General features: G+C 64.9%; 54 protein-coding genes and 2 pseudogenes (2 of these 56 only partly in view). 17 read left to right on the forward strand and 39 right to left on the reverse strand.

Translation table 11 applies throughout. The features are described from left to right. From guaD to IQ16_RS13520, 3 genes are all read right to left on the reverse strand, one after another. Positions 1-1,281: the 5' portion of a guanine deaminase gene (gene guaD, locus IQ16_RS13510; RefSeq protein WP_018645634.1), read on the reverse strand. 117 nt of this gene lie to the left of the window's left edge; 1,281 of the gene's 1,398 nt are visible here — the first part of the coding sequence; the start codon lies at positions 1,279-1,281; its stop codon lies off the left edge, out of view. A gap of 15 nt (positions 1,282-1,296) precedes the next feature. Beyond that, positions 1,297-2,514, reverse strand: coding sequence for a multidrug effflux MFS transporter (locus IQ16_RS13515; protein WP_018645633.1), 1,218 nt, complete (start codon positions 2,512-2,514; stop codon positions 1,297-1,299). A 369-nt stretch (positions 2,515-2,883) separates the two neighbouring features. Further along, a complete protein-coding gene (locus tag IQ16_RS13520; RefSeq protein WP_018645632.1) occupies positions 2,884-3,657 on the reverse strand; it encodes an alpha/beta fold hydrolase in 774 nt (257 codons plus the stop codon). Positions 3,658-3,801: 144 nt separating this feature from the next. Here IQ16_RS13520 and IQ16_RS13525 point away from each other — a divergent pair, with 144 nt between their 5' ends. The 4 genes from IQ16_RS13525 (at position 3,802) to IQ16_RS13540 (ending at position 9,171) form a co-directional block, all read left to right on the forward strand. Next, positions 3,802-4,452: a GntR family transcriptional regulator gene (locus IQ16_RS13525; RefSeq protein WP_026312412.1), complete on the forward strand. Its 651-nt coding sequence runs from the start codon at positions 3,802-3,804 to the stop codon at positions 4,450-4,452. After that, the gene (locus IQ16_RS13530) at positions 4,449-5,978 is read left to right on the forward strand and encodes an aldehyde dehydrogenase (protein WP_018645630.1); all 1,530 of its coding nucleotides are present in this window, start codon (positions 4,449-4,451) and stop codon (positions 5,976-5,978) included. The genes IQ16_RS13525 and IQ16_RS13530 overlap by 4 nt, the downstream gene beginning before the upstream one ends. A 74-nt stretch (positions 5,979-6,052) precedes the next feature. Further along, positions 6,053-7,420: an MFS transporter gene (locus IQ16_RS13535; protein ID WP_018645629.1), complete on the forward strand. Its 1,368-nt coding sequence runs from the start codon at positions 6,053-6,055 to the stop codon at positions 7,418-7,420. Positions 7,421-7,689: 269 nt separating this feature from the next. Further along, positions 7,690-9,171 carry an amidase gene (locus IQ16_RS13540; protein WP_244635672.1) on the forward strand — a complete coding sequence of 494 codons (1,482 nt, stop codon included), beginning with the start codon at positions 7,690-7,692 and terminating at the stop codon, positions 9,169-9,171. Position 9,172: 1 nt separating this feature from the next. On the opposite strand, the gene IQ16_RS13545 is transcribed toward IQ16_RS13540, so the two are convergent. Continuing rightward, positions 9,173-9,778 (reverse strand): TetR/AcrR family transcriptional regulator, encoded by a 606-nt coding sequence (locus IQ16_RS13545; RefSeq protein WP_018645627.1) that lies wholly within the window; start codon positions 9,776-9,778, stop codon positions 9,173-9,175. Positions 9,779-9,977: 199 nt separating this feature from the next. Between IQ16_RS13545 and IQ16_RS13550 the strand changes: the two are divergent. Beyond that, a pseudogene (locus IQ16_RS13550) lies at positions 9,978-11,211 on the forward strand (efflux RND transporter periplasmic adaptor subunit). Positions 11,212-11,376: 165 nt separating this feature from the next. Continuing rightward, positions 11,377-14,577, forward strand: coding sequence for an efflux RND transporter permease subunit (locus IQ16_RS13555; protein WP_018645625.1), 3,201 nt, complete (start codon positions 11,377-11,379; stop codon positions 14,575-14,577). A gap of 121 nt (positions 14,578-14,698) precedes the next feature. On the opposite strand, the gene IQ16_RS13565 is transcribed toward IQ16_RS13555, so the two are convergent. From IQ16_RS13565 to IQ16_RS13595, 7 genes and pseudogenes are all read right to left on the reverse strand, one after another. Beyond that, a complete protein-coding gene (locus IQ16_RS13565) occupies positions 14,699-15,211 on the reverse strand; it encodes a hypothetical protein (RefSeq protein WP_018645624.1) in 513 nt (170 codons plus the stop codon). A 96-nt stretch (positions 15,212-15,307) separates the two neighbouring features. Next, positions 15,308-15,754 carry a MaoC family dehydratase gene (locus tag IQ16_RS13570; protein ID WP_018645623.1) on the reverse strand — a complete coding sequence of 149 codons (447 nt, stop codon included), beginning with the start codon at positions 15,752-15,754 and terminating at the stop codon, positions 15,308-15,310. 389 nt (positions 15,755-16,143) lie between these two features. After that, positions 16,144-16,566 carry a hypothetical protein gene (locus tag IQ16_RS13575; RefSeq protein ID WP_018645621.1) on the reverse strand — a complete coding sequence of 141 codons (423 nt, stop codon included), beginning with the start codon at positions 16,564-16,566 and terminating at the stop codon, positions 16,144-16,146. Between the two features lie 12 nt (positions 16,567-16,578). Then, positions 16,579-16,800: a hypothetical protein gene (locus IQ16_RS13580; RefSeq protein ID WP_008137329.1), complete on the reverse strand. Its 222-nt coding sequence runs from the start codon at positions 16,798-16,800 to the stop codon at positions 16,579-16,581. Positions 16,801-16,951: 151 nt separating this feature from the next. After that, positions 16,952-17,767, reverse strand: coding sequence for a lytic murein transglycosylase (locus tag IQ16_RS13585; protein WP_026312411.1), 816 nt, complete (start codon positions 17,765-17,767; stop codon positions 16,952-16,954). Between the two features lie 118 nt (positions 17,768-17,885). After that, a pseudogene (locus IQ16_RS13590) lies at positions 17,886-18,698 on the reverse strand (shikimate dehydrogenase family protein). Then, entirely contained in the window at positions 18,695-20,539 is a 1,845-nt protein-coding gene (locus IQ16_RS13595; RefSeq protein ID WP_018645618.1) for a flavin-containing monooxygenase, read from the reverse strand. Before IQ16_RS13595 ends, IQ16_RS13590 begins: the two are co-directional and overlap by 4 nt. 178 nt (positions 20,540-20,717) lie before the next feature. Here IQ16_RS13595 and IQ16_RS13600 point away from each other — a divergent pair, with 178 nt between their 5' ends. From IQ16_RS13600 to IQ16_RS13610, 3 genes are read left to right on the forward strand one after another with little or no spacing between them, the layout of a single operon-like run. Beyond that, complete coding sequence (locus IQ16_RS13600) at positions 20,718-22,343, forward strand: long-chain fatty acid--CoA ligase (RefSeq protein WP_026312410.1); 1,626 nt, start codon at positions 20,718-20,720, stop codon at positions 22,341-22,343. A 55-nt stretch (positions 22,344-22,398) separates the two neighbouring features. After that, positions 22,399-23,610 (forward strand): acyl-CoA dehydrogenase family protein, encoded by a 1,212-nt coding sequence (locus IQ16_RS13605; protein ID WP_018645616.1) that lies wholly within the window; start codon positions 22,399-22,401, stop codon positions 23,608-23,610. Positions 23,611-23,669: 59 nt separating this feature from the next. After that, positions 23,670-24,992 (forward strand): epoxide hydrolase family protein, encoded by a 1,323-nt coding sequence (locus IQ16_RS13610; protein ID WP_018645615.1) that lies wholly within the window; start codon positions 23,670-23,672, stop codon positions 24,990-24,992. Positions 24,993-25,767: 775 nt separating this feature from the next. Here the strand turns inward: IQ16_RS13610 and IQ16_RS13615 are convergent. From IQ16_RS13615 to IQ16_RS13655, 9 genes are all read right to left on the reverse strand, one after another. Further along, the gene (locus IQ16_RS13615; protein WP_018645613.1) at positions 25,768-26,634 is read right to left on the reverse strand and encodes an efflux RND transporter periplasmic adaptor subunit; all 867 of its coding nucleotides are present in this window, start codon (positions 26,632-26,634) and stop codon (positions 25,768-25,770) included. Continuing rightward, positions 26,631-26,837 (reverse strand): DUF1656 domain-containing protein, encoded by a 207-nt coding sequence (locus IQ16_RS13620; RefSeq protein ID WP_018645612.1) that lies wholly within the window; start codon positions 26,835-26,837, stop codon positions 26,631-26,633. The genes IQ16_RS13615 and IQ16_RS13620 overlap by 4 nt, the downstream gene beginning before the upstream one ends. Then, positions 26,834-28,882, reverse strand: coding sequence for an FUSC family protein (locus IQ16_RS13625; RefSeq protein WP_018645611.1), 2,049 nt, complete (start codon positions 28,880-28,882; stop codon positions 26,834-26,836). Before IQ16_RS13625 ends, IQ16_RS13620 begins: the two co-directional genes overlap by 4 nt. A gap of 2 nt (positions 28,883-28,884) precedes the next feature. Further along, positions 28,885-29,388 (reverse strand): MarR family winged helix-turn-helix transcriptional regulator, encoded by a 504-nt coding sequence (locus IQ16_RS13630; RefSeq protein ID WP_018645610.1) that lies wholly within the window; start codon positions 29,386-29,388, stop codon positions 28,885-28,887. A 141-nt stretch (positions 29,389-29,529) separates the two neighbouring features. After that, positions 29,530-30,438 carry an amino acid ABC transporter substrate-binding protein gene (locus IQ16_RS13635; protein WP_018645609.1) on the reverse strand — a complete coding sequence of 303 codons (909 nt, stop codon included), beginning with the start codon at positions 30,436-30,438 and terminating at the stop codon, positions 29,530-29,532. Positions 30,439-30,580: 142 nt separating this feature from the next. Beyond that, a complete protein-coding gene (locus IQ16_RS13640) occupies positions 30,581-32,014 on the reverse strand; it encodes an amidohydrolase family protein (protein ID WP_018645608.1) in 1,434 nt (477 codons plus the stop codon). A 16-nt stretch (positions 32,015-32,030) separates the two neighbouring features. After that, positions 32,031-33,056, reverse strand: coding sequence for an ABC transporter substrate-binding protein (locus IQ16_RS13645; protein ID WP_018645607.1), 1,026 nt, complete (start codon positions 33,054-33,056; stop codon positions 32,031-32,033). Positions 33,057-33,095: 39 nt separating this feature from the next. Beyond that, positions 33,096-33,872 (reverse strand): ABC transporter permease, encoded by a 777-nt coding sequence (locus tag IQ16_RS13650; RefSeq protein WP_018645606.1) that lies wholly within the window; start codon positions 33,870-33,872, stop codon positions 33,096-33,098. Continuing rightward, positions 33,872-34,729, reverse strand: coding sequence for an ABC transporter ATP-binding protein (locus IQ16_RS13655; protein ID WP_026312409.1), 858 nt, complete (start codon positions 34,727-34,729; stop codon positions 33,872-33,874). The genes IQ16_RS13650 and IQ16_RS13655 overlap by 1 nt, the downstream gene beginning before the upstream one ends. A gap of 193 nt (positions 34,730-34,922) precedes the next feature. Between IQ16_RS13655 and IQ16_RS13660 the strand changes: the two genes are divergently transcribed. Then, entirely contained in the window at positions 34,923-35,681 is a 759-nt protein-coding gene (locus IQ16_RS13660; RefSeq protein ID WP_018645604.1) for a GntR family transcriptional regulator, read from the forward strand. On the opposite strand, the gene IQ16_RS13665 is transcribed toward IQ16_RS13660, so the two are convergent. After that, on the reverse strand, positions 35,678-36,094 hold the full coding sequence (locus IQ16_RS13665) for a nuclear transport factor 2-like protein (protein ID WP_026312408.1): 417 nt from the start codon (positions 36,092-36,094) through the stop codon (positions 35,678-35,680). The two genes, IQ16_RS13660 and IQ16_RS13665, sit on opposite strands and share 4 nt — an antisense overlap. A gap of 148 nt (positions 36,095-36,242) precedes the next feature. On the opposite strand from IQ16_RS13665, the gene IQ16_RS13670 reads away from it, so the two are divergent. Together IQ16_RS13670 and IQ16_RS13675 are read left to right on the forward strand one after the other, a co-directional pair. Beyond that, positions 36,243-37,484, forward strand: a complete 1,242-nt coding sequence (locus IQ16_RS13670) for an amidohydrolase family protein (protein WP_018645602.1) — start codon at positions 36,243-36,245, stop codon at positions 37,482-37,484. A gap of 195 nt (positions 37,485-37,679) precedes the next feature. Continuing rightward, a complete protein-coding gene (locus IQ16_RS13675) occupies positions 37,680-37,994 on the forward strand; it encodes a hypothetical protein (RefSeq protein ID WP_018645601.1) in 315 nt (104 codons plus the stop codon). Positions 37,995-38,006: 12 nt separating this feature from the next. Here the strand turns inward: IQ16_RS13675 and IQ16_RS13680 are convergent, their stop codons facing one another. The 7 genes from IQ16_RS13680 to IQ16_RS13710 form a co-directional block, all read right to left on the reverse strand. Then, entirely contained in the window at positions 38,007-38,930 is a 924-nt protein-coding gene (locus IQ16_RS13680; protein ID WP_018645600.1) for a DUF1932 domain-containing protein, read from the reverse strand. After that, positions 38,930-39,799 carry a substrate-binding domain-containing protein gene (locus IQ16_RS13685; protein ID WP_018645599.1) on the reverse strand — a complete coding sequence of 290 codons (870 nt, stop codon included), beginning with the start codon at positions 39,797-39,799 and terminating at the stop codon, positions 38,930-38,932. Before IQ16_RS13685 ends, IQ16_RS13680 begins: the two co-directional genes overlap by 1 nt. A 27-nt stretch (positions 39,800-39,826) precedes the next feature. Beyond that, positions 39,827-40,510, reverse strand: coding sequence for a 4-carboxy-4-hydroxy-2-oxoadipate aldolase/oxaloacetate decarboxylase (locus tag IQ16_RS13690; RefSeq protein WP_018645598.1), 684 nt, complete (start codon positions 40,508-40,510; stop codon positions 39,827-39,829). Further along, the gene (locus IQ16_RS13695; protein ID WP_018645597.1) at positions 40,507-41,220 is read right to left on the reverse strand and encodes a PIG-L deacetylase family protein; all 714 of its coding nucleotides are present in this window, start codon (positions 41,218-41,220) and stop codon (positions 40,507-40,509) included. Before IQ16_RS13695 ends, IQ16_RS13690 begins: the two co-directional genes overlap by 4 nt. Before the next feature lie 68 nt (positions 41,221-41,288). Continuing rightward, positions 41,289-42,590, reverse strand: a complete 1,302-nt coding sequence (dctA, locus tag IQ16_RS13700; protein ID WP_018645596.1) for a C4-dicarboxylate transporter DctA — start codon at positions 42,588-42,590, stop codon at positions 41,289-41,291. Continuing rightward, a complete protein-coding gene (locus IQ16_RS13705) occupies positions 42,587-43,474 on the reverse strand; it encodes an amidohydrolase family protein (RefSeq protein ID WP_018645595.1) in 888 nt (295 codons plus the stop codon). The genes dctA and IQ16_RS13705 overlap by 4 nt, the downstream gene beginning before the upstream one ends. A 30-nt stretch (positions 43,475-43,504) precedes the next feature. After that, positions 43,505-44,215: a TetR/AcrR family transcriptional regulator gene (locus tag IQ16_RS13710; protein ID WP_018645594.1), complete on the reverse strand. Its 711-nt coding sequence runs from the start codon at positions 44,213-44,215 to the stop codon at positions 43,505-43,507. 114 nt (positions 44,216-44,329) lie between these two features. Between IQ16_RS13710 and IQ16_RS13715 the strand changes: the two genes are divergently transcribed. Beyond that, entirely contained in the window at positions 44,330-45,307 is a 978-nt protein-coding gene (locus IQ16_RS13715; protein WP_018645593.1) for a tripartite tricarboxylate transporter substrate binding protein, read from the forward strand. 10 nt (positions 45,308-45,317) lie between these two features. After that, complete coding sequence (locus IQ16_RS13720) at positions 45,318-46,112, forward strand: ABC transporter substrate-binding protein (protein ID WP_018645592.1); 795 nt, start codon at positions 45,318-45,320, stop codon at positions 46,110-46,112. 17 nt (positions 46,113-46,129) lie between these two features. On the opposite strand, the gene IQ16_RS13725 is transcribed toward IQ16_RS13720, so the two are convergent. Beyond that, positions 46,130-47,275: a mechanosensitive ion channel family protein gene (locus IQ16_RS13725; protein WP_018645591.1), complete on the reverse strand. Its 1,146-nt coding sequence runs from the start codon at positions 47,273-47,275 to the stop codon at positions 46,130-46,132. Between the two features lie 125 nt (positions 47,276-47,400). Between IQ16_RS13725 and IQ16_RS13730 the strand changes: the two genes are divergently transcribed. Further along, positions 47,401-48,651: a DUF763 domain-containing protein gene (locus tag IQ16_RS13730; protein WP_018645590.1), complete on the forward strand. Its 1,251-nt coding sequence runs from the start codon at positions 47,401-47,403 to the stop codon at positions 48,649-48,651. 34 nt (positions 48,652-48,685) lie between these two features. On the opposite strand, the gene IQ16_RS13735 is transcribed toward IQ16_RS13730, so the two are convergent. From IQ16_RS13735 to IQ16_RS13760, 7 genes are all read right to left on the reverse strand, one after another. Further along, entirely contained in the window at positions 48,686-48,925 is a 240-nt protein-coding gene (locus IQ16_RS13735) for a hypothetical protein (protein ID WP_018645589.1), read from the reverse strand. A 33-nt stretch (positions 48,926-48,958) separates the two neighbouring features. Beyond that, positions 48,959-49,135, reverse strand: coding sequence for a hypothetical protein (locus IQ16_RS45610; RefSeq protein WP_018645588.1), 177 nt, complete (start codon positions 49,133-49,135; stop codon positions 48,959-48,961). Positions 49,136-49,151: 16 nt separating this feature from the next. Beyond that, positions 49,152-49,352 (reverse strand): hypothetical protein, encoded by a 201-nt coding sequence (locus tag IQ16_RS13740; RefSeq protein ID WP_018645587.1) that lies wholly within the window; start codon positions 49,350-49,352, stop codon positions 49,152-49,154. Between the two features lie 15 nt (positions 49,353-49,367). Beyond that, positions 49,368-49,553: a hypothetical protein gene (locus IQ16_RS13745; RefSeq protein WP_035667252.1), complete on the reverse strand. Its 186-nt coding sequence runs from the start codon at positions 49,551-49,553 to the stop codon at positions 49,368-49,370. Positions 49,554-49,695: 142 nt separating this feature from the next. Beyond that, positions 49,696-50,967 (reverse strand): cytochrome P450 family protein, encoded by a 1,272-nt coding sequence (locus IQ16_RS13750; RefSeq protein WP_145831522.1) that lies wholly within the window; start codon positions 50,965-50,967, stop codon positions 49,696-49,698. Between the two features lie 81 nt (positions 50,968-51,048). After that, a complete protein-coding gene (locus IQ16_RS13755) occupies positions 51,049-51,375 on the reverse strand; it encodes a hypothetical protein (RefSeq protein ID WP_018645585.1) in 327 nt (108 codons plus the stop codon). 190 nt (positions 51,376-51,565) lie between these two features. Then, a complete protein-coding gene (locus tag IQ16_RS13760; RefSeq protein ID WP_018645584.1) occupies positions 51,566-52,339 on the reverse strand; it encodes a ferredoxin--NADP reductase in 774 nt (257 codons plus the stop codon). Positions 52,340-52,496: 157 nt separating this feature from the next. Between IQ16_RS13760 and IQ16_RS13765 the strand changes: the two genes are divergently transcribed. After that, positions 52,497-53,693 (forward strand): amidohydrolase family protein, encoded by a 1,197-nt coding sequence (locus IQ16_RS13765; RefSeq protein WP_018645583.1) that lies wholly within the window; start codon positions 52,497-52,499, stop codon positions 53,691-53,693. 125 nt (positions 53,694-53,818) lie between these two features. After that, positions 53,819-54,514, forward strand: a complete 696-nt coding sequence (locus tag IQ16_RS13770; RefSeq protein ID WP_018645582.1) for a hypothetical protein — start codon at positions 53,819-53,821, stop codon at positions 54,512-54,514. 5 nt (positions 54,515-54,519) lie between these two features. On the opposite strand, the gene IQ16_RS13775 is transcribed toward IQ16_RS13770, so the two are convergent. From IQ16_RS13775 to IQ16_RS13785, 3 genes are all read right to left on the reverse strand, one after another. Then, on the reverse strand, positions 54,520-54,891 hold the full coding sequence (locus tag IQ16_RS13775) for a hypothetical protein (RefSeq protein ID WP_026312406.1): 372 nt from the start codon (positions 54,889-54,891) through the stop codon (positions 54,520-54,522). A gap of 178 nt (positions 54,892-55,069) precedes the next feature. Further along, entirely contained in the window at positions 55,070-55,537 is a 468-nt protein-coding gene (locus tag IQ16_RS13780; protein ID WP_018645580.1) for a MarR family winged helix-turn-helix transcriptional regulator, read from the reverse strand. Between the two features lie 25 nt (positions 55,538-55,562). After that, a protein-coding gene (locus tag IQ16_RS13785) for an ABC transporter ATP-binding protein (protein WP_018645579.1) crosses the window boundary here: on the reverse strand, positions 55,563-55,865 show its end. 402 nt of this gene lie beyond the right edge of the window; only the last 303 of its 705 coding nucleotides appear in the window; its start codon lies beyond the right edge, outside the window; the stop codon is at positions 55,563-55,565.

Below are 55,865 nucleotides of genomic sequence, written 5' to 3' on the forward strand. Positions count from 1 at the left end.
GGCGCCGTCGGCGATCAGTGACTGGTGCCAGGGTTGTGCGAGCTGGCCACCGTTCGGATCGAGTGCGACGAAATCGGCTTCCTTGCCCGGCTCGAAATTGCCGAGCTTGTCGTCGATGTAGAGGCCTTCGGCGCCGCCGAGCGTGATCGACCAGAAGCCGCGATACGGCGAGAGCTTGTTGCGCTCGGCTTCCGCAAGGTCCTTGCGCGCGGGATCGATGCTGCCGTCAAGCAGCGTGTTGTTGCACATGCCGACCTTGTAGGCATCGTCGAGCACGGAGATCATCGAGAAGCGGTTGCCGCCGCCGACGTCAGTGCCGAACGACATCTTCACGCGATGCTCGGGATCGGTGGCGCGGCCGAGCCGGAACAGGCCGCTGCCGAGGAACAGGTTCGAGCACGGGCAGAACACCACCGCCGCGCCCTTCTTCGACATGCGGCGGAACTCGTTGTTTGAGAGATAGACGCCGTGGCCGCCGGAGAATTTCGGCCCCACCAGGTCGAACTTCTCGTAGACGCCGAGATAGTCCTGGCAATCCGGATGCTCGACCAGCACGCCGCTGCATTCGGCCGGGTTTTCGGAGATGTGGGTGTTGACCCAGCAATCCGGATGCTCGTGCTTGAGGCGCTGGCACGCCTTGAGCAGCTCCGGCGAGGCGCCGAAGGCGAAGCGCGGCGTGATGGCGTAGAGGTTGCGGCCCTTGTTGTGATACTGCGCGATCAGCCGCTTGCTGTCGCGATAGAAATTCTCGGGGGTATCGATGAAATCGGCCGGCGCGTTGCGATCGATGCCGGTGAGGCCCGCGATGACGCGCATGTTGCGCCGGCTCGCTTCCTCGAACAGCTCTTCGGTCGAGACCGGCGAGGAGCTCGTGAAGGCCTGGCAGGTGGTGGTGCCGCCGGCGAGCAACGCGTCGAGGAAACGCTTGACGCCCTCGCGCGCGTAGTTGCGATCCCGGTATTTGAGCTCTTCCGGATAGACCCACTTCTGAAGCCACGGCAGCAGCTGCTCGCCATAGGCGCCCAGCACCCGGGTCTGCGGCAGATGAATGTGGCCGTCGATGAAGCCGGGGACGATGATGCGGTCCTTGATATGGGTGACCTCAACGCCGGGATGCGCGGCGGCGATCTTGTCATAAGGACCGAACGCCTTGATGACGCCGTCCGTGACGACCATGAGGCCGTCCTGATGAAAGCGGGCTGCGGCCTGCTCGTTGCCGACGTGCTTCCAGGGGTCGTCGACGAAGTCGAAGAACGTGCCGCGAATACCAACAGTGGCCATGGTCTGGTTCCTTCCTTAAGTCTGTGTGGCCTGCCGCGCCGAGGGCAGCGAGATCGAAAGCAGCGTGCCGGCGACGGCGCAGAGGCCGAGATAGAGCCATCCGATCGGCGCCTGCGTCGCCTCGGGCAGCACCGCCGCGATCGCCATGGCGCCGCTGACGGCGAGATAGCAGAGCGCGCTGATGAGGCCGCCGATCAGGCCGTGGTCGCGCTCGAACAGGCCGAGCGCCATGCCGTACATCATCGGGCAAAGCACGCCGCAGCCGCCGAGCACCAGCGCGCCGCCGATCGTGATCGACATGAAATCGAGTCCGAGGGTCATGCCTGTTACGGTCAGGACCACCGAGCCGGCGAGAAACAGCGCGAAGGCGCCGAAGCCCATCACGCGGGCCGGCATGAAGCGCGCGAAATGCGCGCAGCCGAGCTCGCCGGCGAGGTTGACGCCGCCAAGGCCGAGCGCGACGAGGCCGTAGATGGCAGCGGAATAACCGAGGCCGGTCTGGTAGAAGAACGGCGCAACGACGCCGAACGCGAGCTGTGCACTGGCCGCCGCGGCAAACACCAGCACGAAAGCCAGGAAGCCCGGACGCACGAGCGCATCGCGCAGGATGCCGGCGGTACGGCGCGGATCGAACGGTGCGCGCCGCTCGGCCGGCAACGTTTCGGGCAGAAGGAATACGACGATCGCAGCGACGATGGCCGCAGCGATCGCGATGATGACGAAGACGCCACGCCACGAGGTCAGCTCGACGATGAACCCACCGGCCGCCGGTGCCAGCACGGGTGCTAGCCCCCACGCAGCGCCGAGCAGGCCGGAGATTGCGGTGAGCTCGCGGCCGCGGAAGCAATCAGCGGCGACCGCATAGGCGACGACGAGACAGGTGCAGCCGCCGATGCCCTGCAGGAAGCGCAAGCCCAGCAGCAGCGAGGCGCTGGTGGCGAGCGCGCAGGCGATGCTCATCGCGATCAGCACCGACAGTCCCGCGAGCAGGACGTTGCGGCGGCCGAGCGTATCGGAGGCGATGCCGACCGGCACCAGCGCGAGGCTCATGCCGAGCATGTAGGCGGTGACGGTGTTCTGCATCGAGGCGGAATCGGTCGCGAGGTCCACCACCATCTGCGGCAGGCCGGGCGTGTAGGCGTCGAGCGGAATCTGGCTGAAGGGCACGACGCACAACAGGATCGGCACGATCCCACCCCTGGCGCGACCGGCGTCCGAAGCAAGTGCAGTCATGGCTTACGCCCCCTCGATCCCCGCGGGTCCTGTCTTTTCGTGCGCGCAATGAGAGGCGACGATGCAGGTTGCGGCTAGTGACGCGCGAAGCGTGCCAGAACTGTGTGTAAAAACTCTTAGGGGTGGTCGTATCGATACGGGTTCCGACGGCTGATGCGGTCCCGGAGGCGCTTAAACAAAAATGCGAAAACAACCCCATGCACAGTACAAATCATTGAAGAATTTCGTCCCGCGCGGCTCCAGCGCTGTCGATGCGGATGTTTGACACGTCGGGCAAAACAGGCGCTCGGCCGCATGATCGCCGATCGTGAACGCGCCTGCACTCCCGCCATTAACCGTTCGGAGGCCATCGCCGCTTCCAAGCACGGATCAAAGCAGGAAGCCCTCGAGAGCCGCGAGGAACTGCTGCGGCGACTGAAGCTGCGGCACGTGCGCGCAACCCGGAATGATCTTGAGTTCGGCGTGCGGCAATCCCGCAGCCAGCTCGTGCGACATCGGCGGAGGCGTCGCCTCGTCGTGCTCACCGACCAGAACGAGCACCGGAACCTTCACCGCGGCAAGCTCAGTGCGGAGATCCAGGCTCGCCAACGCGTCGCACGCGGCGCGAAACACGTCGGGGTCCGTCCGCAGAAAGGCCTCACGACGGTCCCGCATCAGTTCGGGGTGCTGCTCCTGAAACTCGGGCGCGAACAGGCGCCGCATCGCGACGTCGGTGATGGCCTGCAGCCCCTTTTCCCGCGACGCCTTCGCCATGTTGCGAAACGCCTCGCGGCCGGGCTCGGAGAACGCCGCGCCGCTGTCGGCGAGGATGAGCTTGCTGGCGATCGCCGGATGCCGGATCGCCATCTGCAAGGCGACGAAGCCACCATAGCCATTGCCGAGCACGATCGCCGGCGCACCGCCCGCGGCGTCTTTCACAGCCTCTGCCATCCGGTCCGCGACCGCAGCAAGGCCGCCTTCGACCGCGCGCGAGCGGCCGAACCCCGGCAGCTCCGGCACGATGGCGCGGAAGGACTTCTGGAGCTCCGGCGCGATCGCATCAAAGCTGGCGCGGTCCGACAACAGCGAGTGGAACAGGAACAGCGGCGGCCCCTCGCCCGATTGCGCGGCGTTGACGGTCCCGTTGGCAAGAAGCCTGTCCATGTGCGGTCTTTCCCTCGCTTCACCGGTCGTTCGCGTGCCCCGAAGGCCCTGACTGATAAATCAACTGTCAGGGAATTCAAGCTTTTAGCTCTTGACGTAAAATATCACGAATGAGATATTAACGCCAAGGAGATAAGGAATATGATGCTTTTGCGCGAAGATATCTACGACCGCCTCAGGTCTGATATTTTAGCTTGTCGTCTTGCGCCTGGCGGTGAAATGCGCGAGCAGGACCTCGCCGAGCGCTATGACGTGAGCCGGCAACCGGTCCGGGATGCGCTCCTGCGGCTGCAGCGCGAGCACCTCGTCACGGTGCAGCCGCGCCAGGGCTATCGGGTCACGCCGATCTCGCTCTCGGACGCCCGCGACCTCCTCCGCTTCCGTCTTGCGCTGGAGCCGGCCTGCGTCGCCGAAGCCATCGAGAGCGCGCCCGACAGCGTCTTGAAGTCGCTCGACGAATTCCGCCGCTTCTCCGGCAACCACGAGGACTTCATCGCCTACAATCGCGGCTTCCACACCGCGCTCGCCCATGCCTCCGGCAATCGCCGCATGGCGACGGCGCTGTGCGACCTGATCGGCCAGGCCGACCGGCTGGTCCGCGTCAGCATCTCCAATCTGAAGGGCCACGATCCGGCAAAGCTCGTCGCCGAGCACGTGGCTTTGATCGACGCCATGCAGCAGCGCGAGACGCGGACCGCCGCGCGCATCATCAAGGCCCATATCGGGGCCACTGAAAAACGCGTCCTGCCGGCGCTCAAGCGCAACGCCGTCATCGTGGAAGAGAGGTCGTCATGAACATCCCGTCAAAACCCGCGTCGATCGACGTCGAAATCCATGGGAATTTCGTCGACGGACGTGAAGTCGAAGCCGGCAATGGCGCGATGCTGGACGTGCGCAATCCCGCCACCGGCGACGTGATCGCCCGCATTCCCAACTCCACCGCCGAAGACATCGACCGTGCCATGAAAAGCGCGCGCGCCGCGTTCGAAGGCAAGGCCTGGGGCGGCATGGACACGCGCGCCCGCGCCCGCCTGGTCAACAGGCTCGCCGACGCATTCGAGGCCAATCTCGACAGCCTGTACCGGCTGGAGACCCTCAACAACGGCCGTCCGGTCAACGAGACCCGCGCCCAGCTCTCCCGCCTGCCCGATTTCTTCCGCTACTTCGCTGGCGTCGCGCTGTCGCGCCGCGATTCCGTCATCCCCGTCGAAGGCGCGTATCTGAACTACACGCTGCGCACCCCGATCGGCATCGTCGCCAATTGCACGCCATTCAATCACCCGCTGATGATCCTGTGCAAATCGCTCGCCGTGGTGCTGGCGACCGGCTGCGTCACTGTGGTCAAGCCGTCCGAATACACGCCGCTGACGACGCTCAAGCTCGCGCAGATCTTCACCGAAGCAGGCCTTCCGCCCGGCGTCTTCAATGTCGTCCTCGGCCTCGGCCAGAGCGCGGGCAAGATGCTGGCCGAGCACGGCGACATCGACAAGCTGGTCCTGACCGGCGGCACCGAGGCCGGCCGCATCGCCGGCAGCGCAGCCGCAAGAGTGTTCGCGCACCAGACCATGGAGCTCGGCGGCAAGACGCCGGTGATGGTGTTCGACGATTTCGACGTCGACCGCGCGGTCAATTACGCCGCGTTCGGGGCTTTCATCGGCGCCGGCCAGACCTGCGTCTGCGCCTCGCGCCATATCGTCCAGGCCTCGATCTACGATGAGTTCGTCGAGAAGCTGCAGGCCAAAACCCGCACGATCCGCGTCGGCGATCCCTTCGATCCCGGCACCCAAATGGGTCCGGTGATCTCGGCCAAGCAGCGCGACCGCGTTCTCACCTACGCAGGCTACGGTCACGCCGACGGCGCGCGTCTCGTCACCGGCGGTGTTGCCGCGAAGGTGGCGGGCCACGACAACGGCTATTTCGTCGAGCCGACGGTGTTCGCCGACGTCAGATCCGACATGCGGATCTTCCAGGAGGAGGTGTTCGGTCCCTTCACCTCGGTGACGCCGTTCAAGGACGAGGCCGATGCGCTCCGGCTTGCCAACGACTCGCCGTTCGGCCTCGCAGCCGCGATCCGCACCCGCGACGTCGCGCGCGCCCACCGTGTCGCCGCCTCCGTCAAGGCCGGCATCGTCTGGATCAACGATCATCACCGGCTCGACCCGGCATCGCCCTGGGGCGGCGTCGACGATTCCGGCATCGGCCGCGAATGCGGCACCGAGAGCTTCAACGACCATTTCAACACCAAGAGCGTGATGGTCGCGACGCACGAGCAGCCGTTCGACTGGTACCGCGACACGGCCAATCAGAAGCGACTGAACTAGCAGAGCTGCAAGCGGCAGGTCGCCCAGAGAAGGCGGGCCGCATCAACGGGGATAACAGTCAAGGGAGAGCGTCTATGTCGACATCGGTGAACGCAGGCGGCCGTCTTGATCGGCTTCCGATCGGGCCATTCCACCGCCGCATCATGCTGCTGATCGGCATCGGCATGTTCTTCGACGGTTTCGACATCTATATCGCCGGGACCGTGCTCAGCGTGACGCTGAAGACCGGCTTTTCGACCCTCGCCCAGAACGCGGCCTTCATCTCCGCGACCTTCGTCGGCATGATGCTGGGATCGTTCGGCACCGGCTTCCTCGGCGACCGCTACGGACGCCGCTTCACGTATCAATTCAATTTGCTGCTTTTCGGCATCGCCTCCCTTGCCGCCGCCTTCTCGCCTGATATGGCCTTCCTGATCGCCTGCCGCTTCGTGATGGGCGTCGGCTTAGGTGCGGAGAACGTCGTCGGCTATTCGACGATGACCGAGTTCGTGCCCGCGCGCACCCGCGGCAAATGGCTCGGCTTCACCGCCGTGTGCGTCGTGACCGGCCTGCCCGCGGCGCTGCTGATCGCATCCGTGATGGTGCCGCAATTCGGCTGGCGCTCGATGTTCGTGCTCGGCGGCGTCGGCGCGCTCGTGGTGTGGTACATGCGCAAGTCGCTGCCGGAATCCCCGCGCTGGCTCGAAGCGGTGGGACGCACCGCCGAGGCGGAAGCCTTGATGCAGGCCATCGAGAAGGAGGCCGCGCAGGGCCAGCCCCTGCCACCTCCCGCAGCCACGATGCCGGCACCGGTCGCTCCCGATCTCGGCACGCTGTTCACCGCACCTTTGCTGTCGCGAATGATCGTCGGCGCGGTCTGCCTGATCACGATCAACACCCTGCTCTATGGCTTCGTGACATGGCTGCCGGTGTTCTTCGTCAAGCAGGGCCTCTCGATCGCGACGTCGTTTGGCTATTCGCTGCTGATGGCGCTCGGTGCGCCGATCGGTTCGGCCATCGGCGCATTGACCGCGGACCGCTGGGGCCGCAAGCCGACCATCATCGGGGCCTCGCTGATCGCGGTCGTGCTCGGCATTCTCTACCCCATGATCTCGGACCCGATCCTGCTGCCGGCCGTTGGTTTCGCGTTGACCGTGCCGATCTACGTGCTGGTCGCGCTGCTGTTCGGCATCTACATCCCGGAATTGTTTCCGACCGAGGTCCGCCTGCGCGCTTCGGGCATCGTCAATACGCTGGGGCGCGGCGCCACGATCGTCACGCCGTTCCTCGTCGTGTCATTGTTCGAGTCGCGCGGTGTCGCCGGCGTGATGGCGCTGATGATCGGACTCTTGGTCGTGCAGATCATCACGGTCTGGGCGCTCGGCATCGAGCCGCGGCATCGCAGTCTCGAGGAGCTGAAGGCGGAGGAAACGGCTTCGCCGGTTCTGAAGGAAGCGTCCTGAAAGCTGCCGGGCGAGCGCGGCCTGCATGGTTCGAGACGCCCGCCTACGGCGGGCTCCTCACCATGAGGGTCAGATATTTTGCCGCGCAACTTGACCTCATCCTGAGGGCCCGCCGAAGGCGGGCGTCTCGAAGGATGCGCCACAGTCCCGTAGCCCGGATGAAGCGATAGCGTCATCCGGGGTCCTGCATCCCTGTCGGGACATGTCCCGGATTGCGCTGCGCTCCATCCGGGCTACAAGGTCTCGGCCGGGATACAATGGAGCGCGTGATGACTGCAGACGCCACTGACCTGAACTACGGCTCGATCGGTGCACTCCTCGGCGCCCTGCACACGCGCAAGATATCTGCCTCGGAACTACTCGCGCACACCGTCGCCCGCATCGAGGCTCTGGACGGGCCGATCAACGCGATCATCGTTCGTGATTTCGATCGCGCCAGGGAGGCCGCGCGCGCTGCCGATGCCGCGCTTGGCCGCGGCGAGCGGCTGCCGTTGCTCGGCATCCCCGTGACCCTCAAGGAACCGTTCAACGTCGCGGGCTTGCCGACAACATGGGGCTTTCCGCATTTCAGGGATTTTAAGCCGGCGGAAGATGCCCTCGTCGTCTCGCGGCTGAAGGCGGCGGGCGCCGTCATCATCGGCAAGACCAACATCCCAATCGGCCTCAGGGACTTCCAGAGCTACAACGAGATCCACGGGACGACGAACAACCCGTGGGATCTCGGCCGCTCGCCCGGCGGCTCCTCGGGCGGATGCGGAGCGGCGCTGGCCGCGGGCTTCGGCCCGCTCTCGATCGGCTCGGATATCGGCGGCTCGATCCGGGTGCCCTCGCATTTCTGCGGCGTGTTCGGACACAAGCCGAGCCTCGGCCTGGTCCCGCTGCGCGGATACAGCCTGCCACCGGCACCGCCCGTGCCTGGCCAGGGTGATCTCGCCGTCGTCGGGCCGATGGCGCGCACCGCCTCGGACCTCGCCTTGTCGCTCGACGTGATCGCCGGCCCCGACGAGACGCGCGACGGCATCGGCTATCGCCTTGCACTGCCGGCCCCGCGGCATGAGCATCTCAAGGATTTCAGGATCCTGGTGATCGATACCCATCCGTTGATGCCGACGGGTGACGCTGTGCGATCAGCCATCGGACGGTTGGCCGACCGGCTTGGCAAATCGGGCGCACATGTCGCGCGCGCCAGCGCATCGCTTCCAGATCTCGCCGAATCCGCGCGGCTCTACATGAAGCTGCTCAACGGCGCGCGAAGTCCGCGCCTGACACCGGCCGCTCTCGCAGACGCGCAAGCAGCTGCCGCGGCACTCTCGCCCGACGACCGCAGTCTGCAGGCCGAGCGCGCCCGCGGCTGGGGCATGATCCATCGCGATTGGCTGATGCTTGATGCGGCCCGCCTGCAGTTGCAGCAGAAATGGTATCAGCTCTTCCGCGACTTCGACGCGGTGATCTACCCCGCCGCCGCCGTGCCGGCCTTTCCACACGACCAGTCCGAGCCGTTCGACGCGCGGCAGCTCGACATCGATGGCAAGCTCTACAACTACTCCGATGCGTGCTTCATCTGGGCCGATCCCGCCTCGACCTGCGGATTGCCTGCGACCGCCGTACCGATCGAGCGCACAGCGACGGGCCTGCCGATCGGCGTCCAGATCATCGGGCCTTATCTGGAGGACCGCACGACGATTGCGCTGGCCGGGCTGATCGAGCGCGAGTTCGGCGGCTTCGTCGCGCCCCCGGCGCTGCCGAGATGAGTCAGGTTCTGTCGGCCGACTGCGCCTCGACCGCCTGCACGGCGACATCAGCCACTTGCCGCAGCGCTTCGCGATCCGCGCCTGAGGACGCCATCACGCCCATGCCGACGGAGACCGCCGAGACATAGCGCGCGAGCGCGGCGGGATCGGCGCTTTCCTTGAGATCGCCCTCCGCCTTGGCGCGGATAAAGCGGTCGCGGAGCTGGTCTTCGTTCTGAGCGCGGCGGGCGGCGAGCTCGAAGGGGACATTCTCGGAGCCGGAGCCGCAGGCGATACCGCCTTGCACCAGCAGGCAGCCGGGCGGGTTGGCGGGATCGGTCTGCTTGTCGGCGATGCCCATCAGCATCCGCTCGGCGACCTCGCGGGCGGTCGGCGCCGCCACCACCTCGTCCATCCAGGCGCCGCGCAGCTTGGTGTAACGGTCGAGCGCGGCCTTCAGCAGGCCTTCCTTGTTGCCGAAGCAGGCGTAGAGACTGGGCGGGTTGATGCCCATGGCCTCGGTGAGCTGGGCAATCGTGGCGCCCTCATAGCCATGGCGCCAAAACACTTCCATCGCCTGGTCCAACGCCAATTCGGCGTCGAATTCGCGGGGGCGTCCCATGCCCATGTCACTGTCTCCTCAGAATCGGCGCTTCGCCCCAATCAACGCCCGATTCTATCTACTTGTTCTCGCTTTATTTTCTCTTTCGCCTTCACATTCTTGCGGTAAGCGGCTACAATTTTCTTAGCGAACGGTACATAAGTATCTTGCGCTGCGATATCCAGCTCCACATCTGTAGTGAACACTACATATCTGGAGCGCGCAAATGCCCCCGTCCCAAAATACCTCCCGCGCCGGCCGTATCCGCCGCCTTCTCGGCGGCGTCGCCATCGTGGGCGCCCTCGCCGCAGCCGGCTCGATCGCGACCGGCCGCTGCCGCACAGGCGACCGCAACGGCGGCCGCGGCTGAACAGGCCGTCCCCGTGACGGTCGCACTGATCGAACCCAAGCAGACCGTGCTGTGGGATGATTTCTCCGGCCGGCTCGAGGCGATCCAACGCGTCGAGCTCCGCCCGCGTGTGGCCGGTGCGATCCTGTCCACCAACTTCACCGAAGGCGTGCTGGTGAAGGCCGGCGATGTGCTGTTCAAGATCGACCCGGCGCCGTATGCGGCCGAGGTCGACAAGGCCGCGGCCCAGCTCGAAGCTGCGAAAGCGCGCGTCGTGTTCACCCAGAGCGAGCTCGAGCGCGGTGCGCAGCTCGTCGGCAACGCGGTCGTCACGCGGCGTGACTATGACCAGCGCGACAACGCCAATCGCGAAGCGATCGCCAACGTCAAGGCGGCCGAAGCGACGCTGCAGACCGCAAAGCTCAATCTCGACTACACCGAAGTGCGCGCGCCGGTGGACGGCCGCGTCGGCAAGATCGAGGTCACCGTCGGCAATCTCGTCGCCGCCGGCACCGCCTCCCCCGTGCTGACCTCGCTGGTCTCGGTCAATCCGATCTACGCGTCCTTCGATGCCGATGAAGAGGTCGTGCTGCGCGCGCTGAACTCGATTGCGGATAGCACCGGCCAACGCGGCAAGCTCGACCAGATCCCGGTGGAGATGGCGACGTCGGGCGGTCTCTCGGCGAAGGGCCACATCCAGCTCATCGACAACCAGGTCAACGGCCAGAGCGGCACCATCCGCGTCCGCGCGGTCTTCAAGAACGAGGACGGGCGTCTCATCCCCGGCCAGTTCGCCCGCGTGCGCATGGGCCAGCCGAAGCAGCAGGCGCTGGTGATGATCGACGAGCGCGCGATCGGCACCGACCAGGACAAGAAGTTCGTGATGGCGGTCGGCGACGACAGCCGCGCGGTGTACCGGCCGATCACGCTCGGCGGCGCGGTCGACGGACTTCGCATTGTCACCGAGGGGCTGAAGCCCGGCGACCGTATCGTGGTCAACGGCTTGCAACGCGTGCGCCCCGGCGCCCTCCTCAAGACCGAGGTCGCGGCGATGGGCGCGCGCGGGCAACAGGCTTCGAACCACAGCAACCAGGACGTGGTGCAACGTTAGTGTTCTCTGTCATTCCGGGGCGCGCGTAGCGCGAACCCGGAATCCAGCAGTTTGGAAACTCCGACCACTTCATCTCCAGATTCCGGGTTCGCGGGCTTCGCCCACGCCCCGGAATGACGGTGGAGCTGTCCGGAGACACGCAAGATATTGCCCAGGGGCAAGCCCATGAATCTCTCAAAGTTCTTCATCGATCGTCCGATTTTCGCCGGCGTGCTGTCGGTCCTGATCTTCCTCGCCGGCCTGATCTCGCTGTTCGCGATGCCGATCTCGGAATATCCCGACGTCGTGCCCCCCTCGGTGCTGGTGCGCGCGACCTATCCCGGCGCCAATCCCAAGGTGATCGCGGAGACCGTGGCAACGCCGATCGAGGAACAGATCAACGGCGTCGAAGGCATGCTGTACATGTCGAGCCAGGCGACCACCGACGGCGCGATGACGCTGACGGTGACGTTCCGCCTCGGCACCGACCCCGACAAGGCGACGCAGCTGGTGCAGAACCGCGTGCAGCAGGCCGAGCCGCGCCTGCCGGCCGTGGTGCGCCAGCTCGGCATCATCACGAAGAAGTCCTCGCCCGACCTCACCATGGTCGTGCATCTGCTGTCGCCGAACGGCCGCTACGACATGACGTATTTGCGCAATTACGCGGTGCTCAACGTCAAGGATCGCCTGGCGCGGATCGACGGTGTCGGCGACGTCCAGCTCTATGGCGCCGGCGACTATTCGATGCGGGTCTGGGTCGATCCGCAGAAGGCGGCCGAGCACGGCCTGACCGCCAGCGACATCGTCAAGGCGATCCAGGCGCAGAACGTCGAGGCCGCTGCCGGCGTCGTCGGCTCATCCCCGAACGTCAGGGGCATCGACCTGCAGCTCTCCGTCAATGCGGAAGGCCGTCTCGCCAACGAAGAACAGTTCGGCGACATCGTGGTCAAGACCGGCACCCGCGGCGAGGTCGTTCGCCTGCGCGACGTTGCGCGCATCGAGCTTGGCGCGTCCGAATACGGTCTGCGCTCACTGCTCGACAACAAGCAGGCGGTGGCGATCCCGATCTTCCAGGCGCCCGGCTCCAACGCGCTGCAGATTTCCGACAACGTTCGCGCCACCATGAACGAGATCAAGAAGAACATGCCGGAGGGCGTGTCCTACCAGATCGTCTACGACCCCACCCAGTTCGTGCGCTCCTCGATCGAGGCCGTGATCCACACGCTGCTGGAAGCGATCGCGCTGGTGGTGCTGGTGGTGATCCTGTTCCTGCAGACCTGGCGCGCCTCGATCATTCCGCTGCTGGCCGTGCCGGTCTCGATCGTCGGCACCTTTGCTGTGATGCACGTGTTCGGCTTCTCCATCAACGCGCTCAGCCTCTTCGGCCTCGTGCTCGCCATCGGCATCGTCGTCGACGACGCCATCGTCGTGGTCGAGAACGTCGAGCGCAACATCGAGGCCGGGCTGTCACCGCGCGATGCCACCTATCAGGCCATGCGCGAGGTGTCGGGGCCGATCATCGCAATCGCGATGGTGCTGATCGCCGTGTTCGTTCCCCTCGCCTTCATCTCCGGCCTCACCGGGCAATTTTACAAGCAGTTCGCGCTGACGATCGCGATCTCGACCGTGATCTCGGCGGTGAATTCGCTGACGCTGTCGCCGGCGCTGTCGGCGCTGCTGCTGAAGGGGCACAACGAGCCGAAGGACAAGCTCACGATCATCATGGAGAAGAGCCTTGGCTGGTTCTTCCGCCGCTTCAATCGGGCGTTCACCTACTCCTCCGAGAGCTACAGCGGCACCGTCACCAAGGTGATCTCGGGCAAGGCCGCCGTGATGGGCCTCTATGTGGTGCTGGTCGGTCTCACCGCCTTCCTGTTCCAGCAGGTGCCGAGCGGCTTCGTGCCGGGCCAGGACAAGCAGTACCTCGTCGGCTTCGCCCGCCTGCCCGATGGTGCCACACTCGATCGCACCGAAGAGGTGATCCGCAAGATGAGCGATATCGCGCTGACCCAGCCCGGCGTCGAAAGCTCGGTCGCCTTCCCCGGCCTGTCGATCTCCGGCTTCACCAACTCCTCCAACGCCGGCATCGTGTTCTCGACGCTGAAGCCGTTCGACGAGCGCAAGGATCCCGCGCTCAGCGGTCCCGCGATCGCGGCCGAGCTGAACAAGAAATACGCCGGCATCCAGGAAGCCTTCATCGCCATGTTCCCGCCGCCGCCGGTCAACGGCCTCGGCACCATCGGCGGCTTCAAGCTGCAGATCGAGGATCGCGCCGGTCTCGGCTATGACGCGCTGAACGAGGCGACCAAGGCGTTCATGGCGGCGATGCAGAAGGCGCCGGAGATCGCCGGCGTGTTCTCGAGCTTCCAGGTCAACGTGCCCCAGCTGTTCGCCGACATCGACCGCACCAAGGCGCTGCAGCTGGGCGTGCCGGTGACGGAAGTGTTCAACACGTTGCAGATCTACCTCGGGTCCTACTACGTCAACGACTTCAACAAGTTTGGCCGCACCTATTCAGTCCGGGTCCAGGCCGACGCGCCGTTCCGCGCGCGCGCCGACGACATCAGGCAGTTGAAGGTGCGCTCGTCCTCCGGCGACATGGTGCCGCTGTCGGCGCTCTTGAAGATCCGCCAGAGCGCGGGGCCGGAGCGCGCGATCCGCTACAACGGCTTCCTGTCCTCCGACATCAACGCGGCGGCTGCGCCCGGATTCTCATCGGGCCAGGCGCAGGAGGCGGCGACGCGGATCGCGGCGGAGACGTTGCCGCCCGGCTTTGCCTTCGAATGGACCGACCTGACCTATCAGGAGTTCATCGCCGGCAATTCGGGCATCTGGGTGTTCCCGCTGGCGATCCTCTTGGTGTTCCTGGTGCTGGCCGCGCTCTATGAGAGCCTGACCCTGCCGCTCTCGATCATCATGATCGTGCCGATGGGCTTGCTCGCTGCGATGTTCGGCGTCTGGTTCTCCAAGGGCGACAACAACGTCTTCACCCAGATCGGTCTGATCGTGCTCGTCGGCCTCTCCGCCAAGAACGCGATCCTGATCGTCGAATTCGCGCGCGAGCTCGAATTCGCCGGCCGCACGCCGATCCGCGCCGCGATCGAGGCGAGCCGCTTACGGCTGCGTCCGATCCTGATGACGTCGATGGCGTTCATCATGGGTGTGCTGCCGCTGGTGCTCTCGACCGGCGCCGGCTCGGAGATGCGGCGGGCGATGGGCGTTGCCGTGTTCTCCGGCATGATCGGCGTCACCGTGTTCGGCCTGTTCCTGACGCCGGTGTTCTATGTGCTGCTGCGGACGATCACCGGCAACAAGCCGCTGGTGCATCACGGCAGCGACACCAGCGCGGCGCCGGTTCAGGGCGTGAGCCACGAAGCCAGTCACTAGATCAGGGAAATCCCCGAGATCAGCAACAGAACGAGCACGGTCTTGCGAAAGACCGTCTCGTTGACGCGGTGAAAGGCGAGCACGCCGAATACCGAACCGGCTTCGCGGCCGGCGCGGCAAGTTACTTCCGGTTCTCCTCGCAGAACTTCAGCGCGGCGAGCGCCTCGCCGGCGCGCGGGATCTGCATCTCGATGCTGTCGTCGTCGTCATCCTCGAAATCGAGCGTGAGGCGCTTGGCCTTGGAGAGCCGGTCCATGATCGACTGGTCGTACTCGAAGATGCCGCGCACGGTGGTCTTGTCCATGACTTCCCACTTCGCCTTCTTCATGATGTCGGCGTCATCAGTGCCGACATCGGCGCGGAGGATCTCGCCGACCTTGTCCCACTCCCAGCCGTCATAGATCATCACGATGACGATGGCCTTGTCGGAATAGGTGATGACAATGACGTAGTCGCGGTTCTCGTCCTCCTTGTCCTTGTAGCCGCGGCTCGCATTGCAATGCGTGTCCTGCGTCCGCTTCTCGATGGTCCAGTCGCCGACCTTGGCTTGTTGCGCAAGCGCGGGCCTCGAGCTCAAGGCGGCTGCGCTCAAGGCGCCCACGAGAATTCCGGCGCCGAGAAGAGATCGTTGCATGTCAGCCTCCAGCGCGTCCCACGCAGAGATGACCACCTCTGCCGGCCGCTCGCAAGGCTTTCGGGCCGTGGGCGAGACAACGGCCAGCGGCCGGCCCTACCCTCTTCGCGGTACGATCGCGATCGGGGTGAAGGTGTAAACCTCCTCGCCGTTCTGGTTGAACATCGTCCATTTCACCAGCGCGATGCCCTGCGGCTTCGACTTCGAAGGCGTCAGGCTCATGACCTCCCCGACCAGATGCAGGCGGTCGTTGGGCCGCACCGGCATGGTCCAGCGCAGCCCATCAACACCGGCGCCAATCAGCGGATGCGGGCCGAAGGGGCGGGTCTGGACCGCGAGGTTCATCGCCATCGCGGCGGTGTGCCATCCCGAGGCGGCAAGCCCCTTGAACAAGGTTTCCTTGGCCGCCTCATGGTCGAGATGCATCGGCTGCGGATCGTACTCGGCGGCGAAGCGCTTGATGTCGGCTTCGGTGACCACCACCTCGGGCGACTTGAACCGCATTCCAATGGTGAGATCGTCGAACCATTCGACCTGCGCCATGATTTTGCCTCGCAATATCGTACGCCGCTGCCGGGAGTGCGCGGTTCAAGGGATTTAGCGAAATTGCGATGTAACGGGTCCGCCGCGAACAAGCCAGCCCAGGGTTCCCCCGCGAAACCTCTTTCCCGGTGCGACGAAACACGCCTGAAACAGATCGCCGGTTAAGTCGTTGTCAAAATAAATACAGGGACGGCCACCATGCATTTCCTCCTCGACCTGATCTACGATTATGCCTGCTGCAAGAACCTCGTCGCGCAGTCGCCACGGGAGGACGAGCTATGATTGAGCTGATCTCCGCCCTCCTCGCGCTCTGCAGCATCGGCATCTTTGCGGCGCATGCGCTGGATGCCTATCGCACCACGCATTACTGAGTGCGTCGCACCGGCGTCCTAAAACGGCCGCCGGTAAAAATGTTCTGAATGCGTCGCGGGCGGAAACCTGTTGGCGAGCGCGAGCGCCCCCTTTTCGTCCGTCTCGAGCGCGATCTTCTGCGCCAGCATCACGTCGCCGGGCACGAGGAAGCCTGACGGGACGAAGCACCACCCCATCGTCGCGTGACCGGCATCGTCGACCTCGTGGACGTTGGCGGCCGTGCCATAATGAATGCGATACCGCTTGCCGGTATCGCAGCCGATGACGTCGAAATACCGGTGCTGCTCGAACTGTGCGCGCTGCTCCGCCGTCAGCCACTCGGCCAGAAGCCGGCGGCCCCGCGCATCGGGCGTGTTCTCGCCGAAGAAGCGCCGGTAGAGTTCGCGCAGCGCGTGCAACCGGGCACGCGCGGGCGCGCGGAACCAGAGTGCCGCGAACATGAGCAGCTCAGATCAGCCGCCGACCAAGCGGGGATAGAACAGCGTTTCCTGCGCGGTCGGATCGAACGACTTGATACGGGTGACTTCGCCGGGTCCGGTTCGGAAGGCGGCGGTGAAGCCGGCTCCGGTCAGCTCCCGAAAGCGCTGCTCGGCTCGCGCCAGCGCTTCGGCATTGCCAGGATCAAACTCGTGGCGGGTGTCGCCAGTCTGGTCCATCACGATCTGGGTTGCCATAGTTGAGTCTCCTCATGCCCAGCCCTGAAACGGATCAAAGCAAACCTCGTGCCGTCGGTTCCCAAGTGCAACAACTTTCTCGCACCAGTGCATCACGCCTTGCTGAGTAAGAGCATTTTCGAGCGAAGTGGACGTTCGAAACGGGCTCTCGTCAGCGCGATGCGGCCGCCCCTCCCCCCTCGTCGATCTGCCGGCCCATCAGCGCAATTGCCTTCTGATAGACGCCGGCGGCATTCCAGGCCTCGATCGCCGCGAAATTCGCCTCGCCCGGCTGGTAACCGGCTCCCGCACGCCAGCCGTGGGCCTTGAGGAAATTCGCGGTCGAGTTCAGCGCGTTGGCAGCGACCTCGAGATTGCCGGTACCATAAGCCAGGATGTTCTTTGGCATGAACTGGGTCTGACCGACCTCGCCATGCATGGAGCCACGGGTCGATCCCGACAGGGTGCCGCGGTCGATCAGCTTCAGCGCGGCATAGAGCTGGTCGGTGAAGAATTCGGGACGACGGCAATCATAAGCGAGCGTCGCGATCGAGGAGAGCATGTTCTGGTTGCCGCGCTGGCTGCCGAAGCCGGTCTCCATGCCCCAGATCGCGATCAGCGGCCCGGGCGGGACGCCATAGCGCTGCTGGATCGAGGCAAACAAGGCGGCCTGCGACTGCTTGAGCTGCCGCCCCTTGGCGACGATGGTGGTGGCGCCCCGCTTGGCGAGGAACTGGTCGAGCGACAGCGAGAAGCTGCGCTGGCCGCGGTCGGCCGCAATGGTGGCGCTGGCGTAATTGGTCTGCATCAAGGCCGAGATCGCGGTCTGGCCAATACCCTTTCCTTGCGCCTCCGCGCTGAACTCGCGCTTCCAGGCCTCGAAGCCGGCCGGCGAGCTGCCGCATTGCGCGGCCTCGGCCGAAGGCAGGCAGAGTAGCAGCGCGGCCGCGCCAATCACCGCCGTTGCGACTGTCCTGCCCTTGATCATTGCGCATTCCTCTTGCTGATGCGCGACCGGCTCGCGCGAGCGCATGATCCTACGTCAGTTGCAATCGCTCAAGTCCCGCCAGATACAATCAATCCAAGCAAAGCCCTTGACACGCGCCTTACGTTCCCTCCGCCCCCAGCAGGAAATCCACCATGATGCTCTGATGCTGCTGGTACATGTCCGTGCCGGTCCCGGTCACGCAACCGATCCTGCGGGCGGCTGCGATGAACGGCGAGACCTCTGGCTTTGTGATCACGCAGCCGCAATAGGCGGATGGCGCAAGCCGCGCGACGTCGACCGGCAACGGGTCGCCATCCTTCATCCCTGCGGGCGTCGCATTGGCGACAAAATCGAAGCCTGCGGGGTCCAAGGTGCCGGCCCGCACGGGCGCCTTGCCGAGGCCGTTGAGCCGGCCGATCAGGGCATCGCGGCGCTCTGCCAGGCTGTCATGAATCGCCAGTTCGCTCACCCCGGCCTCGACCAGCTCGAGCGCGATCGCCGAGCCCGCACCGCCCGCGCCGACAAGCAGCGCCCGCATGCCCGCAGGGTTGATTCCCTTCGCCCGCGCCGCCCCGACGAAGCCGAGGCCGTCCACCATGTCGCCGTGCCATGCGCCGTCGGGACGCCGGCGCATCAGGTTCACGGTCCGCAGGAAATGCGCGCGCGTCGTCGCACTCGCGCAGGCCTGGTAACAGGCGAATTTGTGCGGGATGGTCACGACGATGCCATCGAGGTTCTTCAGCCGCGTTGCCACCGAGAGGAAATCGGCCTAATCCCCTGGCGCCACCTGAATAGGCACGAGAACGCCGTCGTGCCCGCGCGCGGCAAAGGCGGCCGACACGCCCGCCGGCGAGCGCACCTGCGCGATCGGATCGCCGACGATGACGTGGAGCCGCGTGGCGCCTGAAGGTGCCGGGATCGTGCTGCTCAAGCCCGGACCTCCGCGTCGGTCCCGCAAGTCAATTCCAGGCCGTCCAGATTGCCCTCCTTGCGCCATTTTTCGAGCATCCGCAGGAACGCCACCGGCCCGCGCCAGTACTGGCTGTTTCTGGCCGCAATGGGATCGAACACGCCCTCGTTGTTGTAATAGCCGGGCGTGCATTCGGCGAGATAGGTCTGGCGGCCGATCGCGGCCTTGACCACCTCCTCGACCCAGGCGTTCTCGGCGGCGAGCGTCGGCTCGAGCGTCCTGGCGCCGCGCTTGCGCGCCTGATCGATGACATAGGCGATGTGCTGCGACTGCTCGTCGATGATGTGCGGGAAGTTGGCGCTCTGGCCGGCCTGCACCGTGACGATCAGGAAGCAGTTCGGAAAGCCGCGGCTGTAGAAGCCGTGCATCGTCTTGACGCCGTCGCGCCAGCGCTCGGACAGGCTGGTGCCGTCGCGGCCGTAGACCTCAAATCCCATGCGGCGCGCGTAATCGGTGCCGACCTCGAAACCGCTGGCATAGATCAGGCAGTCGAGCTCGTAGGCCTTGCCATCGACGACGACGGCATTCTCCGTGATGCGCTCGACGCCCTGCCCTTTGGTGTCGACGAGATGCACGTTGGGTTGATTAAAAGTGTCGAGATATTCGTCATGGAAGCACGGGCGCTTGCAGAACGCCTTGTACCAGGGTTTCAGCGCGGCCGCGGCTGCTTCGTCCTTCACCACGGTATCGACGCGAGCGCGGATCTCTTCCATCTTGCGGTAGTCGGCCTGCTCGATGACCTTCAGCGCCTCCTCCATCGAGGTCACCGGCTGCGGTTGCCGGCGCGGGGCCAGCAGGATCTCGCCGAGGAGACCGGTCCAGCCGTCCTGCACAAGATCCTGCTCGAACGGCTCGCCCGAGATCACGGCGGTGAAATTGTCCATGCGCTCGCGCTGCCAGCCGGGCTTGAGGCTCTCCGCCCAGGCCTGATCCGTCGGCCGGTCGTCGCGCACGCCGATCGCCGATGGCGTGCGCTGGAAGACATAGAGCTCCTTCGCGGAGCGGCCGAGATGCGGCACGCATTGCACGGCGGTGGCGCCGGTGCCGATGATGCCGACGCGCTTGCCGGCAAGGCCCGTGAGATCACCCTCGGCGGTGCCGCCGGTGTAGGCATAGTCCCAACGGCTGGTGTGGAAGCTGTGGCCCTTGAAGCTCTCGATGCCGGGAATGCCCGGCAGCTTCGGGCGGCTCAGCGGCCCTCCGGCCAGGATGACGAAGCGCGCGCTGATGCGGTCGCCGCGATCGGTCTCGACCAGCCAGCGCGCCTCCTGCTCCTGCCATTCCATGCGCGAGATGATTGTCTGAAACAGCGCGCGCTCATAGAGCGAGAAGTGACGGCCGATGCGGCGCGAGTGCTCGTAGATCTCCGGCGCCCGCGCATATTTGCGCACCGGCATGTAGCCGGTCTCTTCCAGCAGCGGCAGGTAGATATAGCTCTCGGTATCGCAGGCAGCTCCAGGATAGCGATTCCAGTACCAGGTGCCGCCGAAATCGGCGGCCTTTTCCACGATACGAAAATCTCCGATGCCCGCTTGGCGCAAGCGCGCACCACAGAGCAGGCCACCGAAGCCGCCGCCGACGATCAGCACTTCGGTCTGCTCGCTGACAGCCTCGCGCGCAAGGCCGGGATCGGCCCAGGGATCGTCGAGATAACGGCCGAATTCGCCGGTGACCTCGACATACTGCGCCTTGCCCTCGGCGCGCAGACGGCGGTTGCGCTCGTCGCGATAGCGCGCGCGGAGTGCGGAAATATCGACCGTAGATGCGCCGGCTGTGCCGGTCTTGTGTCTTTCCGCTGACATTCATTTCCTCCACGGCGGACGCTGCTTCGCCGGCAGCTCAACCTCAAATTAGCCCTGAAAAAGTGACGCATGCAATCACGTCCGCTGTTTTTTACGTGAACGCCGCGTGACGTTCCGCTACCCTCCGCGCAAATCACAAACCAACGCCATGCAACGACGTGGCAATCCGGAGGAGACCATGCAGGGATTGATGATGGACATGCCGCTTCTGATCAGCGGCCTGATCCAGTACGCCGCCGACTATCACGGCGAAGCGGAGATCGTCGCGCGCGAGATCGAGGGCGACATCCATCGCTATACCTACGCAGATGCCCATCCGCGCATCAAGCGCATGGCGCTGGCCTTAAAGCGGCTCGGCATGACGCAAGGCGATCGCGTTGGCACGCTGGCCTGGAATACGCATCGACATTTCGAGATGTTCTATGCGGCGCCGGGCATGGGCTACGTGCTGCACACCGTCAATCCTCGGCTGTTTCCCGAGCAGCTCGTCTACATCATCAACCACGCCGAGGACCGCCTGCTGTTCATCGACCGTGCCACGCTGCCGGTCGTGGAAGCGATCGCGCCGCAGCTAACGACGGTCGAAGCCTATGTCGTGATGTCCTCGCGCGAGCGGATGCCGGAGACGAAGCTTACCAACGTGCATTGCTACGAGGAGCTTCTGGAGCAGGAGAACGACGCCGGCTTCGCTTGGCCGGAGTTCGACGAGAAATCCGCCTCCACGATCTGCTACACCTCGGGTACGACGGGCAATCCCAAGGGCGTGATCTATTCGCACCGCGCCGCGATCCTGCAGACCATGACCTGCTGCAATTTCGACTTCCTGCCGGGCCATGTCGAAGGCGTGCGCGAGGTGATGATGCCGATGGCGCCGCTATTCCATGGCAATGGCTGGAACATGCCGTTCACCGCGCCTTACACCGGCTCGAAGCTGGTGCTGCCCGGCCGCAACTACGAACCCGACAAGCTCTACGAATTGCTCGAAGGCGAGAAGGTGATGCTGTCGGCGGGCGTGCCGAGCTTCTGGCTGATCCTGCTCGACTGGCTCGGGCGCACCGGCAACAGATTCTCGACGTTACGCGCGACATTGTCGTCGGGCTCCGCGCCGCCGCGCGCCATGGTCGAGAAGCTCAAGCGCGAGTACGATGTCGACTATATCCAGGCCTGGGGCATGACCGAGGCGCTGGGCTGCTCGATGCCGGGCCTGCGGCCGGGCTCGGAGCATCTCGGCGACAAGGAGAAGTTCGACCGCCGCCAGGTATCAGGCCGCGCCTGCTTCGGCACCGCCTTGCGCATCGTCGATGACGCAGGCAACGTGCTGCCGCGCGACGGCAAGACGGTCGGCCATTTGCGGGCCCGCGGGCCCTGGGTCGCCTCCGGCTACATGAAGCTGGAGGAAGGCCTCGACCGCGACGGCTGGCTGATCACCGGCGACATGGCCGTGATCGACCCGCAGGGCCACGTCACGCTGACCGACCGCTCCAAGGACGTGATCAAGTCGGGCGGCGAGTGGATCTCCTCGATCCAGCTCGAGGATATCGCCTTGTCGCATCCCGACGTGCTGCAAGCCGCCGTCGTCGCCATCGCGCACGAGAAATGGCAGGAGCGCCCCCTGCTCCTCGTCGTCCGCAAGAAGGGCGCGACCGTCGACGGCAAGACGCTGCTCGAGCACATGCGCCCGAAGATCGCGAGCTGGTGGATGCCGGATGCCGTCGAATTCCTCGACGAATTCCCGATGACCGGCACCGGCAAGGTGCTGAAATCGGCGCTGCGCGAGCGATTCAAGGAGTATCGCGTCGCATGACGCGACGCGCGATGGCGCTGACGTCCGTGCCGTCCATAGATAAAGGAAACGAACGATGCTCTACCCGATGTCGCCCAAAGTCGTCGAGCTCAAGCGCAAGCTCGAGAGCTTCATGGACCGGCACATCTATCCGAACGAGGAGCGGTTCTATCGCGAAGCCGAAGAGCTCGGTCCGTGGAAGGTCTATCCCGTCGTCGAGGAGCTGAAGCCGCTGGCGCGCGCTGAAGGTCTCTGGAACCTGTTCCTGCCGGAGTCCGGCCACGGCGCGGGTCTCACCAACCTCGAATATGCCCCGCTCTGCGAGGTGATGGGCCGCTCGCACCTTGCGCCCGAAGTGTTCAACTGCTCGGCGCCCGACACCGGCAACATGGAGGTGCTGGAGCGCTACGGCACGGAGAAGGACAAGGAGCGCTGGCTGAAGCCGCTGCTCGCGGGCGAGATCCGCTCCTGCTTCGCCATGACCGAGCCGGCAGTAGCGTCGTCGGATGCGACCAACATCGAAAGCTCGATCGTGCGCGACGGCGACCATTACGTCATCAACGGCCGCAAATGGTACACGACGAACGCGACCGACCCGCGCTGCAAGATCTGCATCTTCATGGGCAAGACCGATCCTGACAATCCGGATCGCCACAAGCAGCAATCCATGATCCTGGTGCCGATGGAGACATCAGGCATCGAGGTCAAGCGCCCCCTGCCCGTGTTCGGCTTCTACGGCGTGCCTGATCGGGCCTCCGAGGTCGTCTTCACCAATGTGCGGGTCCCCAAGGAGAACATGTTGCTCGGCGAAGGCCGCGGTTTCGAGATTGCACAGGGCCGGCTCGGACCCGGTCGCATCCACCACTGCATGCGCCTGATCGGCCTTGCCGAACGCACGCTGGAAAAGATGTGCCGCCGCGTCCGCAGCCGCATCGCCTTCGGCAAGCCGGTCTCGGAGCAGACGGTGACGCAGGAGCGCATCGCGGAAGCCCGCATCATGATCGAGCAGGCCCGCCTGCTGACGCTGAACGCGGCTTACGCGATGGACACCGTCGGCAACAAGGTTGCGAAAGCCGAGATCGCGATGATCAAGGTCGCCGTGCCCAACATGGCCTGCCAGATCATCGACTGGGCGATCCAGGCCCATGGCGGCGGCGGCACCTCGAACGATTTCGGTTTGACGCAGGCTTATGCGACGGCGCGGCTGCTGCGGCTTGCCGACGGGCCGGATGAGGTGCACCGCAACCAGATCGCGCGATTCGAGCTGAAGAAGTATTCGAATGCCTGAGCCGCCGCTGGCGCGTCGGTACTAATATAGGAGCGGGCTTGTAAACAAGGAGGCCGAACATGACTGCAATCTCCTCCTCACCCACCCGGCGAAGCCTCCTCGCAGGGTCAGCCGCAACCGGTGCCGTCAGCTTGCTTCCAATACACTTCGTCGCCGCACGCGCGCAATCGAAGCAAGGCGGGTCCCCGCGTGGTACGACCAAAGCCGACGCAATTCTTTCCTTCCGCGTCAATGTCCGGGGTGAAGACCTCGCTAATCTCCGCCGGCGCCTCGCGTCCACGCGCTGGCCCACCAAAGAGCTCGTTGAGGATCGGTCGCAGGGTGTGCAATTGGCGACGCTGCGGGCGCTCGCCCGCTACTGGTCGACCGAGTACGACTGGCGCAAGTGCGAGGCACGGCTGAACGCGCTGCCACAGTTCACGACCGTGATCGACGGGGTGAAGATCCATTTCATCCACGTCAAGTCCCGGCATGAGAACGCGCTGCCGCTGATCATGACCCACGGCTGGCCTGGCTCGGTCGTCGAGCTCCTCGATACCGTCGGTCCCCTGACCGACCCGACCAAGTATGGTGGCACTGCCGACGATGCATTCCACTTGGTGCTGCCGTCCTTGCCTGGCTACGGCTTCTCGGGTGAGCCGACCGAACTCGGCTGGGACACCGCCCGCATCGCGCGTGCGTGGGCGGTGCTGATGGATCGCCTCGGCTACACGCGCTACGTCGCCCAGGGTGGCGACGTAGGAGCCGCAGTCACGGATGCGATGGGGCGGCAGGCACCCAAGGGACTTCTCGGCATCCACGTCAACTTGCTCGCGGGTGTGGCGGCAATGTCCGACAAGCTGCCCGCAGAATCCGAGAAGGAACGCGCGGCGCAGAAGGCCGCCGCGACGTTTAGGGCGAGTGGCTTTGGCTACTTCCTGGAGCAGTCGACGCGGCCACAGACGATCGGCTACTCCCTGCTGGATTCACCCCTCGGGCTGGCGAGCTGGATGCTCGACCATGACACGGACAGCTACTACAAGATTTCCCGAGCGTTCGTGGAGGGTAAGCCCGCGGGCAATCTCACCCGGGACAGCATCCTCGACAACATCACGCTGTACTGGCTGACGGGCACTGGGGCCTCGGCCGCACGGTGGTACTGGGAGGCCGGACAGGCCGCAGCCCGTGCGGCCGGCAAGTCTCCTCCGGCGGTCGCGGTTCCCGTGGGATTTACGACGTTCCCCGGCGAAATCTTTGCTGCGCCCCGAAGTTGGGTCGAGATTATGTACCCCGGCCTCGCCTACTTCAGCGAGGTCGAACGTGGCGGACATTTCGCCGCCTGGGAGGAGCCGAAGCTGTTTTCAGATGAGATACGCGCGGCCTTCCGATCATTGCGCAAATAGCGGACCAGAGGCTCGACGCCGACGATGTTGAGCACGCGCGTCAGAGTGTAGGTCAGCGCACACCGCGTCATCTCCGTAGCGACCTTCGGCAGCGTCTTGCACAGGAAGGGCTGGCCGCGCGTTATGAGTCCACGCCCTAGAGACTGCTCTAGGGGATCCGCGTCTAGTCGAAGCTTGGCGGCTCCTGGAAGGGCGCAGATACGTTCTGATTCGAAATCGCTTCGAGCATCGCTCCGAAAATGATGAACGGCAGATAGAACGCAAGCATGATCGTATTCCTCCTGATGTGATAACCTTGGCCTGCAGGGCCAGGTTCCTCAAATTGACGCTTGCCCGCCTCGGAACATTTTCGGCGCTTACCGAGCTACCGACGACACCGAGTCAGAGGCCGTATCAAGAACGCATCGCGTCGATCGCATGGGCGATCAGAACGGCTGCGCTTGCGGCAATGAGAAATACAAACAACCAGCTCACGTCCGCCTCCGATCCCGGAAGTGAACGCGTTCATCCATGCACAGTCAAAAACCATCCGTCTGGAACCGCTATTCCGCGGCTCGCTGATGCTTCGCAGCAACAATTGCATCTGCTATCGGCGCTATCGGCAGAACGCCAACAGGAGCAACGCGCCGACGACACAGGCTGCTAGGACTAAAAACCAAAGGCCCATACAGTCCCCCGACTCAACACAGGCGAGTCAGGATTAGCCTTTGGATTTGGCATTGAAACGTTTGTCGCCGGTTTTCCCCAGGCCAAGCGCAATCATCTGCTCGCTGCGTTAGTCCAATACCTCCACCGTCGCGGAGCGGCCGGCGACCAGCGACATGTTGCCCGGAACATTGTCCAGCGCGATCCGCACCGGCACGCGTTGCGCGAGGCGCACCCAGCTAAACGTCGGGTTGACGTTGGCGAGCATGCTCGCGCCTTCCGCGCGGTCACGGTCCTCGATTCCGGCGGCGATGCTCTCGACGTGACCAGTGAGCGTGGTCTTCTCGCCCATCAGGCGGACCTGCACCTTGTCACCGACGCGGATGCGCGCGAGCTTCGTCTCCTCGAAATAGCCTTCGACATGCAGCGTATCGGTGTCGACCAGCGCCATCACGCCCTTCCCGGCCGTGACGTAGGCGCCGGGGCGCAGATCCATGTTGGTGATCACGCCGTTCACGGAGGCGCGAACCTCGCTGCGATCGAGGTTGAGCTGCGCCACGGCGCGGTCGGCGACGGCCGCATCGAAGGCCGCCTTGGCCTGGAGCTGGGTGGCGAGCACCTGCTCCTGCTTCTGCTGCGAGACCGCGTCGGTCGTCAGCGTGCTGTAGCGCTTCAGATCGGCATTGGCCTGGTCGAGCGTGGCCTGATGACCGGCCACCGACGCATCGGCCTGCCGCAGCGCCAGCGCAAAGCGCTCGCGGTCGATCCGGAACAGAACGTCGCCGCGACGGACCTTCTGGTTGTCCTTGACCAGCACCTCGGTGACGAAGCCGGAGACATCGGGGGCGACCTGGACCACATCGGCGCGCACGCGGCCGTCGCGGGTCCAGGGCGATTCCATGTAGTAGACCCAGAGCTCGCGGCCGACGACGAGCGCGGCTATGACGGCAAGGACGGTCAGCGCAATGCGACCGAACAAGGCAAGATTGCCCTTCATGTGAGGTACTCCGAGAGATAGACGACGCCGCCGAGCAGGCAGACGAAGATGGCGAAATCGAACAGCGCGCGGTGCCACACCAGCCGGTAGAGGTCGAAGCGCTGCATCAGGCGGCGCAGCAGCGCGCTCAGGGCGTAGGCGACGATGATCCACAGCAGCAGCGCCGGCACCAGCACGCCATAGATGTCGATCACATGTCTCATGCGGCAACACTTTCTGCGCGCGGCCGGTAGGCCGGCGCGTCCGGAAACAGGCCGCGGCGGATACCGACGAGACCGATCAGGGCGTCTTCGCGCGCGCTGTCATTGGGATCCTTCACCGCCTGGGCCAGCGCCCGGTCGACGCTCGTCAGCAGCTGGGCCGGCATGCCATTCCCCGCATAGCTGCGGCACGCCTTGGCGAGCTGATCGAGCATGTCGTCGATGACGGCAATGGTGGACGCTGCAAGCCCGTAGCGGGCGCGGCGCAGGTCGATGATGTTGATGCCGATGCGGAGCTGGACCAGGCTGTCGGCGTCGCGGCGGTCGCTCTCCGAGAGGAACGCGATACGCTGCACCAGCAACCCGAGCCGATGCAGCATCAGGCCGGCGAATTCCGCGCGGTCGCGCTTGCCGCGGCGCTCGGCGGCAACCGCGAGCGTCTTCCAATTCGACAGCACCAGGCGATTGGCGATCCATTCGGCGCCCACCCCGCGCGCGATCCGCGTCACCAGCTCGGCGATGACGACGCCGACGAAGAAGGCGACGGCCGAATTGGCAAAGGCCGCAAAATCCGCGCTGTAGGTCGATTGCAGCGCCAGCAGCGTCGCGGTGTTCGCCGCGAGCGCCATGCCGGTGCCCGCCGTGGCCGGCCGGCTGATCAGGAAGCCATAGAGCAGGAAGGTCGGCGCCAGCGCGACGATCAGGACCTCGAGATGGGAGATCGCGGGCACCAGCGCAAACAGATAGACCGCGACCACCACGATGGCGACCAGCGACCACAGGCCGAAGCTGCGGATGAAGCGCGCCGGCTCGTCCTGTGCGGCGAAGAACGAGCAGGCAACCGCCGCCATCATCGGCGCCGAGGCGCCGTCCGGCCAGCCGGTGCCGATCCAGAACGCGCAGCAGATCAGGATGGCGATGGCGGCACCGGCCGCCGACCACAACGCCAGACCGCGATCCCTGTGGCGCACAGGTGCGGCGCCGGCCTCGGAGCGGAACGCAAGATCGAGCGTCGAGACGTTGCGGTTGTCGGCGATCGCCTCGGTCAGCTCGCGGCAGTCGCGCGAGAGGTCGACGAGCTCGCGCAGCCGCAACAGCAGACTTGTGGTGATGATCCTCTCCCAGTCAGCGCTGTCATCGAGCACCGCCTGCCGCTCGGCGATCGCGGTGCGGATCCGCTCGGCCGGTTGCCGTGCGCCGACGTCGCTCACGATCCATTGCGCCAAATCCTCCAGCAGCTGCTTCAGCTCGGGCTGTCGCCGCAGGGCTTCCTCGCCCAGTGCAGCCAGTCGATCCTCGATCGAGGCGATCACGGGCAGCAGCGTCAGCATCCGGAGCCGGATTTCGCCAAGGCCCGTCACCGCGTTGCGGTCCGTCAGCCGGTCGTAGGCAAGATGGGTGGAGAGCGTGTCGATCTCGACGATGTCGGTTGCAAGCTTGAGGCGCTTGCCACGGCGAAATTCGTCAGTACCCTCTCGCAACAGTACCGCCTGGCTGAGACGCCGCGCGTCCGCCAGCCAACTATCGACGCGGTGGGCCACGGCGGGAGCGACGCTGCGCGGAAACACGATGGTCGAGACCAGGCTCGCACAGATGATGCCGAGCGAAATCTCCTCGAGCCTTGCAACTGCGGTATCGAAGATGGCACCGGGCTCGGAGACCGCCGGGAAGCCGATCAGCGCCACCGTGTACCCCGCCAGCATGAAGACATAGCTGCGCGGCGTGCCGTCGAGCAGCGACAGATAGAGGCAAAGCCCGACCCACAGCGCGATGGCGAGGCAGAGCAGTTCCGGCGCGTCGATCAGGTTCGGCACCAGCGCCACGGTCATGACGGCGCCGACCAGCGTGCCCATCACGCGGAAGAAAGCTTTCGAACTGGTGGCCCCCGCCAGCGGCTGCGAGGTGATGTAGACGGTCGCCATCGCCCAATAGGGCCGCGGCAAGTCCATGGCGAGCGCGATGACGAGCGCCAGCATCGACGCGGCGAACGTCTTCAAAGCAAAAATGAGGTCCGCGTGGCGGACCAGGAAAGGCTCGTCTGCGCGCATGGCTATTTCGCCTCGGAGCCAGTCTTCTCGGGACCAGTCTTTTCAGGCCCAGTCTTGGCGTCTTGCAGGCGACTAGCCCGCTGTTCGATGCGCTGAAGAGTGTCGAATGTTATCGCAAGTTCCTCGGGCCCGATATCCTTCAGGAGGCCGGCCCGCACCCGGCGCAGCACCCGGTTGGTCTCCTCGACCTTGGCCGCGCCCGCTCTCGTCAAATGTAACGTTTTGGCACGACGGTCGGTGGGATCTTTCCGGCGCTCGACCAGGCCCTCGGCCTGGAGCAGGTCGATCAGGCGCACCAGCGACGGCCCCTCGATGCCGAGCTCATCCGCGAGCACGCCTTGCCGGACATGCTCGCCCTGGCGCGATAGCACCAGAAGCGGAATCGCGGTCGCATAGGACAGGCCGTGCTCGGACAGCGCAGAATCCGACTCGCGCCGCCACATCCGTCCCAAGCGCGCGATCAGCCGGCCGATCTCGGCGTGGATGTGAGCCTGCAAGGGAGCCATCCAAATTAGATAGGATGCTATCTAATAATTCGCAATCATGAGCCGATCACGAAATGGCGACCGACTCTCGGCAGCTTCTGGTGGAGTTCCTGAACGCGGGCGTGCCGCCCGAGCGACACGCCGCGCGCGATCGCCCTCGCCTCACTTCACCAGATACACGTCCGGATCGGCGCTCGAGCTCGGGGTCTTGAAAGCGTTACGCAAGGCCGGCGACATCGGGACGTTGTAGTTGATCCCGTTCGGCGGCGTCGGCGATTCCAGCCACTTCCGATAGAGCACCTCGATCTCCGGGCTTGCGTAGAGCTCGGCCGTGGCGCGATCGGCCAGCGTCTTGAACGGCGCGTCCTCCCGCCGCAGCATGATCCCGAAGGGCTCGGCCTTCGCAAAGGTCTCCTCGCTGATCATGAACAGGGCCGGCTCCTTCGAGCGCGCAATGGCGACCGCGAGCTGGACGTCGTCGAGCGCGTAAGCCTGGGCCCGGTCGGTCTCCAGCAGCAGGAAGGCCTCGGCCTGATCCACGGCCGGCATGATCCTGATGCCGAGATTGCGCTCGGTATTGACCTTCGCAAGCTGGTTCAGGTTGACCGATCCGGCCACGGCCGTCACGGCCTTGCCCTTGAGATCGTCGATGGTGCTGATCTTGGCAGCCTTCTTGGCGGCAAACCGCGTCGCGCTGAGGAAGTGCGTATTGGTGAAAGCCACCTGCTTCTGGCGGTCGGCGTTGTTGGTGGTCGCCGAGCAATGCAGGTCGAGCGTGCCGTTGACCATCAGCGGGATGCGGTTCGACGACGTCACCGCGAGAGTCTCGACGGAGATGTCGGGCATGTTGAGCTGCTTCTTCACGGCATCGACGATCCTGAGGCAGATGTCCATGGCAAAGCCGACCGGCTTCTGGTTGCCGTCGAGATAGCTGAACGGGACCGAGGCCTCCTGATAGCCCAGCGTGATCTTCCTGGTCTCCTTCACCTTCTGCAGCGTGCCGGTGAGGTCTTCGGCTGAAGCTGCGCCGGCAAGACATGTCACGGCCAGAAGAATGACGGGAAGACGCATCGGAGGGCTCCTCGAGGGGGTCGTCGACTGGTGTCGAGACGCAATCGCGAAGCTGATAGCGCATCAATGCATCGGGCGCCAGACGAGGCAGGGTTTACCAGCTATCGCCTTTTTATATACATCCCGGTCGAGGACAGCCGCCTCATTGACAGGTCAGCTGCTGCTCGAACCAGCCGCCTAGCCGTTCCGACAGCGGAGGCCACACCCGCTGAAAGCCTTCGAGCTTGCCGACATTGGCGCGGTACATGCCCCGCAACTCCTGCTCGATGGCCGGCAGGTCAACGCCCACACAGACCCCCTCGCGCGCGATCGTCTTGCCGGCGACGACGACCTCCTTCACGAGGGACGCGTTACCTCGTGCGAACAGCAGTGCCATGGGATCGACCGGCATAATCTTGTCGCGATCGAGCCGGTCGAGATCGATCACGACGTAGTCGGCAGGATTGCCGGCGGCGAGTTCGCCGCTCCCGGCGGCGCCCGTTGCGCGACGTCCGTTGCGGATGGCGAGCGAAAACATCTCGGCCGGCGTCCATGTCGCCTTGAAGCCGAGGCCGCCGTGGACCATCTGAACCAGCCGCATCTCGCGCAGGATGTCGTCGTCCTCGTCCAGCGCCAGCCCGTCGACGCCGACAGCGATGGCGCAGCCGCATCTGTGCGCCGCCGCGATCGGGGCGAGGCCCGAGCGCAGGTGCATGTTCGAGCTGAAATTGGTGACGATGCGCGCGCCGGACGCGGCGATCATCTCGAGCTCATCAGGACGGGCATGGATGCAATGCGCGAGCGTCAGCCGTTCGGAGAGGAAGCCGATGTCACGGAGCCAGCGCACCATGTCCGGAAAATGCTGGTCGGCCCAGGCGCGCTGGTACACGGTTTCCAACAGATGCATGTGGACGCGCCGGCCGGTCCGCGCGGAGTTCTCCGCCACCGCTTCCAGCAGCGGCTTCGAGCACCATTGCACGCCGGCGGGCCCGAGCTGCACGTCGACCATCGGGCCGGCGATAGCCGCGGCAATCGCATCGGTCAGCTCGATATACGCCTTCGGCGACATCGGCGCGCGGACGAAGAGATCCTCGATGGTCTTGCGATCGTCGCCGGATAGTCCCGAGAGCACCGGCTCGGCATCACCGTAGACGATCGGATTCTGGTCACGCACGGCCAGCGCAAACGCGATGCGGATACCGACGTCGGATGCAGCCTTCGAAATGGCCTTGGCCTCGTCCACCAAGGGCATCGTCCCGCTCGGACGGGTGTAGTGCACCATCATGGCGGCGCAGCCGGCCCTGGCCGAACGCGCCAATGCGGATGCTGCCGTCAGGTAAGGATTAACAGGCGAGCCCAGCGCGGTCCGCAGGATCCAGCTTTCCAGGGGCATGCCGACCGCACCGAAGGACGACGCGGTGCCGCGGGCATGGTCGTGGGCGTTGACGAAAGCCGGAATGACGAAAGAGCGCGGCCCCCGCCCCGCTCCTTCCGAAATATCGGTGATGACGCCGCCGTCGTGCCGCAGCACGACATTGTCGCTGACGCCGCGGTCAGGGCCACGGAACAGGCTGGTTGCCGAAATTTCCGTGGCCATGACCGTCTCTCCAGATTCAGTTGGCAGTATACACCAGTTCCCGCTCCGCGCGCGGCGGCAGGAATTCGCGCGAGAACACCTCTGCCGGCGTCGGCGCGCGGGCGAGCTGATAGCCCTCGACCACGATGCCGATGGCGCGGGTCATGCGGTCGTCCTTGATGTCGCCGATACCGATCTCCTTCATCTCGGGCGAGACAATGAGCTTGTCGAAGGAATATTGCAGCCGGCGCTTCTCGACGGCGACATCGATCAGATTGTCGTAGTTCAGCGCCGCCTTCATGCCGGCGTTCTGATCCTTGGCCACCGCGATCGCGCCCTTGTTGATGGCGCGCACCAGGCCGGCGACCGCCTTCGGGTTCGTTGCGATCAACTTCTTCGAGACCATCACGCCGTTGGAGTAGAGATCGAGACCATACTCACCGAACGAGAACCATTTGAAATCCTTGTCCGGGTCCTGGCGGTTGAGCACCAGGTTGAAATAGCTGGTGATATTGAAGACCAGCGCAGCATCGATGTCGCCCTTGATCAGCATCGGCTCCTGCAGGTTCGGCGCCATGTTGGAGATCTTGATCTTCTCGCCGTCGAGTCCGTTCTTGCGCGTGAACACCGGCAATAGCCGCGTCGTCGGCGTGCCCTGCGCGCCGCCGAGGGTGTGGCCCTCGAAATCCTTGATGGTGTTGATGCCGCTGGTCTTCTTGGCGACGATCGCGAACGGCGGCTGGTTCCACATCATGTAGACCATGACGGGCGCTTCCTGCGGCTTGGTCGAGGCGTTCTGGATGATGGCGTTGACGTCGCCGAAGCCGGCATCATAGGCGCCGGACATCACGCGCGTGACGGTGGCGCCGGAGCCCTCGCCCTGGTCGATGACGACGTTGAGGCCTTCCTCTTTAAAGAAGCCGTTGTCCTTGGCATAGAAGAACGCGGCGTCGCTGCCTTGCGTCTTCCAGCCCAGCGTGAACTTGATCGTGGTGTCCTCGGCCGTGGCAGCGCCCGCGGACAGGGCCAAGCCCAACAGCGCGGCAGTTACTTTTCTCAACATCGAGACCTCCTCAGCTTCGTTGCGTGACGGTTCAAGATTTCAGGTGGCGATCACGTCGTTCTTGCGCGTCGCCCAGCCGGTGACCTGCCCTTCGATCAGCGAGAACACGACGTAAAGCGCGACGCCGAGGCCGGCGAGCACGAACAGGCCGGCGAACACCAGCGGCACGTTGAAATTGGATGACGCGGTCATCATGACGTTGCCGATGCCGCGGTTGGAGGCAACCGTCTCCGACAGCACGGCGCCGACGAAGGCATAGGAGATCGCAACCTTCAGCGAGGCGAAGAAGAACGGCATGGTCCGGGGCAGACCGACATTCCAGAGGATGTCGAGCTTGCTGGCGCCGAGCGCCTTCAAGACGTCCTCGAGCTCGGGCTCGGTGGTAGCTAAACCCGTGGCGATATTGACGACGATCGGGAAGAAGCAGATCGACAGCGCCGTGAGCACCGCCGGCACCGTGCCGGAGCCGAACCACAGCACGAAGATCGGCACCACCGCGACCTTGGGGATCGAGGAGAAGCCGATCAGCAGCGGGTAGCAGGTGTCGTAAGCGGTCTTCGAGACGCCGATGATCGCGCCGAGCGCGACGCCGAGTGCAACGCCAAGGACGAAGCCGAACATGGTGGTGGCGAGCGTCTGCACGATGTGCGGCCACAGCACCGGGAAGCGCTGGAACAGGGTCACGAACACCTGCGAGGGCCGCGGCAGCACCAGGTCCGACATGCCCGTCGTCAGGCAGAACAGCTCCCAGGCGACGAAGAACAGCACGATGAGTCCCGCCGACCACGCCTTTTGCCTGATATCGATCCCGAACATCAGCCTGCTCCCTGCCCGGCCGCGCTGCGCGCATCCTCGATGAAAGTGCGCAGCTTCTGGTTCAGCGCGACGAAATCCGGCTCGAAGGTCATCGCGACGGTGCGCGGGCGCGCGAACTCGACGCGGCTGTCGTCGAGGATGCGGCCCGGGCGCGCGCTCATCACGCAGATGCGGCTCGCAAGGAAGCCGGCCTCGCGCAGATCGTGGGTGACCAGCAGCACGGTCGGCTTGTGCGTCATCCAGAGGTTCTGGAGGATCGCCCACAGCTCCTCCCGGGTGAACTGGTCGAGCGCGCCGAAGGGCTCATCGAGCAGCAGCATGCGCGGCTCATGGATCAGCGCGCGGCAGAGATTGGCGCGCTGGAGCATGCCGCCTGAGAGCTGCCAGGGATAACGATTGCCGAAACCCTTGAGGCCGACCTGCTCCAGCAGCGCGTTGGCCTTGTCGCGGAATTCGGTCTTGCGCAGCCTGCGGAAGTTGGAACGGAACGGCTCGACGATCTTCAGCGGCAGCATGATATTCCGCTCGATCGTCATCCACGGCAGCATGGTCGGGTTCTGGAAGGCCATGCCGACCCGCATCGCCCGCGCCGCGACCTCACGGCCGCCGACGATGACGACGCCACTGGTCGGCTGCACCAGGCCAGAGACGAGGCGCAAAATGGTCGACTTGCCGCATCCGGACGGGCCGACCAGTGCGACAAACTCGCCGTCGGCGATCCTCAAGCTGGTCTTCGACAGGGCGGGCACGGCGCGGTCGCCCCGTCCAAACGTCACGGACGCCTCGGACAGCTCGATGGCGGTCGCGGCCGCTCCTTCCGGAACGGACTGGCTGCCAAACTGGGTCTTGGGTTGCATGCGCATCACAGCAAAAGTGCATGCAAGCTGAATGCCAGCCCTCACGACTCGCAAAATCAACGGGTTGGCGGAATCCCACGCCCAATGGCCGGATTCGATTTAGGCAATCGTGGCCCCAAACTGCATGCAATTGGAGCGCGGAATTGGCGCGAGCCTGTGCTAAGGAATGGTGTCACCCCTACAGGATTCGCCGATGGCGGCGCGTACGAGCAGCAAGACTTCTGAATCGTCGGACAAGGTCAGCGTGATCTGCCGCGCGCTCCGGCGCGCCATCATCGAGCAGGCGCTCGAGCCCGGCGCCAAGCTGCCGGAGGATGCGCTCGGCGAACGCTTTGGCGTCAGCCGCACCATTGCCCGCCATGCGCTGGGCCAGCTCGCCGCCGAGGGCCTCGTCGAGCTCCGCCGCAACCGGATCGCGGTGGTGGCGACACCGAGCTGGCAGGAGGCGCGCGATGCCTTCGACATCCGCATCGAGCTCGAGCGGCTTGTCGTCCGTCAGCTCGCGGGCAAGCTGACCAAGGCGCAGATCGCCGAGCTGAACGCCCATGTCGATGCCGAAGATCGTGCGCGTGGCGGCACGGATGCGGTCTCGATCCGCCTCGCGACCGAATTCCACATCCTGCTCGCGCACATGACGAACAGCCCAATCCTGGTGCGCTATGTCAGCGAGGTCGCTTATCGCTGCTGCCTGACGCTGTCGCTCTACAGCCGGCCGCACTCCACCGAATGCGCCATCAACGAGCATCGCGCCATCATCTCGGCGCTCGCCAAGGGCGATGAGGCCAAGGTGATGGACTTGATGCATCATCACCTGGATTCCGTGGCCAATCGCGCACTGGTTGCCCCAACTCCGCAGCGCGGCCGTGATCTCCTCGATATTTTGGCGCCCTACGCCGATGAAGTAACGAGCGACCGCGTCGTCAAGCTGCCGAAGGTCGCTAGAAGAGGCTAGGCTTCGATCCCGCGCTGGACGAGGATGCGCTCGGCACTGTCGTTCCAGACGTCCATCTTGACGATCTGCCCGCCCCTCACGACGAAGCGATCGACATAGCGGTTGCCCTCGAACGGGGTGCCGTCCATCCACTCGCCATAGAGCGTGCCGACACTGTAGACGACCGTCTCGTCGGCGCCGGGGCAGACGTCGAACCGGTCCATCTTCTTCTTCACCCAGCGGTAGCGCTTGGCGTTGAATCCGGTCGGCCCGCGCGGATGGTCGAACGCGCGCCCCCCAGTGAACGTGATCACCGTGCCGGGCTTCATGTAGGCCGCGGCAGCGTCGGGATCGGGTATCATCGAGGCCGTCAGGTAAGCCTCGACGATCTCGGCGTCAGTCGTCGGGCGTTCGGCTTTGGCGGGCGCGGACATCATGGGTTCTCCGGGGTCCCGGCATTCTACAATTCAGACCTCAAAGTGCATGCACATTTTTTGAACAATCGGACACCTTGATTGCACACAATCTGGAGCTGCCCCCTCCCTCGGCTTCCGCTAGGCTACCACACCTGAATTCGACGCCATGACCACCGAAGCCGCCTTCGACCTGATCTTCCGCAGCGCGCTGTTGCGCTCATCCGCCGCACCCGTCGACATCGGCGTGAAGGACGGACGTATCGCCGCGATCGCGCCCAGGCTCGCCTGCGAGGCCGCCGAGGTCGATGTCGGCGGCCATTTGGCCCTGCCCGGCTTCGTCGACACCCACATCCATCTCGACAAGGCCTGCCTGCTCGGCCGCTGCGGGCACAACCACGGCAGCGTCTCGGAAGCCATTCGTGCCGTGGCCGGCATGAAGAAGGATTTTACCGTCGAGGACGTCTACGCCCGCGGCGCTCGCGTGCTGGAGCGGGCAATCGTGCACGGCACGACGCGGATGCGCACACACGTCGAGATCGATCCGCGCATTGGCCTCCGCGGCTTCGAGGCGGTGAAGGCGCTCAAGCGTGACCATGCCTGGGCGATCGACCTCGAACTCTGCGTCTTCCCACAGGAAGGCCTGACCAACGATCCCGGCGCCGAGGAGCTACTGATCCAGGCGCTGCGCGACGGCGGCGAGGTCATCGGCGGCTGTCCCTACATGGACACCGATCCGAACGCCCATCTCGCGCGCATCTTCGACCTCGCTGAGGAGTTCGACGTCGACGTCGACCTCCATCTCGATTTCGACCTCGACCCCTCCTGGTGGCACCTCGACGAGGTCTGCCGCCTCACCGAGCGTCGCAGCTACGGCGGACGCGTCGCGATCGGCCATGCCACGAAACTCTCGGCCTTGCCGCCGGAACGGATGAAGGCGGCCACCGCCCAACTGGCGAAGGCCGGCGTCGCCGTCACCGTGCTGCCTGCGACCGATCTCTATCTCATGGGACGCCAGGCCACCCACAATGCGCCGCGCGGGCTGACGCTCGCGCACAAGCTCGCCGGCGACGGCGTGCTGTGCTCGGTCGCGACCAACAACGTGCTCAATCCCTTCACGCCGTTTGGCGACGCCTCGCTGCTGCGGATGGCGAACTTCTATGCCAACGTCGCGCACGCCTCGGTCAGCGACTTCGACACCTGCCTCGATCTCGTCACGGAGCTTCCGGCGCGGCTGATGAACCTCGGTGATTACGGCATCAAGGTCGGCAATCCCGCCGATCTGATCGTGCTCGATACCAGGGACAGCCGATTCGCCATCGCCGAGCTGCCGGACGTCATGATGGGCTTCAAAGCCGGCCGGCAAACCTTTGCACGGCAGCGGGCCACACTGTTCCGCCCAGGCCCGTGAACGGCTCCCAACGCATATCTGCATTGCAACGAGCCGGATTACCGTCCGATGTTACCGCCCACAGTTCCAAAATTCCGAATCCGGTACTCTTCCGGATAGTCGACTCTCTCCGATTCCCGATAGGTGCACGCATTGCAAGTCCCGCGGTGCCGGTCTTGGTGAGACCGCACTGATGTCTGCATTCAATCGGGAAGCATGGACGTGTTCAGCGCATTCAGCAGCATCAACTCTCATTCCGTTCGGTCCGGGACGCCCGCCGAGACCGCCGTCAAACGGCTGAACGGCATCGGCAAAGTCCTGTCAGGCCTCGATATCGCGGCGGTCCGCTCCGAGGACGAGATGGCCCGCATGCTGTGGACGCTCGAGACCGCCGACAAGTGCATTCGCATGATCCTCGCCGAGTTTCGCACTGAGCGCACGACCGAAGTCGTCCGGAGGGCCAAGAACCTGATCGAGTCGATCGACCGCGCACGCGATGAGCTCACGGGCTGTTGCGCAGCGAAATCCTGAACCGGAGCCGCCCTATTTCGCGCGATTGATCTTCGCCAGGATCCGATCCGCTTCGGTACGCCAGTCGGCGCTGCGAGCGAACTCCTTTGTTCCTTTCGTGCCGAACAGGCCTTCGTCGGCGAGATCGGCCACCCAGGCCTGACGCTCGGCCGTGCCCTGCGCCGACCACGGCGTCAGCCCCACCTCGCGTACGGTCTCGGCAACCTCGCGCACCTCCTCGGCCCGGCGGCGGCCGTGCTCGATCACGCGCTGGAAGAAATAGGCGCCCTGCTTCTCCCAATCGATGGCGGGGAATGTCTCGGTGAGTGACGCCAGTACGGCATCCTCGACGCCATAGGCGCGGGCGGTCGTAAAACTCTCGATGACCATGGCCTCGAGGCCCTTGATCATGATGCTGCGGCACATCTTCACCGCCGAGGACACACCTAGTTTGTCGCTGGCAACCTTGGCCGCAAAGCCGATCGCGTTCAGCAGCGGCTCCAGCTCCCTCGCGCCGGGCCCGCCGAGCAGCAGCGGCACCTTGATGCGATACGGCGGCACCGAGGTCATCACCGCTCCCTCGACATAGCGCCCGGCCGCGCCGTCGATCAGTGCCGCGGCGCGCTCCTTGGCGCCGGGAGAGGCCGAGTTGAAATCGAGGAACCAGGTGCCCTGGTTGAGCGCGGCCGCGCAGGCCTTTGCCACCGGCACGGCCTGGCTCGCTGTGACGGCGGAGATGATGAAGTCGGATTTCGCGGTCAGCTCGGCATGGGACGCTGCGAGCGTCACGCCGAATTTCGCCGCATGCTCCCTTAGCGGCGCGCCCTGCTCGCCGCCGAGCTTGATGTCATAGGCTGAGACCTTGATGTCCTGCTGGCGCAGATCCTCGGCCAGAATCCTGCCGACCTCGCCATAGCCGACCAGCCCGATCTGCCAGCGCCTGGGATCACCCGCCATCAATTCAGTCCTCGTGTCGTCGCGTCGAACAACTCCTCGACCGCATAGCGGCGCGGGATCAGCGCCTGCTGGAATGCGTAGTCGATGATCAGCTCGAGCGGTTTCCTGTTGGCCTCGATCCCGAACGGAACGAGGTCGGGCGTTGCCACAGGTCCCGCCTGCTCCTTGTTCCGCTTGAGCAGATCATAGACGCCCGCGACCACGTCAGGGCGGGATTTTGCGAGCTGCTCCGTCACGACCACGAGATGGTTGACCGGCACCACGCCGCGACGGGCGTACCACTTGGCGGCCTCCGCGGCCGGATCGGGGAAGAGCGGCTTCAGTTTCGGATCGTTCGAGGTCTCGCCAAGGACGGCATCGAGCTCGCCGTCGAGCAGCATCTGCAACACCTTCTTGTCCTTCGGCGCGCGCTCGGTGGTGTCGACATATTCGGCGACATGCGGATCCTCGAACGTGACCCATTTGATCTTGTCGAGATCGACGCCGTAGTCGTTGGCGAGGATGCCCCTGATCCAGGCCCCCGTCGTGGTCGTGAAGGAGCGGATGCCGACGCGCTTGCCTTCGAGATCGGACGGCCCCAGCGTTCCCTGGCCGGGATTGTACAGCGCATAGGAATGCTGGAAGCGGCCCATCATGGTCGCGGGCAGCAGCACCAGCGGCTTGCTGTGGGCTTTCGCCATCAGGTAGGTGACGATCGCCATCTCGCAGACGTCAAACGCCTGCTCGTGCACCATCGGCTTGAATGCCGTGTTGGTCGGCGTGTACTCGATGAAGTCGAGATCGAAGAGGTCGGAGCGGAGCGCGCCGCTCTTCACCGCCTGCACATGGGCGTGACTGCCGAGCACGGCTTTCAGCTTGAGACGATCCATGCGCCCGCTCCGCTTCCCTTGTTCCGCTCAGACGTCCTCGGGATTGTCGACATAGACGAGACCGGCCTTCGCCAAGGCCTCGCGCATGCTGTACATGTCGAGGCCCAATTCGCCCGACGCCAGCCGCTTGCGCTTGCCGCCTTCGTCGGCGTTGCGCTTCTTGGCCTTCTCGGCCACCTCGGCAGCATAACGCTTCGGCACCACGACGACGCCGTCGTCATCGGCAACGATGATATCGCCGGGATCGACGTTGACGCCGGCACAGACCACGGGAACGTTGACCGAGCCGAGCGTGGCCTTCACGGTGCCCTTGGCCGAGACCGCGCGCGACCACACCGGAAAGTTCATCTCGTGCAGCGCTTTGACGTCGCGGCAGCCGGCATCGATGATCAGCCCCTGCACACCGCGCGCTTGGAGCGAGGTGGCGAGCAGCTCGCCGAACATGCCGTCGGTATTGTCGGTGGTGCAGCCGACGACGAGGATGTCGCCTTTTTTGCACTGCTCGACCGCAACATGGATCATCCAGTTGTCGCCGGGCTGCGCCAGCACGGTGACCGCGGGACCGGCGATCGAGGCCCCCGCCCAGACGGGACGCAAGTAAGGCTTCATCAGGCCAAGGCGGCCATAGGCCTCGTGCACGGTGGAGACGCCGTACTCGGCCATGCCGGCAGGATCGGCTCGCTCAATGTTGCGAACGACGACGGGCTTCATGCCAATTCCTCCGCAACCGTCGGGAACAGGCGCTGATAGGCCTCGCCATAGGTCATGGGAATGCCGGTGTTGCGGCTGCCCTGGATGCCGCGGTTGAGCGCGACGCGCTCGTAATAGCCCCACAGGTGCTTCTGTGCGGCCAGGATCTGGAACGCCTCGTACTTCTCCTTCCAGACCTCGTCGATCTTGAGCAGCAGGTCCGGCTTGTAGTTGCACTGCTCGGGCTGATGCGGCTCGAACAGGAACACGGGCGGAGCCGAATATTTGTACTGCGCGCCGGGCTTATGGCCCATCGCCTGCGCGACCACGCGGGTCTCCTGGGCGAAATGCGCCGCGTTGGGATGGTCGAAATTGTAGGGGTCTTCCAGTGCGTGCGTCAGCACGAAGCTCGGATTGAGCTCGCGATAGATGTCGACCATGCGGTCGAAATGCGCCTCGGTGAGTTTGAGCGGATAATCGCCGCAGTCGAAGAACTCGATCTCGGCACCTAACAGTTTTGCCGCCCGCTCCGCCTCGTCCTTGCGGCCGGCCTTGACCGATTCCAGCGTCGCGCCCTTTTCCTTCCAGGCAAACTGGCTCTCGCCGCGCTCGCCGAAGGACATGCACACGATCTTCATGCGATAGCCCTTCTTCGCATGCAGCGCGATGGCGCCGCCGGCGCGCCAGACGAAATCGCCGGGATGGGCGGTGACGACGAGACCTGTTTTCATGGGAGAACTCCCCTCTTTCGTTCGTAAGCATCATAGGCCGCCCGCGTCACGCCGGCAGCAGGTTCATTTCAAGCGACAGCGACCGCGGAGTCCTCGCCGTCGAGCACGCGCTGCAGCCGCTCACCGTCGAGCGCGCCTTCCCATTTGGCAATCGCGATGGTCGCGACCGCGTTTCCGATCAGGTTGGTCGGCGTCAGACCCTGCGACATCAGGCGGTGGATGCCGAGCACCAGCGCGACGCTCGTCACCGGAATGGTGCCGGTCGCCGACAGCGTCGCCGCCAGCACGACGAAGGCCGCGCCTGCGATTCCCGCCGCGCCCTTGGAGGTCACGAGCAGGATCAGCAGCAATTCGATCTGCTCGGCGAGCCCGAACGGCGTGTTGGTCGCCTGCGCCAGGAACACCGAGGCCGCGGCGAGGTACAGGCAAGTGCCGTCGAGATTGAAGGAATAGCCGGTCGGGATCACCAGCCCGACCACGCTCTTCTCGCAGCCCGCCTTCTCCAGCTTGGTCAGCATCCGCGGCAGCACCGTCTCCGACGAGGTCGTGGCGATGCAGATCAGCAACTCTTCCCAGATGTAACGGATCAGCTTGAGCAGCGAGAAGCCACAGAGCCGCGCGACGGGACCGAGCGCAATGACGATGAAGACCAGGCAGGTCAGATAGAACCCACCGAGCAGCTTGCCGAGCGAGGCCAGCGAGCCGACGCCGAACTTGCCGACCGTGAACGCAATCGCACCGAACGCGCCGATCGGCGCCGCCCACATCACGAAGCCGACGACGGCGAACACCATCTTGGCGGCGATGTCGATCAGATGGACCAGCGGCGCGGCCCTCTCGCCGAGTTGCACCAGCGCGAAGCCGCACAACACGGAGATGAAGAGCACCTGGAGGATGTTTCCTTCCGCAAAGGCACCGACGAACGTCGCCGGCACGATGTTCATCAGGAACGGCACGAAGCCGATCGCGCCGGTCTGCTTGACATAAGGCTCGATCGCGCTGGCATTGATGCTGGCGGGATCGATGTTCATGCCGACGCCGGGCCGGAGCAAATTCACCGCGACGAGACCGATGATCAGCGCGATCGTGGTCATGATCTCGAAATAGATGATCGCCTTCACCGCGACGCGCCCGACCCGCGCCATGTCGGCCATGTGCGCGATGCCGTGCGCGACGGTGCAGAAGATGATCGGCGCGATCAGCATCCGGATCGCCTTGATGAAGGCGTCCCCGAGCGGCTGCATCTTGGCGCCCGCCTCGGGGCTCACGATCCCAAGCGCGATGCCGGCCGCCATGGCGATGAGCACCTGGATCCAGAGCTCCTTCCACCAGGCCCGGCCGCGCGGCTTGTCGATCGCGATTGCCGTCATCGATCGAACTCGAACAGACGCGCCGGATTGTCGACGAGGATTTTTTGCTGGAACTCCGGCTCCGGCGCGAACAGCGGGATCAGATCGACGAGGTCGCCGTCATTGGGCATCACCTTGACGTTGGGATGCGGCCAGTCGGTGCCCCAGATGACGCGGTCGGGCGCAGTCTCGACGATCTTGCGCGCGAACGGCACGGCATCGGTAAAGGGGGGACGACCGGCCGAGGACACCCGCTCCGAACCGCAGATCTTGACCCAGCACTTCTCGTCGCGCTGCATCAGCTCGATCAGGATCTTGAACGGAAGCTGATCGAGACCCTCGGACGCCTTCACTCGGCCCATATGGTCGATGGTGTAACTCAGCGGCAGCCTGGTCAGCATGTCGGCATATTCAGGCAGGTCGATCGCATCGAAATGCAGGTCGATGTGCCAGCCGAGCGGCGTGACCATCGCGACGATGCGGTCGAACACGCGTTTGTCGGGCACGCCGCCGAGATGGCGGACGAAGTTGAAGCGGCAGCCGCGAAAACCGCCCTCGTGCAGCACGCGCAGTGCGCGCTCGGTGATGGAGTCGTCGATATTGGCGACCGCACGGTAGGCGCCATTGCTCTCGGCGATCGCGTCGAGCGCCACCGTGTTGTCGGTGCCGTGCACGCTGGCATTGACGATGACCGCGCGCTCCACCCCGAGCTTGGCGTGCAGCGCCCTGAAATCCTCCAGCGGCGCGTCGGGCGGCGTGTAGGAGCGATCGGGCGCGTAAGGGTATTTCGCGCCGGGCCCGAAGATGTGGCAATGCGCATCGCAGGACAGCTTTGGCAGCTTGAACTTCGGCGTGCGCGTATCAGGATCGGGCGGCGGAATGGTCGGCGTGTACATCATGGCCATCACTTGAATCGCCGAGCGAGACGGTTTCCTTCAAGTCTTGCTACTGACGACCGGTCGCCGTCGTGCCGGCGCGGCCTGGTCGAGCGCAGGCGCCTGGAACGCGGCGACGGTGGCCTGCACCAATTGCTCGATGGCGCCTGCGGCATCGCTGCCATCGGCCTCGCCGCGCGACAGGCGCGAGACGCGGTCCGGCGTCACCAGCGAGTAATAGAGCGCGCCGAGCAGGAAATGGCTGCGCCAGACGATGTCGGTGCGCGGAATGTGCGGCAGGCTCTCGTGGATCGCGTCGATGAAGGCGTGGCTGGTGTCATCGAAGGTCTGCGCGATGATTTTTCGCGCAACCTCGTTGCCCTCAGCCGACATCACCGCACGCAGCCGCGTGAAGCGCGCCCCGCCACCGGCGAGATCGCTGCCCGAGGTGAAGGCCGGCACCACATAGGCACGCACGATCGCCTCCAGCCGGTCCTGCAGATCGCGCACGCGCTTTGCGGCGGCGAGCAGCTCGGAGCGGCGCAAATTCATCGGCCCGCAATGACGCCGGTAGATCTCCAGCAGCAGGCCGTCCTTGGTCTTGAAATGATAGGTCACGCTGCCGGGATTGGCGCCGGCGGCCTGCGCGATGTCGCGCACCGAGACCGCATTGAAGCCGTTGGTGGCGAACAGCTCCTCGGCTGCGGCGAGGATCGCCTCGCGCATGTTCGGCTTGCGGGCCGTTTCCTTGCTGGTGGGCTTGCGTACCATGTGATTTGTACTATCGTACAAAAAATCAGGTCTCGTCAACAAGAACCATGGGCATCGTCCGGAGCGGCTCGGAGACCGCCGTCAGGGACGAAACGCCCGCAAGGAGTGCTGGGAATGCTGGGTTTGAACACAATGATCGGCCGGCTCGCGGTCGGTGCAGGCATGCTGCTCGCAGCGAGTGCCGCGCAGGCCGACAATTATCCGAGCAAGCCGGTCCACATCCTGGTGCCCTATGCGGCCGGCGGCGCGGTCGACGTGCTCGCGCGTACGCTGGGCCAGGCACTGGCCAAGACCTGGGGTCAGCAGCCGGTGATCGACAACCGTCCCGGCGCCGGCGGCATCGTGGCGTCGCAGACGCTGGCGCAGGCCGCACCCGACGGCTACACGCTGATCCTGGTCGCCAGCGGCCATCCGCTGAACCAGTTCATCTATCCAAGCGTGCCCTACGATACGTTCAAGGACTTCACCGCGATCACCGAGGTCGCCTCCTCCCCGCTCGCGATCGTGGTGGCCAAGGACAGCCCCTACAAGACGCTCGGCGATCTCCTCGCCGCCGCCAAGAAGGATCCGGACAAGCTCTCCTACGGCATGTCCGGCAACGGCACGTCGGCGCATCTCGCCGGCGAGCTGCTCAAACACATGTCCGGCACCAAGATCGTCGCGATCCCCTACAAGGGCGGCGCACCGGCGCTGACGGCCGTGATCGCCGGCGAGATCCCGCTCAGCATCAATCCGCTCGCGGAAGCCATCGGCCAGCTCGAAGGCGGCCCGGTGCGCGCGCTCGCGGTGACCTCGGCCGAACGCTCCAAGGCGCTGCCGGATGTTCCGACCATCGCCGAGGCCGGCGTGCCCGGCTACGACGTCTCGGTCTGGTGGGGCCTGCTGGGTCCGGCCAAGATGCCGCCGGAGATCGTCGCCAAGCTCGAGACCGACCTCAAGGCCGCGCTGCAAGACCCCAGCGTGCTGTCGACGCTCGCCAAGATCGGCGCAGCCCCCGTCGGCTCCTCCGCCAAGGATTTTGACGCCTACATGCATGCCGAGGCGACCAAATGGGAGCCGGTGCTGAAGGCCGCCAACATCCGCGCGCAGTGAGGCTCTTCCCATGAGGACCTCTCTTGGGCATCTTGCGCGTGCCGCCCTGCTCGCAGTTGCAGTCATCAGCCTGCACGGCGCACCCGTGCGCGCCGACGGCGAAGCAAAGCTGCTGGCGCCGAGCGGGACCTTGCGCGTCGGCATCTATCCGGGCAGCCCGACCTCGATGGTCACAGATGCGACCGGCAAGCCGCACGGCCTCGCCTACGATCTCGGCGGCGAGCTGGCAAAACGGCTCGGCGTCGGAATCGACTATGTCAGGTTTCAGCGCGTCGCCGACATCGTCACCGCGATCCATGACGGCCAGGTCGACTTCACCGTGACCAACGCCACGCCGGCGCGCGCGAACGAGGTCAGCTTCAGCCAGCCGGTGCTTTCGATCGAGCTCGGTTATCTCGTGCCGGCGAATTCGCCGATCGGCAAGATCGAGGATATCGACAGACCGGGTGTGAAGATCGGCGTCACCAAGGGCTCCACCTCCGAGCGCGTCCTGCCGGCGAAATTCAGGACGGCAACCATCGTTCCCGCCGAAAGCGTCAAGGTCGCCATTGCCATGTTCGGCCGCGGCGAGATCGACCTCTACGCCACCAACAAGCCGACGCTGTTCGAAATGTCCGACCAGATGCCGGGCGCCAAGATCCTCGACGGCAATTGGGGGCTGGAGCACATGGCGATCGCGATCCCCCGGGGGCGAGAGGACGCGCTTCCCCTGCTCAACCGCTTCGTGGCCGAAGAGCGATCATCCGGTGCGCTGGAGACGATCCAGCAGCAGGCGGGCCTGCGCGGCGCGACCAAGACGAAATAAGGGAAGCACCGCACCGGTCAATTGTGGGCACTCGCCCGCATCCGCTCCGGCGCGGCGGGGCGCTGGAGCAGTTCGATGTCATCGCCCCCTCCCTGCGGGATCAGGATCGCGCGCTCGCGCGGCAGCGCTTCCGGCATCTCGTCGCGGATGAAGGCGATCAGCTTCTCTCGCATCTCGCAGCGCAGGTCCCAGGACTGCGGCGCATTCCGCGCGCTGACCAGCGCGCGCAGTTCGATGGTGCGCGAATCCGCGTCGATCACCTGGAGATTGACGACGGCGCCGTCCCAAAGCTTGGACTCCTTCACCGCCCCCTCCAGCCAGCGCCGGATGCGCGGCACATCGGCGCGATAATCGACATGCAGCGCGATGACGCCGATCAGGGAGGCGGTGTCGCGGGTCCAGTTCTGGAACGGCTTCTCGATGAAGTAGGACAGCGGCACCACCATGCGTCGCCAGTCCCAGAGCCGGATCACCACATAGGTCGAGGCGATATCCTCGACCCAGCCCCACTCGTTCTCGATGATCACGGCATCCTCGATCCGGATCGGCTGGGTGATCGCGATCTGCAAGCCAGCGATGAGATTGCTGAGCAGCGGACGGGCGGCAAGACCGACGATGATACCGGCAGCGCCCGCGGAGGCGAACAGGCTGACGCCGTATTGCCTCACCGAATCGAATGTCATCAATGCGGTCGAGACCGTGATGATGACGATGATGGTATCGGTGACGCGCTTGAACACGCGGACCTGCGTGACATGCTTGCGCGCGACGAAATTCTCGGTGACGTCGCGAAAATTCTGCAAATAGCGCGCCGCGCTCATGTCCACGACGCGGATCGAGATCCAGCCGATCAGCGCGATGAAGGCGACGACGAACAGGCGCGTGAGCGGCACACGGATGGTGTCGTCGAGCGGTGCGAGCGGCAGGACCAGCGCGACGGCGGCAAGACACAGCGCCAGCTGGGCCGGACCGGACGTGCGCTCGATGAACACGCTCAGAAGCGGAAGCCGGGTCCCGAAGGCGCGATTCAGCAGCCAGACGGCAAATCGATAAAACGACAGGGCGAGCAGCATCGCCCCCGCGACCAGGCCGAGACCGATGAACCATGATGGTATCCACCCGAACATCTTGTCGATGTCGGCCATGAGGGCCTGCCAATTCATTGCTGTCCCCGTCTTGCATTCGCGTCAGCGCTCAACGCCTCCCGGCCGGCTTCGCTCCCCCGCCTCGTGCAACGCAGCATTCCGCTGGTGCAACTGTCGCCGACCTGCGCTAGTTTGTGGTTCGCATGACCAGACGAACCGGCAGCGCCGATCTTCCTCTCCACACCGGACGGGTTCCGCCGTGGCTCGCGAGCCGCATGGCAACGCTCGGCGCGATCGTCACGCAGGCGGTCGTGCATCATTACGGGCGCGATGCATTCCTGCAGCGGCTGTCGCATCCGTTCTGGTTCCAGTCGTTCGGCGCCGTGATGGGGATGGATTGGCACTCCTCGGGAATCACCACTTCGGTGATCGGCGCGCTGAAGCGCGGTCTCGGCCCGCTCCAGGACGAGCTCGGCATCTATGTGTGCGGCGGCCGCGGCCAGCATTCGCGCAAGACGCCGGACGAGCTGCTGCAGCTCGGCAATCGCGTCGGATTCGACGGCGCAAAGCTGACGCGCGCCAGCCGCCTGGTGGCCAAGGTCGACAGCGCCGCGGTGCAGGACGGATTCGATCTCTATCTCCACGGCTTCTTCGTCACCAATGAGGGCAAGTGGACGGTGGTGCAGCAGGGCATGAACGGCGACAAGCGCCAGGCCCGCCGCTATCACTGGCATTCCGAGGCGCTGAAGAGCTTTGTCGATGCGCCCCACAGCGCGATCGACGGTCCCGCCCAAGGCGAGATCGTCAATCTCACCGATCACCGCGCCGACGTCTCGCGCACCGCGCAGCTCGAGCTGCTCTCCGCTCTCGGCCCCGATCGCATCCTGACGGAATTCGAGCGGCTCACCAACACGACGCCCGAGCCGGCGCAAGCCATGCTGCCGCATCTGACCATGCCTGATCATCACGATGTCAGGCCCAAGGACGTGTTCGCCCGCCGCCTGCACGGCACGCTGGCTGCGGCGGCCGAGCGCGGCCCGGTGGATTTCCCGGAGTTGCTGCTGACGCCCGGCGTCGGCGCGCGCACGGTGCGCTCGCTGGCGATGGTGGCCGAGGTCGTGCATGGCGCGCCCTACCGCTTCACGGACCCGGCGCGCTTCTCGCTCGCCCATGGCGGCAAGGACCGGCATCCCTACCCCGTCCCGATCAAGGTCTATGACGAGACAATCCGCGTGCTGAAAGGCGCGATCCAGAGCGCAAAACTCGGGCGCGAGGAAGAGATGCAGGCGCTCAGGCGGCTCGACGACCAGGCGCGGCGGCTGGAGCGGACCGCGCGTGGACCGTCGGTCGAGTCGTTCATCGCGGGTGAACGCGCCGCCTCGCCCGATCTCGACGGTCGCTCCGTGTTCGGCTGGGAGCGCGAGCTTGCGACCACGAAAAAGCGGACCGGCTGAACACCGGTCCGCGAGTTGGTCGAAAGGACTCCTCTCAGTCGTCCGTCCCCGGCTCCTGATCGAGCCGGTTGGCTGCGTGATCCTGATACTGTTCGGTCTGGATGGACTTGCCGTCCATGCCGCGAATGTCCGAATGCTGCTTCTTGTCGCGGTTCGACAGCACCATGTTGTCGCCGATCTTGTCCTTGGGTACGTCGGTTAATCCGCCGGTGCCGTCGCCCTTACCGTGCATCCCGGACCTGAAATGCGTCTTGCTGCCATGCCCACTTGGCATCGCTCTCTCCTCTTGCAGTGATCTTGCGAAGGCTCAGTGCTTCTGTTGCGCCGGCGTCGGTTTCGGCGGCTTGTGGCCGCTCTGGCCGGGATTGTTGTGCTTGTTGTGGTCGCTCTCTGCCAGGGCCTGATCCAGCTCTCGCCCGTCGGGGAGATCAGGCTTGCGCTCGAGAATGCGGACCTGCTGCTCATGGGTCTTTTTGCCTTGCATGCTGGCTCTCCCGTCTTTACCTGCCTCCCCCCTTGCCGGCCTCATCGTGCGTGTGATGGGAGTCGCGCTCGCCTCCACCACCCGAGACGCGGCTGTGGCTTCGCTGCGGATCGTCGGCAGGCGGTTTCTTGATCTCCAGCGGCGCCTTTGCGTTCTCGTGCGATGCGCCGGGGCCGCCCTGCCGGATGCTGTTCGGTGTCTTGGTGGATGTCGACATGAAGCGTCGTCCTCCTCAGCGGTCCTGCTGATAACCTTGATTGGTCGTGTTCTGCTTGATGTTGCCCTGGTCTCCCTGCTGGTCCGGATTTTCCGTACGCTGTTGTCCGCGCGGCGTCTGCTTGGCTGACGTTTGCTTGCTGTCGCCAGTTCCCTTCGGGCTCTGATTGTCGGGCGGAACAGGTGGCATTCTGGTGCTCATGATCCAGACTCCTCAAGAGATGTGGAATCCTTGCGGCACGGAACCTGTTCGTCGCGTGCCGAGGTCCTGGTGACAACAGCGACCGCCGAACACCGTTCCTGACTGATCACAGCTGCGACGATTTTCCGAAGCGCAGGAAACGTCAGTCCGCCTGTGCGAGGGAACGATCAACCATGATTCGCGCGGACGCCGCGACATCTGTTCCCCTGGCCTCTGCCGTAACGGGAAGCTTCGCGATCGCGCGCAGGCCCGGGCGCCTGCGCCAGCGGACCTGCGCGGGATCGACGGCCAGACCAAGCTTCGGCCATCGTTCCAACAGCGCCTCCAGCGCGCACGCCGCCTCGATCCGCGCAAGCTGATGGCCAAGACAAAAATGAATTCCCGTCCCGAACGACATGTGGCGGTTCGGCTTGCGCGCAAGGTCGAGCCGTTCCGGCTGGTCGTGCACCGCCGGATCCATGTTCGCGGCGGCGAGCATGACCATGACGCGATCACCCTTCTTCAATCGCACGCCCGCGAGCTCGGTATCCCGCCGCACATAGCGCGGCTTGGAGAATTGCACCGGCGAGACGAAGCGCAGGAACTCCTCGACGGCGAGCGCGATGCGGCCAGAGTCTTGCTCCAGCCAGTCGCGCAAGGCCGGATCCTTAAGAAGTTCATAGACCGAACCGCTGATGAGATGCGTCGTGGTCTCCGAGCCCGCAGCCAGCAGGAGGAACACCATCGACACCATCTCGTCCGGCGTGATCTGCCCGCCCTCGCGCTCGACCTGGATCAGCTCGGCGATCAGGCCCTCGCCGCCCCGCACGCGCGCGATCTGCAACTGTTCCGCGAGATAACGCCGCATCTTGCGGAATGCGAACAGCAACCGAAAGAAACTGAGGGCATTCGTGAGAGACGACATTGAATTCGCCCAGGCGATGAACCTCGGACGGTCCGCGGTCGGCAGGCCCAATAGTTCGCAGATGACCGACAGCGGCAGCAGCCGGGCATAGCGCTGCACGAGATCGGCGGGACTGCCGCCAGCAAACAGATCGTCGGCGAGCCCGTCCGCAATGGCGCGAATGCGCGGCTCCATCGCCACGATGGCACGCCGACGGAAGGCCTCGTCCACGATGCTGCGCAGCCGCGTATGGTCCGGCTCGTCCATCGTCAGCATGTTGTTGGCGATGGTCTTCACATATTTCGGCATCCACCAGCGCAGACCTGCGACGTCGCCGTCTTCCTTGCGCAGCGTGAAGGTCGCGCCGTCCTTCAGGACCTCTGCCGTGGCGTCATGCGTGGTGGTGATCCAGACCTCGCCGACCAGCGGAAAGCGCGTCGCGACCACCGGGCCGGAGGCGCGCAGCGTCGCGATCGCCTTGGGCGGATCGCGGAAGAAGGCCTCGCTGGTGAAATCGAGGCGCGGTGTCATGGCATCACCATAGTGGTTGGCGCCTCAACCAGATGGTGTGCGCGCGGCGGCGCGCAAGGGCCCGAACCGGCGGAAGAGAGCCTATCCGCGCCCGGGCGAACGCTGGCCGGTCTTGCGTTGCTGCTGGTTGGTATAGGAGTCCCAATGGCTCCAGCTGCCGTTGCTGAGGCTTTGCAGGTCGGTGCCAAGCGGACGGCGCGTGCGCTTGTCGTGGTCGGCGATGACGCGCTCGGACTGCGCGATCTTGCGCTTCAGTTCCGCGATCGTCTTCTGGGTCTGGCCGTCCCGCTTCGACGAGGCGATCTCACCCATCGTGAAGCGCGCAGTCTCCAGCGCCTTCAACTCGGCGCGATTCTTCTTCAACTGAACCCGGTGCCAGGCGATGTTGCTGTCGCTGTCCGCAACCATGTGGGAACTCCGCTGATTCGGTCCCACATAGTATCGTGCGCCGAATCGGCGCCGCAACGCCCCGGCGGTGGCGAAAATACGATCTTCTCGCGCAGAAATTCTGTGCCTGGAGCCCCGGAACGGGGTTCTAGATTCTCATTTTGACGCGTTTTCTTGACGCGAACCGGTACCCACTTCGCTCGAAAACGCTTTAGCGCTCGGCAAAGGCCTTTTCGACCACGAACTGAGCCGGCTCGCCGTGATTGCCCTCGACGAAGCCGCGCTCACCGAGCAGCACGCGGGTATCCGCCACCAGCGCCGGGCTGCCGCAGATCATGACGCGATCATGGGCGGCTTCCAGCGCCGGCAGGCCGATATCGGTGAACAGCTTTCCTGATGTGATGAGGTCGGTGATGCGGCCGCGGTTGCGGAAGGGATCGCGGGTCACGGTCGGGTAGTAGATCAGCTGGCTCTGGATGTACTCGCCGAGCAGCTCGTCCTTCGGCAGATGCTCGGTGATCATCTCGCCATAGGCGAGCTCCTTGACGTGCCGGCAGCCGTGCAGCAGCACCACCTTCTCGAACCGCTCGTAGGTTTCGGGGTCCTTGATCACGCTCAGGAACGGCGCAAGGCCGGTGCCGGTGCCGATGAGGTAGAGGTTGCGCCCCTCCTCCAGATTGTCGATCACCAGCGTGCCGGTGGCCTTGCGGCTGACGATGATCTCGTCGCCTTCCTTCAGATGCTGGAGCCGCGAGGTCAGCGGACCGTCCGGCACCTTGATCGAGAAGAACTCCAGCGTGTCCTCGTAATTGGCGCTGGCGACGCTGTAGGCCCGCAGCAGCGGCTTCTCGCCGACCTTGAGCCCGATCATGGTGAACTCGCCGTTGCGGAAGCGGAAGGTCGGGCTGCGGGTGGTCTTGAAGGAGAACAGCGTGTCGGTCCAGTGGTGGACGCTCAAAACGCTTTCCTGATTGAAATTGCTCATCTCACCCTTCCGTTTCGCTTCTGTGCGGTTCCGAGGCGGTCAGCTATGCGTCGTTTGTACACGATCATTCGTATACTAATGAATAATCCGGCTTGATCCCGCGGTCAAGGCTGCCCAAGATCGGAAGCGTTGCAGTTAGGAATAAGGAGCCCCTTCCATGGCGCATGACGCACCCCAGGCCACCGGACCCTCGAAGCTGGTGATCCGCAATATCGGCCTGATCCTGTCCGGCGCGCTGGAAAAGCCGATCCTGGACGGCGACACCATCGTCGCCGAGAACGGCAAGATCACCGCGATCGGCCGCTTCAAGGACCTCGATACCGAAGGCGCGACCACCATCGTCGAGGCCAACGGCACGACCGTCGCGCCCGGCCTGATCGACAGCCATGTCCACCCCGTCGCCGGCGACTGGACGCCGCGGCAGAACCAGATCGGCTGGATCGACAGCAATCTGCATGGCGGCGTCACCACCATGATCTCCGCCGGTGAAGTGCACATGCCGGGCAGGCCCCGCGACGTCGTCGGGCTGAAGGCCATGGCGATCTTCGCCCAGCGCGCCTTCTGGAATTTGCGGCCCGGCGGCGTGAAGGTTCACGCCGGCGCGCCCGTGATCGAATGCGAGATGGTCGAGGAGGATTTCAGGGAACTGGCCGCGGCCGGCGTCAAGCTGCTCGGCGAGGTCGGCCTCGGCGGCGTCAAGGACGGCCCGACCGCGCGAAAGATGGTCGGCTGGGCGCGCAAATACGGCATCCAGAGCACCATCCACACCGGCGGCCCCTCGATCCCCGGCTCCGGCCTGATCGACAAGGACGTGGTGCTGGAGGCCGACACCGACGTGGTCGGCCACATCAATGGCGGCCACACCGCCCTGCCCGACGACCAGATCCGCTGTATCTGCGAGGGCTGCAAGCGCGGCCTCGAGATCGTGCACAACGGCAATGAGCGCTCAGCCCTGTTCACGCTGCGCATTGCGCGCGAGATGGGCGACCTGCACCGCGTCATCCTCGGCACCGACGCGCCCGCCGGCTCCGGCGTGCAGCCGCTCGGCATCCTGCGCATGGTGTCGATGCTGTCCTCGCTTGGCGATCTGCCGGCCGAGCTCGCGTTCTGCCTTGCCACCGGCAACACCGCGCGGATGCGCCAGCTCGACTGCGGCCTGATCGAGGTCGGCCGTTCCGCCGACTTCGTCATCATGGACAAGGCCCAGCACTCGCCCGGCAAGAACATCCTGGAGAGCGTCCAGCTCGGCGACCTCCCCGGCATCGGCATGACCATCATCGACGGCATCGTGCGCACCCAGCGCAGCCGCAACACCCCGCCCGCCGGCCGGGTGCCGGAGGTGGTGGCGAAGTGACGCAGCCGGAGCGGCCCGCCGCTCCGCATCGCCCCTCGAAGGCGTTGAACAAGTCTGCTGCCTGCTGCGTCTAATGCAGGCAGCCCTCGGCGGCGGCAGTTCCTTGCTGGACCATCGAGGGCAACATGAAGAACTCATCGCGAATAGGCGTCGGCATTGCTGGCGCGGTAGCGGGCTATATCGCGGTCTTTGTGCTGTTCTCCATCCTCGATTTCGGCAACCGCGCGGACCCGATCACATCGGGCCTGTTGGGACTGTTCTTCTACTCTCCCATCGGCGCGATCGCCGGCGCGGTGCTTGCCAGCTGGCTGGTGACGCGTTCGGGCAAGGATAAGGATGCAGGCAATGGCAGCGCCGCGCGCAACAGCCTGAAGTCGCTCGGCGTCGTCGTCCTGCTCTGCGTCGCCGGTATCGGCATCTACATCGCCTACGCCTATGCGACCGCGACGCCCTGGCTCAACCGGAACGGCAACAATCCCCTGCTCGTGTTCGAGGTCCGTTTTCCGGCCGGAGTAAAAGTGCCGGCGACCGCGCAGGGCATCACCATCGAGCTGCAGACCGACCTCAACACCATGCCGGGCGAAGTGACGCCCGCCGCCTTCTATCGCGACGGCGACCAGCCCGTCATCGCGGGCGAGGTCGAGCTGGCCTTTCGCACCTCGCACCGGCAGCTCGCGGTCAACATCCAGGGCCAACCGAGCCGGGTCTATCCGATCGATCTGACGGCCCGGGCGCCGCATACACCGGAATTCGGGACGTGGCGGCGACTCGCTGACGGCAGCGAAATCCGCTACCGCGCCAAATGGCCGGGAAAGACGTAAGGGGATCAGCGCTTCTTCGCGATCTCACAACGCACATAGGTCTGGCGTTTGGCCTGTCCGACCGGGCCGTTGTCCATCACCAGCCTGCCGTCCGCCGCGATGGACACCCGGGGATTGGAGCGAAACTTCTCGCCTTCGCCTTCGCAGGCGAGCTTCATTGTCCAGCCAAGCTTGCCGTCGGCGGTGATCTCGCTAGCGCGGCATCGTGTCTCGTACCAATAGAGACGATTACCGCCCTCGATGCTCATGCGGTTGGCGCTGTCCTGATCGCGGCAGTCTTTTCTGGTGGATGCCCAGAAGCCTTCGTAGGGCTGGGCGGCAAAGGCGGGGGCCGCAACAAGACTCAGAATTATCGCAAGCTGTGTCGCTGCTCTCATGCCGGAAACCTCGATGACGTCCTCATCGAAGTTAGTCGCCAGTCCCCGCAGCTTGTTCAACTGCCGTAGGGTGGGCAAAGGCGCGAAGCGCCGTGCCCACGATCTCTTGCCGATTGAGGCGATGGTGGGCACGCTTCGCTTTGCCCACCCTACGGCACCGCCGTCTACCGCACCTTCCTCACCGCAGCTTGTTCAACAACGCCATCAGCGTCTCGCGCTCCTTGGCGTCGAGCGGGGCCAGCGTCTCGCGCGTGATCGCCAGCGCATTGGGCGCGAGCTTCTCCGCAAGCTGCTGACCGGCCCGCGTCAGGCTCACCAGCAGGCGACGGCCGTCCTCGGGATCCTGGCTGGTCTCGGTCAGGCCGCGCGCCGTGAGACGATCAATCACGCCCTTGATGGTGGCGACATCCATTGCCGTCAGCCGGCCGAGCTGGTTCTGCGAGCACGGACCGGTCTCGGCGAGTTTTGACAGCGCCGCCCATTGCGTCGGTGTCAGATTGGTGCCGATGTCGCGGGAGAAGATCGAGCTGTGACGCTGCCAGACCTGGCGTAGGATGAAGCCGACCTGCTCGTCGAGCACATAAGGCGGCTTGCTCAGCGCTCTGGCCGGTTTGCCGTTCTTCTTCGCCGCAACGCTTCTCGCCATCCGCTCGCTGCCCTTCCCCTTGCCTTCACAACGACAGATGCGCGTCGCGGATGTCCGGACGCGCGTCGAGCTCGGCCATGGTGCCGCCGAAACAGATGCGGCCGCGCTCGATGATGTAGGCGCGATCGGAGATCAACCGCGCGAAATGCAGATTCTGCTCGGAGACGACGATGCTGACGCCCTCCTTCTTCATGGTCAGGATGGCATCGACCATCTGCTCCACGATCTTCGGCGACAGGCCTTCCGACGGCTCGTCAAGCAACACCAAGGACGGATTGCCCATCAGCGTGCGCGCGATCGTCAGCATCTGCTGCTCGCCGCCGCTCAT

It is taken from the genome of Bradyrhizobium huanghuaihaiense (assembly GCF_007830635.1).
Classification (GTDB): Bacteria; Pseudomonadota; Alphaproteobacteria; order Rhizobiales; family Xanthobacteraceae; genus Bradyrhizobium; species Bradyrhizobium huanghuaihaiense.

Coding starts and splice junctions, on each gene's coding strand:
- IQ16_RS13515 (WP_018645633.1), bottom strand. CDS start 2,514: ATGACTGCACTTGCTTCGGACGCCGGTCGCGCCAGGGGTGGGATCGTG.
- IQ16_RS13520 (WP_018645632.1), bottom strand. CDS start 3,657: ATGGACAGGCTTCTTGCCAACGGGACCGTCAACGCCGCGCAATCGGGC.
- IQ16_RS13525 (WP_026312412.1), top strand. CDS start 3,802: ATGCTTTTGCGCGAAGATATCTACGACCGCCTCAGGTCTGATATTTTA.
- IQ16_RS13530 (WP_018645630.1), top strand. CDS start 4,449: ATGAACATCCCGTCAAAACCCGCGTCGATCGACGTCGAAATCCATGGG.
- IQ16_RS13535 (WP_018645629.1), top strand. CDS start 6,053: ATGTCGACATCGGTGAACGCAGGCGGCCGTCTTGATCGGCTTCCGATC.
- IQ16_RS13540 (WP_244635672.1), top strand. CDS start 7,690: ATGACTGCAGACGCCACTGACCTGAACTACGGCTCGATCGGTGCACTC.
- IQ16_RS13545 (WP_018645627.1), bottom strand. CDS start 9,778: ATGGGCATGGGACGCCCCCGCGAATTCGACGCCGAATTGGCGTTGGAC.
- IQ16_RS13555 (WP_018645625.1), top strand. CDS start 11,377: ATGAATCTCTCAAAGTTCTTCATCGATCGTCCGATTTTCGCCGGCGTG.
- IQ16_RS13565 (WP_018645624.1), bottom strand. CDS start 15,211: ATGCAACGATCTCTTCTCGGCGCCGGAATTCTCGTGGGCGCCTTGAGC.
- IQ16_RS13570 (WP_018645623.1), bottom strand. CDS start 15,754: ATGGCGCAGGTCGAATGGTTCGACGATCTCACCATTGGAATGCGGTTC.
- IQ16_RS13575 (WP_018645621.1), bottom strand. CDS start 16,566: ATGTTCGCGGCACTCTGGTTCCGCGCGCCCGCGCGTGCCCGGTTGCAC.
- IQ16_RS13580 (WP_008137329.1), bottom strand. CDS start 16,800: ATGGCAACCCAGATCGTGATGGACCAGACTGGCGACACCCGCCACGAG.
- IQ16_RS13585 (WP_026312411.1), bottom strand. CDS start 17,767: ATGATCAAGGGCAGGACAGTCGCAACGGCGGTGATTGGCGCGGCCGCG.
- IQ16_RS13595 (WP_018645618.1), bottom strand. CDS start 20,539: ATGTCAGCGGAAAGACACAAGACCGGCACAGCCGGCGCATCTACGGTC.
- IQ16_RS13600 (WP_026312410.1), top strand. CDS start 20,718: ATGCAGGGATTGATGATGGACATGCCGCTTCTGATCAGCGGCCTGATC.
- IQ16_RS13605 (WP_018645616.1), top strand. CDS start 22,399: ATGCTCTACCCGATGTCGCCCAAAGTCGTCGAGCTCAAGCGCAAGCTC.
- IQ16_RS13610 (WP_018645615.1), top strand. CDS start 23,670: ATGACTGCAATCTCCTCCTCACCCACCCGGCGAAGCCTCCTCGCAGGG.
- IQ16_RS13615 (WP_018645613.1), bottom strand. CDS start 26,634: ATGAAGGGCAATCTTGCCTTGTTCGGTCGCATTGCGCTGACCGTCCTT.
- IQ16_RS13620 (WP_018645612.1), bottom strand. CDS start 26,837: ATGAGACATGTGATCGACATCTATGGCGTGCTGGTGCCGGCGCTGCTG.
- IQ16_RS13625 (WP_018645611.1), bottom strand. CDS start 28,882: ATGCGCGCAGACGAGCCTTTCCTGGTCCGCCACGCGGACCTCATTTTT.
- IQ16_RS13630 (WP_018645610.1), bottom strand. CDS start 29,388: ATGGCTCCCTTGCAGGCTCACATCCACGCCGAGATCGGCCGGCTGATC.
- IQ16_RS13635 (WP_018645609.1), bottom strand. CDS start 30,438: ATGCGTCTTCCCGTCATTCTTCTGGCCGTGACATGTCTTGCCGGCGCA.
- IQ16_RS13640 (WP_018645608.1), bottom strand. CDS start 32,014: ATGGCCACGGAAATTTCGGCAACCAGCCTGTTCCGTGGCCCTGACCGC.
- IQ16_RS13645 (WP_018645607.1), bottom strand. CDS start 33,056: ATGTTGAGAAAAGTAACTGCCGCGCTGTTGGGCTTGGCCCTGTCCGCG.
- IQ16_RS13650 (WP_018645606.1), bottom strand. CDS start 33,872: ATGTTCGGGATCGATATCAGGCAAAAGGCGTGGTCGGCGGGACTCATC.
- IQ16_RS13655 (WP_026312409.1), bottom strand. CDS start 34,729: ATGCAACCCAAGACCCAGTTTGGCAGCCAGTCCGTTCCGGAAGGAGCG.
- IQ16_RS13660 (WP_018645604.1), top strand. CDS start 34,923: ATGGCGGCGCGTACGAGCAGCAAGACTTCTGAATCGTCGGACAAGGTC.
- IQ16_RS13665 (WP_026312408.1), bottom strand. CDS start 36,094: ATGTCCGCGCCCGCCAAAGCCGAACGCCCGACGACTGACGCCGAGATC.
- IQ16_RS13670 (WP_018645602.1), top strand. CDS start 36,243: ATGACCACCGAAGCCGCCTTCGACCTGATCTTCCGCAGCGCGCTGTTG.
- IQ16_RS13675 (WP_018645601.1), top strand. CDS start 37,680: ATGGACGTGTTCAGCGCATTCAGCAGCATCAACTCTCATTCCGTTCGG.
- IQ16_RS13680 (WP_018645600.1), bottom strand. CDS start 38,930: ATGGCGGGTGATCCCAGGCGCTGGCAGATCGGGCTGGTCGGCTATGGC.
- IQ16_RS13685 (WP_018645599.1), bottom strand. CDS start 39,799: ATGGATCGTCTCAAGCTGAAAGCCGTGCTCGGCAGTCACGCCCATGTG.
- IQ16_RS13690 (WP_018645598.1), bottom strand. CDS start 40,510: ATGAAGCCCGTCGTCGTTCGCAACATTGAGCGAGCCGATCCTGCCGGC.
- IQ16_RS13695 (WP_018645597.1), bottom strand. CDS start 41,220: ATGAAAACAGGTCTCGTCGTCACCGCCCATCCCGGCGATTTCGTCTGG.
- dctA (WP_018645596.1), bottom strand. CDS start 42,590: ATGACGGCAATCGCGATCGACAAGCCGCGCGGCCGGGCCTGGTGGAAG.
- IQ16_RS13705 (WP_018645595.1), bottom strand. CDS start 43,474: ATGGCCATGATGTACACGCCGACCATTCCGCCGCCCGATCCTGATACG.
- IQ16_RS13710 (WP_018645594.1), bottom strand. CDS start 44,215: ATGGTACGCAAGCCCACCAGCAAGGAAACGGCCCGCAAGCCGAACATG.
- IQ16_RS13715 (WP_018645593.1), top strand. CDS start 44,330: ATGCTGGGTTTGAACACAATGATCGGCCGGCTCGCGGTCGGTGCAGGC.
- IQ16_RS13720 (WP_018645592.1), top strand. CDS start 45,318: ATGAGGACCTCTCTTGGGCATCTTGCGCGTGCCGCCCTGCTCGCAGTT.
- IQ16_RS13725 (WP_018645591.1), bottom strand. CDS start 47,275: ATGAATTGGCAGGCCCTCATGGCCGACATCGACAAGATGTTCGGGTGG.
- IQ16_RS13730 (WP_018645590.1), top strand. CDS start 47,401: ATGACCAGACGAACCGGCAGCGCCGATCTTCCTCTCCACACCGGACGG.
- IQ16_RS13735 (WP_018645589.1), bottom strand. CDS start 48,925: ATGCCAAGTGGGCATGGCAGCAAGACGCATTTCAGGTCCGGGATGCAC.
- IQ16_RS45610 (WP_018645588.1), bottom strand. CDS start 49,135: ATGCAAGGCAAAAAGACCCATGAGCAGCAGGTCCGCATTCTCGAGCGC.
- IQ16_RS13740 (WP_018645587.1), bottom strand. CDS start 49,352: ATGTCGACATCCACCAAGACACCGAACAGCATCCGGCAGGGCGGCCCC.
- IQ16_RS13745 (WP_035667252.1), bottom strand. CDS start 49,553: ATGAGCACCAGAATGCCACCTGTTCCGCCCGACAATCAGAGCCCGAAG.
- IQ16_RS13750 (WP_145831522.1), bottom strand. CDS start 50,967: ATGACACCGCGCCTCGATTTCACCAGCGAGGCCTTCTTCCGCGATCCG.
- IQ16_RS13755 (WP_018645585.1), bottom strand. CDS start 51,375: ATGGTTGCGGACAGCGACAGCAACATCGCCTGGCACCGGGTTCAGTTG.
- IQ16_RS13760 (WP_018645584.1), bottom strand. CDS start 52,339: ATGAGCAATTTCAATCAGGAAAGCGTTTTGAGCGTCCACCACTGGACC.
- IQ16_RS13765 (WP_018645583.1), top strand. CDS start 52,497: ATGGCGCATGACGCACCCCAGGCCACCGGACCCTCGAAGCTGGTGATC.
- IQ16_RS13770 (WP_018645582.1), top strand. CDS start 53,819: ATGAAGAACTCATCGCGAATAGGCGTCGGCATTGCTGGCGCGGTAGCG.
- IQ16_RS13775 (WP_026312406.1), bottom strand. CDS start 54,891: ATGAGAGCAGCGACACAGCTTGCGATAATTCTGAGTCTTGTTGCGGCC.
- IQ16_RS13780 (WP_018645580.1), bottom strand. CDS start 55,537: ATGGCGAGAAGCGTTGCGGCGAAGAAGAACGGCAAACCGGCCAGAGCG.